Origin of the sequence: Kitasatospora sp. NPDC001603, from assembly GCF_040298365.1 — a bacterium.
Lineage (GTDB): Bacteria > Actinomycetota > Actinomycetes > Streptomycetales > Streptomycetaceae > Kitasatospora.
This window is the reverse complement of record NZ_JBEPAA010000068.1, coordinates 1-43,840: the sequence shown is the minus strand read 5'-3', so window position 1 is coordinate 43,840 and position 43,840 is coordinate 1. Positions and strand designations below refer to the sequence as shown.

General features: G+C 75.1%; 25 protein-coding genes and 1 pseudogene. 10 read left to right on the top strand and 16 right to left on the bottom strand.

Annotation, left to right across the window (positions count from 1 at the left end):
- Positions 1–157 precede the first annotated feature (157 nt).
- The gene (locus ABT263_RS30570; protein ID WP_352295268.1) at positions 158–631 is read left to right on the top strand and encodes a VOC family protein; all 474 of its coding nucleotides are present in this window, start codon (positions 158–160) and stop codon (positions 629–631) included.
- 62 nt (positions 632–693) lie between these two features.
- Here the strand turns inward: ABT263_RS30570 and ABT263_RS30565 are convergent, their stop codons facing one another.
- The 7 genes from ABT263_RS30565 to ABT263_RS30535 form a co-directional block, all read right to left on the bottom strand.
- Positions 694–1,950, bottom strand: coding sequence for an FUSC family protein (locus ABT263_RS30565; RefSeq protein ID WP_329491342.1), 1,257 nt, complete (start codon positions 1,948–1,950; stop codon positions 694–696).
- 98 nt (positions 1,951–2,048) lie between these two features.
- Positions 2,049–2,792, bottom strand: coding sequence for a polyprenol monophosphomannose synthase (locus tag ABT263_RS30560; RefSeq protein ID WP_352295266.1), 744 nt, complete (start codon positions 2,790–2,792; stop codon positions 2,049–2,051).
- A gap of 253 nt (positions 2,793–3,045) precedes the next feature.
- Positions 3,046–3,315 carry a GlsB/YeaQ/YmgE family stress response membrane protein gene (locus ABT263_RS30555; RefSeq protein ID WP_329491344.1) on the bottom strand — a complete coding sequence of 90 codons (270 nt, stop codon included), beginning with the start codon at positions 3,313–3,315 and terminating at the stop codon, positions 3,046–3,048.
- A 98-nt stretch (positions 3,316–3,413) separates the two neighbouring features.
- Positions 3,414–4,592: an ABC transporter ATP-binding protein gene (locus ABT263_RS30550; RefSeq protein WP_352295264.1), complete on the bottom strand. Its 1,179-nt coding sequence runs from the start codon at positions 4,590–4,592 to the stop codon at positions 3,414–3,416.
- 50 nt (positions 4,593–4,642) lie between these two features.
- Positions 4,643–5,476, bottom strand: coding sequence for a carbohydrate ABC transporter permease (locus ABT263_RS30545; RefSeq protein WP_352295262.1), 834 nt, complete (start codon positions 5,474–5,476; stop codon positions 4,643–4,645).
- Positions 5,473–6,396 carry a carbohydrate ABC transporter permease gene (locus ABT263_RS30540; RefSeq protein ID WP_352295260.1) on the bottom strand — a complete coding sequence of 308 codons (924 nt, stop codon included), beginning with the start codon at positions 6,394–6,396 and terminating at the stop codon, positions 5,473–5,475. The genes ABT263_RS30545 and ABT263_RS30540 overlap by 4 nt, the downstream gene beginning before the upstream one ends.
- A complete protein-coding gene (locus ABT263_RS30535; protein WP_352295258.1) occupies positions 6,393–7,661 on the bottom strand; it encodes an ABC transporter substrate-binding protein in 1,269 nt (422 codons plus the stop codon). The genes ABT263_RS30540 and ABT263_RS30535 overlap by 4 nt, the downstream gene beginning before the upstream one ends.
- Positions 7,662–7,898: 237 nt before the next feature.
- Between ABT263_RS30535 and ABT263_RS30530 the strand changes: the two genes are divergently transcribed.
- The gene (locus ABT263_RS30530; RefSeq protein WP_502885886.1) at positions 7,899–11,036 is read left to right on the top strand and encodes a class I adenylate-forming enzyme family protein; all 3,138 of its coding nucleotides are present in this window, start codon (positions 7,899–7,901) and stop codon (positions 11,034–11,036) included.
- Between the two features lie 276 nt (positions 11,037–11,312).
- On the top strand, positions 11,313–12,005 hold the full coding sequence (locus ABT263_RS30525) for a DUF3152 domain-containing protein (RefSeq protein WP_352295256.1): 693 nt from the start codon (positions 11,313–11,315) through the stop codon (positions 12,003–12,005).
- Between the two features lie 67 nt (positions 12,006–12,072).
- On the opposite strand, the gene ABT263_RS30520 is transcribed toward ABT263_RS30525, so the two are convergent.
- The 3 genes from ABT263_RS30520 to ABT263_RS30510 all read right to left on the bottom strand — a co-directional run bounded on the left by ABT263_RS30520 (position 12,073) and on the right by ABT263_RS30510 (position 24,354).
- Positions 12,073–15,291, bottom strand: a complete 3,219-nt coding sequence (locus tag ABT263_RS30520; RefSeq protein WP_352295254.1) for a non-ribosomal peptide synthetase — start codon at positions 15,289–15,291, stop codon at positions 12,073–12,075.
- Positions 15,288–20,960 (bottom strand): non-ribosomal peptide synthetase/MFS transporter, encoded by a 5,673-nt coding sequence (locus ABT263_RS30515; RefSeq protein ID WP_352295252.1) that lies wholly within the window; start codon positions 20,958–20,960, stop codon positions 15,288–15,290. The genes ABT263_RS30520 and ABT263_RS30515 overlap by 4 nt, the downstream gene beginning before the upstream one ends.
- Before the next feature lie 100 nt (positions 20,961–21,060).
- The gene (locus tag ABT263_RS30510; RefSeq protein ID WP_352295250.1) at positions 21,061–24,354 is read right to left on the bottom strand and encodes a non-ribosomal peptide synthetase; all 3,294 of its coding nucleotides are present in this window, start codon (positions 24,352–24,354) and stop codon (positions 21,061–21,063) included.
- Between the two features lie 588 nt (positions 24,355–24,942).
- On the opposite strand from ABT263_RS30510, the gene ABT263_RS30505 reads away from it, so the two are divergent.
- From ABT263_RS30505 to ABT263_RS30485, 5 genes and pseudogenes are all read left to right on the top strand, one after another.
- Complete coding sequence (locus tag ABT263_RS30505) at positions 24,943–28,065, top strand: phosphocholine-specific phospholipase C (RefSeq protein ID WP_352295248.1); 3,123 nt, start codon at positions 24,943–24,945, stop codon at positions 28,063–28,065.
- A gap of 268 nt (positions 28,066–28,333) precedes the next feature.
- Positions 28,334–28,600: pseudogene (locus tag ABT263_RS30500) on the top strand (DUF899 family protein); the annotation flags it as partial.
- Positions 28,601–28,822: 222 nt separating this feature from the next.
- Positions 28,823–29,218 carry a hypothetical protein gene (locus ABT263_RS30495; RefSeq protein WP_352295246.1) on the top strand — a complete coding sequence of 132 codons (396 nt, stop codon included), beginning with the start codon at positions 28,823–28,825 and terminating at the stop codon, positions 29,216–29,218.
- A gap of 75 nt (positions 29,219–29,293) precedes the next feature.
- Positions 29,294–31,423, top strand: coding sequence for an MMPL family transporter (locus tag ABT263_RS30490; protein ID WP_352295244.1), 2,130 nt, complete (start codon positions 29,294–29,296; stop codon positions 31,421–31,423).
- A 64-nt stretch (positions 31,424–31,487) separates the two neighbouring features.
- A complete protein-coding gene (locus tag ABT263_RS30485; protein ID WP_352295242.1) occupies positions 31,488–32,036 on the top strand; it encodes a MarR family winged helix-turn-helix transcriptional regulator in 549 nt (182 codons plus the stop codon).
- A 48-nt stretch (positions 32,037–32,084) separates the two neighbouring features.
- On the opposite strand, the gene ABT263_RS30480 is transcribed toward ABT263_RS30485, so the two are convergent.
- On the bottom strand, positions 32,085–32,846 hold the full coding sequence (locus ABT263_RS30480) for a TetR/AcrR family transcriptional regulator (RefSeq protein WP_352295240.1): 762 nt from the start codon (positions 32,844–32,846) through the stop codon (positions 32,085–32,087).
- A 125-nt stretch (positions 32,847–32,971) separates the two neighbouring features.
- Between ABT263_RS30480 and ABT263_RS30475 the strand changes: the two genes are divergently transcribed.
- Positions 32,972–34,159 (top strand): FAD-dependent monooxygenase, encoded by a 1,188-nt coding sequence (locus ABT263_RS30475; protein ID WP_352295238.1) that lies wholly within the window; start codon positions 32,972–32,974, stop codon positions 34,157–34,159.
- On the opposite strand, the gene ABT263_RS30470 is transcribed toward ABT263_RS30475, so the two are convergent.
- The 3 genes from ABT263_RS30470 to ABT263_RS30460 all read right to left on the bottom strand — a co-directional run bounded on the left by ABT263_RS30470 (position 34,132) and on the right by ABT263_RS30460 (position 37,345).
- Positions 34,132–34,899 carry a response regulator transcription factor gene (locus tag ABT263_RS30470; RefSeq protein WP_352295236.1) on the bottom strand — a complete coding sequence of 256 codons (768 nt, stop codon included), beginning with the start codon at positions 34,897–34,899 and terminating at the stop codon, positions 34,132–34,134. The two genes, ABT263_RS30475 and ABT263_RS30470, sit on opposite strands and share 28 nt — an antisense overlap.
- A 587-nt stretch (positions 34,900–35,486) precedes the next feature.
- Complete coding sequence (locus ABT263_RS30465; RefSeq protein WP_352295234.1) at positions 35,487–36,740, bottom strand: MFS transporter; 1,254 nt, start codon at positions 36,738–36,740, stop codon at positions 35,487–35,489.
- Positions 36,737–37,345, bottom strand: a complete 609-nt coding sequence (locus tag ABT263_RS30460) for an SDR family oxidoreductase (RefSeq protein ID WP_352295232.1) — start codon at positions 37,343–37,345, stop codon at positions 36,737–36,739. Before ABT263_RS30460 ends, ABT263_RS30465 begins: the two co-directional genes overlap by 4 nt.
- A gap of 179 nt (positions 37,346–37,524) precedes the next feature.
- On the opposite strand from ABT263_RS30460, the gene ABT263_RS30455 reads away from it, so the two are divergent.
- Entirely contained in the window at positions 37,525–40,890 is a 3,366-nt protein-coding gene (locus tag ABT263_RS30455; RefSeq protein ID WP_352295230.1) for an AfsR/SARP family transcriptional regulator, read from the top strand.
- Positions 40,891–40,960: 70 nt separating this feature from the next.
- Here ABT263_RS30455 and ABT263_RS30450 read toward each other — a convergent pair whose 3' ends face one another.
- Both ABT263_RS30450 and ABT263_RS30445 read right to left on the bottom strand, forming a co-directional pair.
- Entirely contained in the window at positions 40,961–42,181 is a 1,221-nt protein-coding gene (locus ABT263_RS30450; RefSeq protein WP_352295228.1) for an LLM class flavin-dependent oxidoreductase, read from the bottom strand.
- A complete protein-coding gene (locus ABT263_RS30445) occupies positions 42,178–43,536 on the bottom strand; it encodes an NtaA/DmoA family FMN-dependent monooxygenase (protein ID WP_352295226.1) in 1,359 nt (452 codons plus the stop codon). The genes ABT263_RS30450 and ABT263_RS30445 overlap by 4 nt, the downstream gene beginning before the upstream one ends.
- Positions 43,537–43,840 lie beyond the last annotated feature (304 nt).

The following is a 43,840-nucleotide window of genomic DNA, read 5'->3' as shown; positions in this document are numbered from 1 at the left end:
GGGGCTCTCGGGGTGCGCCAACCCCCTGGGGGCGCGGGGGGTGCCGCCCACCCCCCCGCCCCCCCCCCCGGGCCGGGGCGGGGGGCGGCGGCGCCGAACCGGTGACCTCCGGCCGTGGCTCGGCCGCCCGCCGGGGCCCGGCGGCTAGCGTCGGGCCATGCAGAAGATCACCACCTTCCTCTGGTTCGACGACCAGGCCGAAGAGGCCGCCCGCTTCTACACCTCGGTCTTCGCCAACTCCCGGATCACCGGCGTGACCCACTACGGCGAGACCGGCCCCGGCGAGCCGGGCCGGGTCATGACCGTCACCTTCGAACTCGACGGTCAGCAGTTCGTCGCCCTCAACGGCGGTCCGGTGTTCCACTTCACCGAGGCAATCTCGCTCCAGGTCGACTGCGCCGACCAGCAGGAGGTCGACGACCTCTGGGCCAAGCTCACCGCCGACGGCGGCGCGGCCAGCGAGTGCGGCTGGCTCAAGGACCGCTACGGGCTCTCCTGGCAGATCGTCCCCCGCGTGCTGACCGAGCTGATCGCGGACCCGGACCCGGCCAAGGCCGCCCGGGTGGTGGCGGCGATGCTGCGGATGCAGAAGATCGAGATCCAGCCGCTCCTCGACGCCGCCCGGGGCTGAGACCGCCTCCGCCGCGTCGGTCGGCGCCCCGGCCGACGCCGGGGCCCTCAGGCCCGCTGCCCTCAGGCCCGCTGTTTGACCGCCCGCCGCCTCCGCAGCCGGCCCGGGTTCAGCCGCTCGCCCCGGGCCAGCCTCCGCAGCCGGGCGAACCGGGAGAACCGCTCCCGGTTCGCCACCGAGGCCCGGTCCAGTTCCTCCATCAGTCGCCGGCTGCGGTGCTCCAGATCGAGCTCGTCGAGGATCCGGTCCACCTCGGCCAGCAGCGAACCGTGCAGCTGCCAGGCCTCCGGGTGCTCCTGCACCCGGAGCAGCAGCAGATGGGCGACGTTCTCCCGGCTGGCCCAGGCGGCGGCCAGCTCGGAGGTCAGCCGCCGCTCGGCCTCCTCGGCGTTGCGGCTCACCTGGGTGGTGACCAGTACCGCGAAGCTCACCAGCGCCCCGCCGAGGTGGCTCAGCAGCTCCTCCAGCGCGACCGCGACGTCGGCCGGGAACAGCCGCTCGCCCGGGGCCCGCCGCTTGGCGAGGTCGGTGAGCGACCGGGCCAGCACCCGGATCACCACCACACAGATCTCCAGCGTGTCCAGACCGGTCCGCAGCACCAGCCGGGAGAGCAGCCCCTCGCTGATCCGGGGGTTGAGCCGCAGGCTGTCCTCGGCCTGTCGCAGGGCGCCGTCGACGTCCGCGATGGCCTGGTCGAGCCGGCGGGCCTCGTACAGCCGTTCGGCCGCGCGCTCCACGGGGGTGGGCTCGCCGAGCTCCTCGGCGATGCCGAGCAGCAGGTGCCGGGCCCGCCGGGCGAGGTCCTCGATCGACTCGCCCGCCGTGTCGATCCAGACCGGCGGGGCGAACAGCAGATTGAACAGCAGTCCGACGGTGGCGCCGATCAGCGTCTCCAGCACCCGGTCCCAGGCTTGTGAGGTCACCTGGCTCACGCCCAGGATGAGCATCGCGCTGATCGCGACCTCCTGGACGAACTCGTCCACCCGGACGAACCGCCCGATGATCAGCGAGGCCAGGATGATCATGCCCAGGCTCCACCAGGAGAGCCCGACCACCGAGCTGAAACCGATCGCGATCAGCACCCCGACGACCACCGAGTTGACCCGGCGGATGCTGGTGGTCAGCGTCGAGTAGACGGTGACCTGGACGACCAGCAGCGCCGTCAGGGGGGCGGTCAGCGGCGCCGGCTCGCTGCTCAGCCGAGTCGCCACCACGTACGAGAGCGTGGCGGCCACCGTGGCCCGGACCGTCTGGACGACGAAGGGTTGTCGGGCACTGCGGCGCAGCGTGGTGGCGAAGGTCTCCGGGAGTAGGGCCATGCCGCCCTTCTTTCCCCGTCCTGGCAGCTCACACTGCTGATCCACCGCACCGGCACTCGAAAGAGCCGCTCGTCCGGCCGAGGGCGCCGGCCCCGGCGCTAGGGCCGGCGGCGCTGTTCGCGCAGCAGCTTCCAGGGTGCGAGCGCCGATTCGACCTGTACGCCGAGGCTCATCTTGGAGGTGCCCTGGACGCGTTCCTCGAACCGGATCGGCACCTCGCGGATCCGCATGCCCCGCTGGACGGCGCGGTAGTTCAGCTCCACCTGGAACGAGTACCCGTTGCTGTGCACGGACGGCAGGTCGATCGCCCGCAGGGCCTGCGCGCGCCAGGCCTTGAACCCGGCGGTGGCGTCCTTGACCCCGAGACCGAGGATGGTGTTGACGTAGAGGTTCGCCCAGGCCGACAGCGCCTTGCGGTGCCACGGCCACTCCTCGGCGGTCGAGCCGCCGGGCACGTAGCGCGAGCCGAGCACCACGGCGGTGCTCTCGTCGGCCAGCAGTGTCTCCACCATGACCGGGAGCACCGAGGCGGGGTGCGACAGGTCGGCGTCCATCTGCACCACCACGTCGGCGCCCTCCTCCAGGGCCCGGGTCATGCCCGCGACGTAGGCCCGGCCGAGGCCGTCCTTGTCGGTGCGGTGCAGTACGGAGACCGTGCCGGGCGCCCGGGCCGCGAGCCCGTCCGCGACCTCGCCGGTGCCGTCCGGGGAGTTGTCGTCGACCACCAGCAGGCGCAGACCGGGCAGCTTCAGGTCAGCGAGCAGCCCCGCGAGGACCGGCAGGTTCTCCCGCTCGTTGTACGTGGGTACGACGACAACGACCTTGGGGGAGGCCTCGACCATGTTCTGTCCCTCGCGCGATCCCCGGCCGGTGCCGCGCCGCCGGCGCCCGCAGCCGACCGGACAGGTGTCCACTTCGGTCGGGCGAGTCTAGCCGCGGTCGTACGTGCCCGGTCGCACCGCCCACCGGTGCTCCGGGCCGCGGCCGTCCGGCCGCCGGCCGGCACCCCGGTCCGGGACGTGTCGTCCTCGGCCGGGGTGCCTGGTGTGCCCTCCGGCTGCGGTGCCGGGTGCCTGCCGGCGGGCTTCCGGGTGCCTACCGGCTGGGGTGCGATCTGCTCCAGGCGGGGGCGACCAGGGCGATCAGGCCGACGGCGAAGGCGAGCTGGAGGATGTGGCGGATCCAGTCGATGCCCGAGGTGTGCCGCACGCCGACCCAGCCGGCCACCGCGTTGCCCAGCCAGGCGCCCGCGGCGCCGAGCAGCATCGTCAGCCACCAGGGGATCGCCTGCGGGCCACGCAGGATCAGCTTGGCCAGAACACCCAGCACGAAACCGATGAGCAGAATCCACAGGAGCTGGAACATCGCATTCCACCTTTCGATGCGCGTTTCCCCATGATCGCCCGGATCACCCGCTTCGGCACGTCGGCGCGGGCCGCCCGGCGGCGGGCCCGGCCGGGCGCTCAGCGGTCGGCGTGGCTGAGGGCGGCCCCGGAGACCGGGTCGAAGACGTGCAGCCGGTCGGTGTCGATCCACAGCTCCAGCGGGCTGCCCTCGGCGGCCCGGGTGTCGGTGCCGATCCGGGCCACCACCTCGCGCCCGCGCGCGGTGGCGCCGGTGTCCCGCCGCTGCGCGGCCAGCTCCTCCAGCGCACGCGGGACGGCCGCCTCGCCCGCGACCGTGAAGTGCGCGAAGACGTCGGAGCCGACCGACTCCAGCACCTCGACGGCGACGGTGGCCGTCCGACCGCCGTGCGGGTGCTCCAGGAGGGCCGCGTCCTCGAAGTGCTCGGGCCGCAGCCCGACGACCACCTCGCGCGGCGCGTCCGCCGCGGTCAGCCGCTGCCGGAGCCGGTCGCTCACCGGCAGGTCGGCCAGCGCGGTGCGCAGCACGCCCTGCTCCAGGGTGGCGTCCAGGAAGTTCATCCCCGGTGAGCCGATGAACCCGGCGACGAACAGGTTGACCGGCTCGTCGTAGAGCTGCTGCGGCGCGCCGACCTGCTGGACGACGCCGCCGCGCAGCACCACCACGCGGTCGCCGAGCGTCATCGCCTCGACCTGGTCGTGCGTCACGTAGACGGTGGTGGTGCCCAGCCGGCGCTGGAGGCGGGAGATCTGGGTGCGCATCTGCACCCGGAGCTTGGCGTCCAGGTTGGAGAGCGGCTCGTCCATCAGGAAGGCCTTGGGGTCGCGGACGATCGCCCGGCCCATCGCGACCCGCTGGCGCTGGCCGCCGGAGAGGTTGGCGGGCCGGCGGTCCAGGTGCTCGGTCAGGTCGAGGATTCGGGCGGCCTCCTCGACCTTGGCGGCGATCACCGCCTTGTCGGTCTTCGCCAGCCGCAGGGCGAAGCCCATGTTCTCGCGGACGCTCATGTGCGGGTAGAGCGCGTAGCTCTGGAACACCATGGCGATGTCCCGGTCCTTGGGCGCGCGGTCGTTGACCACCTGGCCGTCGATCCGCAGGGTGCCCTCGGTGATGTCCTCCAGGCCCGCGATCATGTTGAGGGTGGTGGACTTCCCGCAGCCCGAGGGGCCGACCAGGATCACGAACTCGCCGTCCGCGACGGTCAGGTCGATGCCGTGGACGGCGACCGCGCCGTCCGGGTAGCGCTTGGTGATGCCGTCGAGGACGATCTCGGCCATGCCCTGCCTGCCTTCCTGGGACGTCTTCCTGCGGGGTGCTTCTTCGGGGGTCAGCCCTTGACGGCGCCGGCGGTGAGGCCGGCCACGATGCGGCGCTGGAACAGCAGCACGAAGACCACGATCGGGATCGTGATCACCACGGCCGCCGCGGCGATCGAGCCGGTCGGCTGCTGGAACTGCGAGCTGCCGGTGAAGAACGCGATCGCCGCCGGGACGGTCCGCGCGGCGTTGGTGGAGGTCAGCGAGATGGCGAAGAGGAAGTCGTTCCAGCAGAAGATGAAGACCAGGATCCCGGTGGTGAACACGCCCGGCGCCGCCAGCGGCGCGATCACCAGCCGGAACGCCTGCGCGGGCGTCGCGCCGTCCACCTTCGCCGCCTTCTCCAGGTCCCACGGGATCTCCCGGAAGAACGCCGACAGGGTGTAGATCGCCAGCGGCAGCGAGAACGTCATGTACGGGATGATCAGGCCCGGCCAGGTGTCGAAGAGGCCCAGGACCCGCTCGATGTTGAACAGCGGCGAGACCAGCGAGATCGGCGGGAACATCGCGATCAGCAGCGACATCCCGATCAGCAGCCGCTTGCCCGGGAAGGACAGGCGGGCCACCGCGTAGGCGGCCATGGTGCCGAGGACAACCGCGATGGTGGTGGCGATGACGGCGATGCCGATCGAGTTGACCAGCGCGCGGGTGAAGTCCGAGGTCTGGAAGATGCCGCGGTAGTTCTCCAGCGTCCACTTGCGCGGGACGAAGTCGCCGTCGTTCAGCGTGCTCGGGTCCTTGAAGGAGAGCGCGGCGATCCACCAGACCGGGAACAGCGCGTAGAGCACCACCAGCAGGTTGACGACGCCCCAGCCGGCCGCCGCGCGCGTGCGTCGGGAGGTCATCGGCCCTCCGTCCCGCCACCGGGCGCCGAGGCGCCGAACACCTTGATGAAGACCAGCGCGATCGCCGCCACGCAGAGGAAGATCAGCACCGAGATCGCCGAGCCGATGCCCAGGTTGAGCGCGGTGAAGAGGTTGTCGTAGCCGAGGATCGACACCGAGCCGGTGTCGTTGGAGCCGCCGGTCAGGACGTAGATGTTGTCGAAGACCCGGAACGCGTCGAGGGTGCGGAAGAGCAGGGCGACCAGGATGGCCGGCTTCATCAGCGGCAGGATCACCAGCCGCAGCCGCTGGCCGAAGGTCGCGCCGTCCACCATCGCGGCCCGGACGGTCTCCCCGGGGACGAGCGCCAGACCGGCCAGCAGCAGGAGCGCCATGAAGGGCGTGGTCTTCCACACCTCGGCCAGGATGATCAGCCCGATCGCCTGCCAGTGGTCGGTGAGCGGGGCGCTGCCCTCGGGCAGCAGCGCGGCCAGGTAGCCGGTGTCCGGTGTCCAGGCGTACTGCCAGGAGTAGGCGGCGACCACGGTGACGATCCCGTACGGCACCAGGACGGCGGTGCGCACCGTGCCCCGGCCGAACACCGCCCGGTGCATCACCAGCGCCAGCGCGAGCCCCAGCACCAGCTCGATGGCCACCGAGACGGCGGTGATCAGCACCGTCACCCAGAGCGCCTGCCACCAGAACGGGGAGGAGAGCACGGCGGCGTAGTTGCCGAACCAGACGAACTCCGCCTGCTGGGGGAAGCGCAGGTCGTAGCGCTGGAGGGAGAGGTAGATGGCGTAGCCGACCGGGTAGGCCGTCACGGCGGTCATCACCAGCACGGCCGGGGCGCAGAGCAGCCAGCCGAGCCGGCGCTCCTGGCGCGAGCCCTCGGACAGGCCCTTCGGGGCTGTCGCGGGCAGGGTGGGCGGCCTGGTCACGGGATCAGCCCCTTCGAGCCGAGCGCGTCCCTGAGCTGGCCGTTCAGCGCGGAGACGGTGCTCTCCGGCTGCACGGCGGACGGCGGGGAGAGCGCGTGCGAGATCGCGATCGAGACGTTCTGGTAGGCGGGCGTCTGCGGCCGGACGGAGGCGGAGTCCAGCGCCGCCAGCACGTCGGCGGCGAACGGGTAGCTGTCGGTCAGCTCGGCGGCGGTGTAGAGGCTGCGCAGCGACGGCGGCAGGCCGCCCTTGAGCGCGTTGGTCAGCTGGTTGTCGCGGTCGCGCAGGCAGAGGGTGGCCTCCTGGGCCAGCTCGGGGTGCCGGCTGTAGGCGCCGACCGCGAGGTCGATCCCGCCGATGGTCACGCTCGCCGGGCGGTCCGGGAGGACGGCCGGGTAGGGCGCCCAGCGGAAGTGCGGGAACAGCTCGGGCTGGTCGGCCTTCATCGCGGGGTAGACGAACGGGTAGTTGAGCTCGAAGGCGGCGGAACCGGACTCCATCGCCAGCCGGTTCTGGTCCTCCATCTGGTTGGAGAGCGAGGGGTCGGCGGCGGGGGAGTGGGCGAGGTCCCGGATCACGCCGGCGGCGGTGACGGCCGGCGGCCCGAGCGAGGGGGCGGTCGCGTCGGGGGTGAGCACCGAACCGCCGGCGCTGGTCACCAGGGTGTTGAACCAGACCGTGAGGCCCTCGTACTGGGCGCCCTGGACCTCGACGAAGTGCGGTTTGCCGGCCTTGGCCAGCGCGTCGGCCATGCCGAGCATCTCGGCCCAGGTGCGCGGCGGGGTGGGGACCAGGTCGTCGCGGTACCAGAGCAGTTGGGTGTTGGAGTTGTACGGGACGGCGTACAGCCGGTCCTTCCAGGTCGCGGTCTTCAGCGCGGCGGCCAGGGTGTCCGCGCCGGCCTGCTCCTTGAGCGCGCCGGTCCACTCGCGGATCCAGCCGGCCTCGGCGAACTCGGGCGCCCAGGTGACGTCGAGGCCCATGATGTCCACCCCGGCGTCGTGCGCGGCGAGCCGGCGCACCAGCTGCTGGCGCTGGCCGTCGGCGGTGCGCGGCAGCTTGTTGTAGCGGATCGAGTAGCGCCCGCCGGAGTTGCGGCCGCAGGAGTCGGCGGCCTGCTGGAGGGCGCCGGAGTCGTCGGGGAAGTTGTACCAGTCGAGGGTGACCGGTCCGCCGCCCCCGTCGGCGCCGCTGCCGCAGGCGGCGAGGGCCAGGGTCAGCAAGTGGACCAGGACGAGTGCGGCCCGGTGACGTGGTCTCGGCACGGCTCTCCCTCCGGTGGCGGCCTGCGGGTGGTCACGCTAGGGCGCGCGGCGGGGGCGGGCCGGGAGCTGACGGCGCGACACACCCGATACCCGCCGGGTGGGCTAGAGCTGGTCCGACCGCCGCCGCCGCGTGCGGCGGGAACGGCCGGACCGGGCCCGGCGCCGTTCCGCTTCGATCGGCGCCGGCCGGCCGGTGGCTCTGGCGGGCCGGCCCGCACAGCCGCTACGGTCTGGACCATTCACCCGTTCGGCCGATCGGCCGCAGTCCCCGTCCAGGCCCTTCCGGGAGTCGTCATCAACACCCGATCCACCGTCAGCACCCCGCTCACCCTGCCCGATCTGCTGGACGACCGGGCGGCCCGGCACCCCGGACGGACCGCCCTGCTCGTCCCCGGAGGCGCGCCGCTGGACTACCGCCGGTGGCGCGAGCGCGCCGTCCGCGCCGCCCACGGACTCGCCCGCGCCGGGGTCCGGCCCGGGGACCGGGTGCTGCTGCTGTTCCCCAACCGCGGCTGGGACGCGTACGCGGTGGCCTTCCTCGCGGTCCACTACGCGGGCGCGGCCGGGGTGGTGGTCCGCGAGGACCTCGGCCCGGAGGACACCGTGCGGCTCGCGACGGCGAGCGCGGTGCGCCTGGCGGTGGCCGGCCCGGCGGAGGACCCCCGGGCGGCCGCGGCCGGCGTGCCCTGCCTGCCGCTCGCCGCGCTGGAGGCGGTGACCGGCGCCCCCGAGGAACCGCCGCACCGGGCCCGCCCCGAGGACCTGGCCCAGGTGATCGGCACCTCCGGCACCACCGGGGCGCCCAAGGGCGTGCACGCCGCGCACGCCAGCCTCACCGCGGGGCAGCGGCTGGATCCCAGACCCCGGCCGTACGCCCACTCGGCGCACGCCGTCCACGCCTTCCCGATCGGCACCAACGCGGCCCAGGTCGTCCTGGTCAACGCCCTGGTCGCGGCGCCCGCGACGATCTGCCTGCCGCGCTTCGACGCCGAGGAGTTCGGCCGGACCGTCGAGGAACACCGGGTCGGCACCGTCTTCCTGGTGCCCTCGATGGCCGTGGAACTGCTGAACTCCGGCGTGGCCCACCGCCGGGACCTCGGCAGCGTGCTGCTGGTCAGCTCCTCGGCCGCCGCGCTGCCCGCGCCGGTCGCGACGGCGCTCACCGCCGCGCTCCCCACCGCCACCGTCGTCAACACCTACACCTCCGCCGAGTCCTCGCCGGCCCAGGTATCGGCCGTCGTGGACGCCCGCCGGCCGGGCTCGGTCGGCCGCCCGGCCAACCCGGCCGACCTGCGGCTGCTCGGCGCGGACGGGCACCCGGTGGCGCCCGGCGCCGTCGGCGAGGTCTGGCTGCGCCAGCCCGGCCCGCCGCGCGGCTACGTGGCCGGACCGGGCGAGTCGGCCGCCGTCTTCCGGGACGGCTGGGTGCGGATGGGCGACCTCGGCCGGCTCGACGCGGACGGCTACCTCTACCTGGTGGACCGGGAGAGCGACCTCATCAAGTCCGGTGCGCTGAAGGTCTCCACGCTGCGCATCGAGGACGTGCTGCACGCCCACCCGCGGGTCGCGGACGCGGCCGCGCTGGGCGTCCCGCACCCGGTGATGGGCGCCGTACCGGTCGCCGCCGTGGTGCCCGCCGCGGACGGCCTCGACCTCGACGAGCTGCGGCTGTTCCTGAGCGCCCGGCTCGGTCGCGCCGAACTGCCCGTCCGGATCCTGGTCACCGACCGCCTGCCGCGCAACCCCAGCGGCAAGGTGGTGAAGCACGAACTGCGGGCCCGGTTCACCGAATCGGCCGACCCCGCCCCCGGCACCCCGCCCGCCACCGACCGCGAGGTCGCCCTGGCCGGGCTCTGGCAGCGGGTGCTGGGCCGCCCGGTGCGGGCCGTCGAGGACGAGTTCTTCGCCCTCGGCGGGGACTCCTTCCGGGCCGTCCAGCTGGCCGCCGCGATCTCCGCCGAGTTCGGCGTCACGGCGAGCACCGCCCTGGTCTTCGAACGGCCCTCGCTGCGCGCCCAGGCGGCCTGGCTCAAGGAGGCGCCGACGACGGTCCGGGAGCCGGGCCCACCGGCCGAGGAGGAGGTCTCGGACTTCCTCCGGGAACTGCGCGCCCAGCCGCACGACGTCCCGCTCACCTCCCAGCAGGAGAACTTCCTGCGCTGGACGGCCGAGGCCGAGGGCCGCAACGTCGGATCGGTGGCCGTGATGTTCCGGGTCACCGAGCCGCTGCGCACCGACCTGCTGGCCGAGGCGCTGCACGAGGTGGCGCGCCGTCACCCGGCGCTGCGGACCCGGTTCGTCCCGGTACCGGGCGCCGGGCAGCCGGGGATCCGGCGCGCGGTGGTCGACGCGGACCCGGGCGTGGAGGTCGTCCTGGTCGAGGCCCCGGGCGAGAGCGACGACGAGGTCTCCGCCCGGCTGGTCGCCGTCCGGGACCGGCTGACCGACATCGCCGAGGGGCCGATGACCCGCCTCGCCGTGGTCACCCGGGGCCCGGACGACCACGCCGTGCTGCTCGCGGTGCACCACATGGCCGCCGACGGCTGGTCGATCGGGGTGCTGCTGCGCGAGCTGGGCGTGCTCTACTCGGCGCTGCGGCGCGGCCGGTCGGCGCCCGCCCCCCGGCCGGGACCCGAGTACCGGGAGCTCGTCGCCCGGTCCAACGCCCACTGGCCGGCCTCCCGCGCCCACTTCGCCCGCACCCTGGCGGGCGCGCCGCCGGCGGTGGAGCCGTTCCCGGGGCGGCGGTCCACCGAGGTCGTGCTGAGCGCGGCCCACCGGCTGGCCGTCGCGCCGGAGCGGGCCGCGGCCCTGCGGGCCCGCGCGGCCGAGGCGGGCGCGACGCCCTTCCAGGCGCTCGCGGCGGTCTGGCTGGGCCTGCTGGCGGAGCGCAGCGGCCAGGGCGACCTGGTGCTGATGACCCCAGTGCCGGGCCGGACCGAACCGGCGGCCGAGCGGGCCGTCGGCTGCTTCGTCCAGTCGCTGCTGCTGCGGATCGACGCGACGGGCGCACCCGGGCTCGCCGAACTGCTGGCCCGGGTCCGGACCGCCTCGACGGCCGCCCTGGACCACCAGCTCTACCCCTTCGCGGAGTTCAGCCCCCGGGTGCCGTTCGCCGCCTGGCTCCGCTACGAGAGCTGGAGCGCGCCGGCCCAGCTGCCCGGGCTGGCCTGCACCGCCTGGGAGGTGCCGCGCAGCGCGACCGTGCCGTACCCGATGCCGGGCGGGGACCGGCACGTGCCGGAGCTGGCGGCGGTCGAGCAGCCGGACGGCGGGCTGGTCTGCTGGCTGCGCTACAACGAGCACGCCTTCGCTCCGGAGACCGTCGCGGAGCTGGCGCAGGCCCTGGAGGCCCGCTTGCCGGAGGCCGCGTGAGGAGGAGGCGGAAGGGGTGCGTGCACGGGGTCGGGAGCGGTCGGAAGCGGCCGTTTTGAACCGGTCGTCCGTCGGCGTCCGTTCTTTCCTGCACAATCGTGCATACGTTCGTCCCTTCGTACAGGAGTCTCGCCCCACCATGTCGCCGCAGACCTCGGACCGTCTCCGACCCGCCGCCACCGTCCTTCCGACGCCCCGGGTGCCACGGCCGGCGCTCCGGTGCGGCCGCCCCACGGCGGGGAGCGGCCGATGAGGGGCCTCGGGGGGCTCCGGCGCGTGTCCGCTGGAGCGAAGCTCTGGGCGGCCGGGCTCGCCGTGGTGCTGATCGGCGCCCTGACCGCCGGCCTGCTGTGGTGGAAGCCCTGGGCCCCGCCCGCCGCCAAGGCGCTGGACCCGATGGCGTTCACCACGGCCGCCGGGGGCTCCCCGCTCTTCGGCAGCGGCGAGCACGTCTACCGCTACAAGGTCCGGGCCGAGAAGGGGCTCAAGGAGAGCCCCGAGCAGTTCGCCGCCGCGGTCGACGCCGTCCTCGGTGACGTCCGGCGCGGCTGGGCCGCCGACGGCACGCGCTCCTTCCAGCGGATGCCCGCCGACCCGGTGGACTTCACCGTCTACCTGGCGAGCCCGAAGACCACGGACCGGATATGCGGCCAGTACGGGCTGGACACCGGCGGGTCGGTGAACTGCGGGGTGGGCCACCAGGTGGTCATCAACGCCAAGCGCTGGAACGAGCTGACCGAGTTCTACACCGGCCAGCCGGAGCAGTACCACGCGCTCGCGGTCAACCACGAGGTCGGCCACATCCTCGGCCTCGGCCACGTCGACTGCCCCGGCCCGGGTCAGCCGGCGCCGGTGATGATGCAGCAGATCAAGGGCCTGCACGGGTGCGTCCCGAACGGCTGGCCCTACTCCGAGACCGGCACCCTGCTCACCGGTCCCCTCCTCCCGCCCGCCACCCCGGCCCCGTAGCCACCCGTGACGCCGGTCGCCCCGCCGGATCTCCGGCGGGGCGACCGGCGTCACGCGCTCCGGGCGGTCAGTCGGTGAGCCGGGCGGCGGCCTCCTCCTCGCTGAGGGCCTCGATCTCGGCGATCAGCAGGTCCTCGATCCGGGCGGCGAGGGCGGCGGCGGTGGAGAGTTCGAAGGCGTCGCGGATCGGGACGTCCAGGCCGACGGCGGCGCGGATCCGGGCGACCACGCGGGTGACCAGGAGGGAGTCGCCGCCGAGGGCGAAGAAGTCGTCGAGGACGCCGACCCGGGGGAGGCCCAGGACCTCCCCCCAAAGGGTGGTGACGAGCTGTTCGGCGTCGGTGCGCGGGGCCAGGTACTCGGCGGTGGCGGTCGGGTCGGGGGCGGGCAGGGCAGCGGTGTCGAGCTTGCCGTTGAGGGTCAGCGGCAGCCGGTCGAGGAGGACGACGGTGTCCGGGACGAGGTAGGCGGGCAGCGACCGGGCCAGGTGCTCGCGCAGGGCGGCCGGTGCGGGTTCGGCGCCGGGGGCCGGGACGGCGTAGCCGACCAGGCGGCGGCCGGCGAGGACGACGGCGGCCGCTCCGGCCACCTCCGGGTGGCCGGTGAGGGCGGCCTCGATCTCGGCCGGTTCGATCCGGTACCCGCGCAGCTTGATCTGCTCGTCGGTGCGGCCCAGGTACTCCAGCTGCCCGTCGGCGCGCCAGCGGGCCCGGTCGCCGGTGCGGTACATCCGCGCGCCGGGGCTCGTGCCGGTGAAGGGGTCGGGGCGGAAGGCGGCGTCGGTGAGGTCGGGGCGGCCGAGGTAGCCGCGGGCCAGGCCGGCGCCGCCGATGTGCAGCTCGCCCGCGGAGCCGCGCGGGAGCAGGGCGCCGTTCCCGTCGAGGACGTAGAGCCGGACGCCGGGGAGCGGGCGGCCGAGGGGCGGGCGCCGGGTGGTGTCCGGGGCGGTGAGGTCGGCCGCGGCGACGATCACGGTGGCCTCGGTCGGGCCGTAGGTGTTGACCAGCCGGACGGCGTCGCCGTGCCGCTCCCGCCAGCGGGCGACGGAGTCCGCGCGGGCCTCGGAGCCGCCGAGCACCACCAGCCGCAGGGCGGCCGGCCAGGGCGTCCGCCCGTCGAGGGAGACCAGTTCCTCCCAGTACGCGGTGGGCAGGTCGAGCACCGTGACGGACCGGCCGTGCGAGCCGCGGAGCAGCTCGGGCAGGGTGCGCCCGCCGCCCGGGAGCAGGACCACGCAGGCGCCGGCGGCGAGGGCGGGCCAGAGCTCCTCGGCGTGGGTGTCGAAGCCGATCGAGGCGAACTGGACGATCCGGTCACCGGGCATCAGCCGGTAGCCGTCCGGGCCGGCCATCCAGTCGACCCGGGCGGCGAGGGCCGGGTGGTCGACGGCCACCGCCTTGGGGGTACCGGTGGAGCCGGAGGTGTAGAGGACGTACGCCAGTCCGGCCCGGTCCGCACCCGGGGAGGGCGCGGCGGCCGGGACGATCCGCGGGCCCGCGCCGCTCTCGGCGCCCTCGCCCTCGCCGTGGCCCTCGCTGTGCTCGTCGGTGAGCAGCAGGACGGCGCCCGACTCGCGGAGCATCAGCCGCCGCCGCTCCTCGGGGTGGGCCGGGTCGATCGGCAGGTAGCCGGCCCCGGCCTTCCAGACCGCCAGCAGCGCGACCACCAGGTCGAAGGAGGGCGCCAGCCGGACCGCCACCAGCTGACCGGCGACGGGTCCGAGCCGGGCGGCAAGGTCGTCGGCCCGCCGGTCGAGTTCGGCGTAGGAGAGGGTGTGCCCGTCGCACTCCAGGGCCGGGGCGTCCGGCGCGGCGGCGACGCGTTCCGCGAAGCGGGGGAGCCACGGGCGCGCCGGCCCGGCGTGGCCCGGCGCCGGTCCGGTGCCGAGCGCGAGGAGTTCGGCCTCCTCCTCCGGCCCGAGCAGCCAGTCGCCGTGCAGCGGCAGCGCCGGGTCCTCGACGACGGCGGCGAGCAGGGCCCGGCAGCGGGCGCCGAGCGCGGCGACCGTCCTGTCGTCGAGGACCTCCCGGTCGAAGGCGAAGGAGAGCGTCAGACCGCCGTCCGGCGTCCGCCAGCTGTCGAGCAGCAGATCGGTCTTGGCGCGTTCGAAGCCGGAGTCCATCGAGGCGGTGCGCACCCCGGCCGGCAGGTCGGCGCCGCCGTCGCCGCCGGCCAGGTCGTACTGGCTCTGGTGGACGAACACCGCCTGGTAGAGCGGCGCGGCGCCGGCCTCGGCGGGCAGGCCCAGGTGGGTGGCGAGCCGCTCCACCGGTACCTCCTGGTGGCTCAGCGCGCCCAGGGTGGCCGTCCGCACCCGGTGCAGCACCGTCCGGAAGTCCGGCTCGCCGGTGAGGTCGGCGCGGATGATCCCGGTCCGGGCGAAGTAGCCGACCAGTGCCTCCTGGGCGGCCTCGGTCCGACCTGCCAGGGGGGTGCCCACCAGGAAGTCCCGGGTGCCGGTCCAGCGGGCCAGCACGCACTGGTAGGCGGCCAGCAGCACCATGAACGGGGTGCAGCGCTCGCGCCGGGCCAGTGCGTCCAGGGCCGCGGTGAGTCCGGGGCCGAGCTCGACCGGGGCGAAGCCGGCCGGATGGCGCGGGTGGTCCGGCCGCGGGTGGTCCAGCGGCAGTCGCAGTCGGCCGGTGCCGGCCAGCTTCTCGGCCCAGTAGCGGAACGCGGTCTCGGCGCCGCCGGCCGCCGCGCGCTCCCGCTCGGCGCGGGCGACGTCGCCGTACCGGAGGGCGAGCGGTGCCAGGCCGGCCGGCGCCTCGCCGGTCTCCTCCCGGTAGAGGGCGAGCAGTTCGCGCCAGAGGATCCGGAACGACCAGCCGTCCGAGACGATGTGGTGCACCACCACGGCCAGCGCGTGCTCGGCCGGCCCGGCGGAGACCAGGACGGCCCGCAGCGGCGGCCGCGCGGCCAGGTCGAAGGGCGCGTTGACGGCCGGCCGGCAGGCCTCGGTGAAGTCGCGCTCGCTCGCGCCGGGGGCCAGCTCGACCAGGGCGAGCGGGACCGGCGCGGGCGGCTCGACCAGCTGGACGGGCGCCTCGCCGTCCAGCGCGAACCGGGTGCGCAGGGTCTCGTGGCGGGCCGTCAGCCGGTTCAGCGCGGCGCGCAGCGCGCCCTGGTCGAGCGGACCGCTCCAGCGCCGGCAGAGGTACATGGTGAAGCCCGTGTCGGCGGGGTTCAGTTGCTGGAGGAACCAGAGGCGCCGCTGCTCCTCGGTGAGCGGGTGGGCGGCCTCGGTCGGTCGGGCGGCGCCGGTCGTCTGGTCGGTGCTGGTCATCGGACGGCGGCCTCGGTTCCGGTACGGCGCGCGGGCGGGGTGTCGGCGGGCGCGGTGGTGAGGATGGCGGTGGGGGCGGGGGTGTGGGTCGGGGTGGGCCGGGCGGTCGTGGCGGCGCGGTCCGTCAGGGCGGCGAGGCCCACCAGGTCGTCGGGCTCGGCGTCCGGGACGTCGCGGTCGAAGTGGCGCAGCGCGGGAACGGCCAGGCAGGCCACCACCAGCAGCACCATGGCCAGGCCGAACAGCAGGTAGAGCAGGCCGATGCCGCGTCCCTCGCCGGTGCCGATCAGCCGTCCGACGGTGCCGGCGAGCGCGCCGTCCTCGTCGACCCACGGCTGGACCAGGCGCGGCCCGAGCGGCGCCACCACGGCGAAGCCGACCGGCAGGGTGGACCAGGCGACCATGGTGTTCACCGCGATCACCCGGCCGTGGAACCGCAGCGGGACCTTGGTCTGCACGATCGTCGCGTAGACGCCGTTGACCAGGGCCAGTGCGTAGGCCATGCCGAAGGCGCCGAGCGCCACCGGCAGCACCGAGGGCCGCAGACCGGTCACCAGGCAGGCGCCGGCCAGCCCGAGGGTGGCGAACAGGACGCCGCGCAGCCGCAACCGTCGGGGCCCGCCCCAGACCAGCAGGGTCAGACCGCCCAGCACGGCGCCCAGGCCGGCGGCGACGGCGACCCACCCGGCCGCCGCGAGCGGGGCGAAGGAGAGCACCAGCGGGGTGGTGAGCAGGAACAGCGGGGAGAGGAAGATGTTGAGGACGGCGAAGAACAGCAGCATCGCGCGGAAGTGCCGGCTGCCCAGCGCGCGCCGGAACCCGGCCCGGATCTCGGCGGCGACGCTCTCCCGCCGCCGGGCCGCCATCACGTCCGGGAAGCGCACGGCCAGCGTGACGGCCGTGGCCACCACGTAACTCGCCACGTCGAGGGCGAGGATGCCGCCGAGGCCGAGCGCGGCGAGCAGTCCGACGGCGAACAGCGGCACCAGGAACTGGGCCAGCCCGAAGGCCATCTGGACGATGCCGTTGGCCCGGCCGAGGAACCGCTTCGGCACGAGCTGCGGGACGGCCGAGTTCCAGGCCAGCCGCTGGAAGGTGAGCGCCGTCGAGAGCACCGCGATCAGGACGTACGCGTGCCAGACCCGCAGGCCGTCGGCGAGGAACAGCAGCAGCATCACCGCCTGGGTCAGGCCGGCCGCGACGTCGCCGTACAGCATGATCCGGCGCCGGTCGCCGCGGTCCACGACGGCGCCGGCGATCGGCGCCGCCAGGATGCCGGGCACCAGCCCGCAGGCCGCCAGCAGGCCGAACTGGGCGAGGGAACCGGTGGTCAGGTAGATCCAGACCGGCAGGGCGAACTCGGTGAGCGCCGAGCCGATCATGGAGATCTGCTGCCCGGCGGCGACGCCGAGGAACCGCCGCATGGTCGGCCGTGCCGCCGCCGGGCTCCTCGCGCCGGCCGGGGTGCGCGGGCCGGGCGCGGCGGGGCGGGCGTCGGCGCTCTGCTCGGCGCCGTCCCGGGAGAGGCCGGCCAGCCACCAGGTGGCGCCGCCGGCCCGTTCGTGCCGCCGCTCCCGCCCCGCCGCGACCGAGCGGTGCACGGTGGTCAGGATCTCGGCGAGTTCGGCGGCCCGGTACTTGAGGTAGAAGTGGCCGGCCTCGTCGAGCACCACCACACCGGTGGTGTCGCTGAGCCGGTGCCACTCCCGGTACCGCTCCTCGTAGAACTCGGTGGCCGGGTCCCGGTCGCCGCAGACCGCGATCACCGGTGCGGAGATCCGGCCGTCCTCGCTCTCGAAGAGCCGGGTGAAGTACTGCTCGGCCTCCTTCGTACCGGTCCGGCGGTTGCGCACCATCAGGCGCAGCTGCTCGGCGCCGACCTCGTCGGTGTCCAGACCGGCCGCCGCCAGGGCGTTGACCATGCCCTGGTCGCTGCGGAGCCGGTCGGCGATCCGCGCCCACCGCTCGCCGACGGCGGCGCCGCGCCCGCGCGGCCGGGCGAACGGGAAGATCCCGCCGAGGTGCACGGCCTCGATCTCCCGCCCGGCCGCCTCGACCAGGCGGGCGACCTCCACGGCGAGCCGGACCCCGACCCCGCAGTGGCCGTAGAGGACGATCCGCCCCTCGACGGTGTCGACGATCTCCTGGGCGCAGCGGGCGGCCACCTCGTCGATGTCCATCGCCTCCTCGCCCAGCTCGTGGCCGGGGACGGCCAGCGAGTGCAGCGCCCAGTCGGCGGGCAGCGCGTCGGCGAGCGGCTTGTAGATGAGCGCGCTGCCGCCGCCGTACGGGGTGCAGACGATGCTGGCGGTGGTCCGGCGGCCGGCCGGGGTGAGCCGGTGCAGCAGGCGGCGGGGGCCGCGGTCGGCGTCCGGGTCGCTGAGCAGGGCGGCGAGGCGCCGGACGGTGGGGTACTTGAAGAGGTCCATCACCCCGACCGGAGTGGCGAGTTCGGGGTAGGCCCGGCGCAGCCGGGCGACCACCTGGGTGGCGAGCAGCGAGTGCCCGCCGAGTTCGAAGAAGTCGTCCAGGGCGCCGACCCGGGGGACCCCCAGCAGTTCGGCCCAGAGCCCGGCGAGGAACCGCTCGGCCTCGTCCTGCGGTTCGACGAACTCGCCGGTGGCGGCGGGCTCCTCGGGCTCGGGCAGCGCGCGGCGGTCGACCTTGCCGTGGGCCAGCAGGGGGAGCCGGTCGAGGACGACGAAGCGGGCCGGCACCATGTAGTCGGGCAGCACCTCGGCGAGGGCCTCGCGCAGCTCGGCGGGCGCCGGCGCCGGGCCCCCGCCCGGGTGTTCGAGGTAGCCGACCAGCGCCTGCCGCAGTCCCTCGCCGCGCCCCAGCACCACGGCCTGGGTGATGCCGGGCAGGGCGGTGAGGGCGGCCTCGATCTCGCCCGGCTCCACCCGGTAGCCGCGCACCTTGATCTGGTCGTCGCCGCGTCCCAGGTAGTCGAGGGTGCCGTCGGGCCGCCAGCGCGCGAGGTCGCCGGTACGGTAGAGCCGGTCACCGGGCGCGCCGAACGGGTCCTCGACGAAGCGCTCGGCGGTCAGGTCGGGGCGGCCCAGGTAGCCGCGGGCGAGCCGGTCGCCGCCCAGGTACAGCTCGCCGGTGACGCCCGGCGGCACGGGCTGCAGCGCCTCGTCGAGCACGTGGCAGCGGGCCCCGGCGAGCGGGGTGCCGATGGGGGTGCTCCCCGGACCGGCCGCGCCGGCGGTGACCTCGTGGACGGTGACGCCCACGGTCGCCTCGGTGGGGCCGTAGTGGTTGAACACCGCGCAGCGGTCCAGGGCGGCCAGTTCGGCGGCCCACGGCCAGGCCGAGGCCTCGCCGCCGAGCACCAGCGCCCGGCGCGGCAGCAGCCGCTCCAGCGGGGCGTCGGAGCCGAGCGCGGCCAGGTGCGAGGGGGTCATCTTGAGGTAGTCGAGCTCCAGGGACTCGATCTGCTCGGCGAGTTCGGCGCCGGCGGTCCGGCGGGGGAGCAGATGGACCCGGCCGCCGCTGCTCAGCGCCAGGTAGAGCATCGTGATGCTGAAGTCGAAGGACAGCGACTGCAGCAGCCCGTAGCTCGCGCCGGGCTCGATCCGCAGCCGCTCGCGCACCCCGGCCAGGTAGTTGAGGATCTGCCGGTGCTGGACGGCGACGCCCTTGGGGGCGCCGGTCGAGCCCGAGGTGTAGATCACGTAGGCCAGGTGGTCCGGGCCGGCGGCCTCGTCCAGCGGCTCCGGATCGGGCGTGAGGGGCTCCGGGCCGGGCGGGTCCGCGTTGAGCAGCAGCTCGGCGCCGGTGTAACCGGGGAAGCGCCCCCGCAGCGCGGTGTCGGTGACCAGCACCCGGACCTCGGCGTCGGCCACCAGGTGGGCGAGCCGGGCGGGCGGCTGCTCCGGGTCCAGCGGCAGGTAGGCACCGCCGGACTTGAGCACGCCGACCAGGGCCGCCGCCAGTTCGGGGGACTGCTCCAGGCAGACCGCGACCCGGTCGTCGGGCCGCACACCGAGCGCCCGCAGCCGCCGGGCGAGGCCGGTGGCCCGCTGCTCCAGCTCGCGGTAGTCGAGCGTGCGGTCCCCGAGGACCACGGCCGGGCGCTCCGGGTGGTCCCGGGCGGTGGCGGCGAGCAGCGCCGTCAGGGTGTCCGGCGCACCGGCGGTGGCGGGCAGCGGCGGGCCGGCGGCCCAGGTCTCCAGGACGTCCCGCCGTTCGCCGGGGGTGAGCAGCGGCAGCCGGGAGACCGGGCGGGCCGGGTCGGCCACCGCGGCGGCGAGGAGCAGTTCGAACCGCTCGACCAGGCGCCGGACGGTCGCGGCGTCGAAGAGGTCGGTGCGGTAGGTGAGCAGCCCGTACAGGCCGCCGTCGGACTTCTCCCGCAGGTAGAGCGCCAGGTCGGTGCGGGTGGTGGTGGCCTCGTGGCCGAAGCCCTCCCGGGCCGGTGCGCCACCGGGGCGGGTGTTGGTGCCGGTGCTCGTGTGGGTGCTGCTCGCGGTGCGGTCGCCGTAGTTCTGGAAGGCGAAGCTCACCTGGAAGACGGCCGACCGGCTGACGTCGCGCTCGATGTCCAGGTCGGCCACCATCTGCTCGAAGGGCACCTCCTGGTGGGTGTACGCGTCGAGGGTGGTCTCGCGGACCCGGCCGAGCAGCTCGGTGAAGGTCGGGTCGCCCTCCAGCCGGGCCCGGATCGGCAGGATGTTGACGAACAGCCCGACGACGTCCTCCAGTTCGCGGTGGAGGCGGCCCGCGACGGCCGAGCCGACGGCGAAGTCCCGCAAGCCGGTGTGCCGGCCCAGCAGGGTCTGCAGCGCGGCCATCAGCACCATGTACGCGGACGCGTTGGCGGAGCGGGCCAGGGCGTTGACGCCGCTGCCGAGTTCCGCACCCCAGTGGAACTCCAGGGCGGCGCCGTCGAAGGTCAGCACCGGGGGCCGCGGTCGGTCGGTGGGCAGGTCGAGGACGGGGACGTCGCGCAGCTCGGTCCGCCAGTAGGCGCGGGAGGCGGCCAGCGCGCCGCCGGTCAGCCGCTCGCGCTGCCAGTGCGCGTAGTCGCCGAACCGGACGGCGGGGGCCGCCAGGCCGTCCGGGGTGCCGTCGGCGTGCCGGGCGTAGAGCGTGTCCAGCTCGCGGTGGAGGATGTCCAGCGACCAGCCGTCGCTGACGATGTGGTGCATCACCAGCGCGAGCACGTGCTCGTCGGGTGCGATGCGGACCAGCAGGGCGCGCAGCAGCGGTCCGGCGGCCAGGTCGAAGGGCTCGGCCGCCAGGGCGCCGAGTTCGGCGGTGGCGCGCCCGGCCGGGTCCGGGTCGGCGGTGGCGTCGACGAACCGGGCCGCGCACGGGGCGGGTTCGGCGACGCGGACCTCGGCGGTGCCCTCGGGGGTACCGGGGAAGGTCATCCGCAGCGCCTCGTGCCGCGCGACCAGGTCGGTCAGGGCGGCGTCCAGCGCGTCGCGGTCGAGCGGCCCGCGCAGCCGGCGGGCCGGGGCCAGCGTGTAGGCCGTGGAGCCGGGGGCGAACTGGTCCATGAACCAGAGCCGTTCCTGGCCGCTGGAGAGCGGCGGGGCGGTGCCGGGCGGTCTGGCCGGCACGGTTCTGGCGGGGGCCGAGGCGGTCCGCAGCCGCTGGGCGAGCAGGGCGCGCTTGGTCGCGGACAGCCCGGCCGTGGGGTCCTGGATGTCGGTCATCGGTGATCCATTTCGGCGCACGTCGGAGGTGGCGGTGCCCTCGGGGCGGGAGCGGCCGCGGGGTGAGCGGGCGGCGCGGTGCAGCGCGCCGCCCGGGAGGTCAGCGCAGGTCGCGGACGGCCGCGGCGATGCCGAGCGGCGTCGGGGTGGCGAAGAAGACGTCGAAGTCGAGCTCGACGCCGAGCAGGTCGCGGGTCCTGGCGGTGATCTGGATGATCGTCAGGGAGTGCCCGCCGAGCTCGAACAGGTCGTCCTCGGGGCCCAGGTCGGGCAGTCCCAGCACCTCGGCCCAGATCCCGAGCACGGCGTCGAGCACCTCGTCGTGCTCCTGCTGCCCGGCTGCTCCGGTCGCCCCGGTCGAGCCCTGGCTCGCGGCGTCGGTCGGGCGCGGGGGGACGGGCAGCGCACGGCGGTCCAGTTTGCCGTTCGGCGTCAGGGGCAGCCGGTCGAGCACCGCGAAGCGCTGCGGTACGGCGGCGGCCGGCAGCGTCCGCTGGAGGAGGGCCCGCAGCTCGGCGGCGTCCGGCACGGCTGCCCCGGGCGCCGGGACGAGGTAACCGGCGACGAACGGCTCCGCGCCGCCGGCCGCCTCGTCCCGCCGGACGGCGGCGGCCGCCTCGGCGACCGCGGGGTGGGCCAGCAGCGCCGACTCGATCTCGCCGAGCTCGATCCGGTGGCCGCGGATCTTGACCTGGTCGTCGAGCCTGCCGAGGAACTCCAGTTCGCCGTCGGCGGTCCAGGCCACGAGGTCGCCGGTGCGGTAGAGCCGCTCGCCGGGCGCGCCGAACGGGTCCTCGACGAAGCGTTCGGCGGTCAGCCCGGGCCGGTCCAGGTAGCCCTCGGCGACCCCGTCACCGCCGAGGTACAGCTCGCCCGGCACACCGATCGGGAGCGGCCGGCGCCGCCCGTCCAGCACGTACGCGCGGGTGTTGGCGATCGGTCGGCCGATCCGGACGGCCTCCGGTGCGGCCGGGACCTCGGCGCAGGTGGACCAGACGGTGGTCTCGGTCGGCCCGTAGACGTTGAGGAGCCGGTCGGTGCCCGCCCTCAGCTCGCGGGCCAGCGGCAGCGGCAGCGCCTCCCCGCCGACCAGGGCGGTCAGGCCGGGCGGCAGCGTTCCGGCGCCCAGCAGGACCCGCCAGCCCGAGGGGGTGGCCTGGGCGTGGGTGACGCCCTCGCGCTCCACCAGCGACCGCAGGCCCGGGCCGTCGACGGCGAGGCCGTCCGGCGCGAGCACCAGCCGCCCGCCGGTGACCAGCGGCAGCAGCAGTTCGAGCGCGGAGATGTCGAAGGAGAGTGAGGTGAGGCCGAGCCAGACGTCCCGGGGGCCCGAGCCGAGCCGGTCGGCGAAGGCGGAGAGCAGGTTGACCAGCGCGCGGTGGCCGGTCTCGACGCCCTTGGGGCGGCCGGTCGAGCCGGAGGTGTAGAGCACGTAGGCGAGCCGGCCGGGCGCGGTCCGGGTGGCGGCCGGGTCGTCCTCCGGCGCGTCGTCCGCCGTGTCGCCCGCCGCGTGGGTGAGCCGCAGCAGCGTCGGGGCCGCGGCGGCCACCTCGGGGGCCGGCTCGCGGTCGGCCAGCAGCAGCGTGGCGCCGGAGTCCGCCAGGACGAGGGCGAGCCGTTCGGCCGGGTAGGCGGGGTCGAGCGGCAGGTAGGCGGCGCCGACGGTGTGCACGGCGAGCAGCGCGGCCGGCAGGTCGGCGGTGCGGCCGAGGTGCAGAGCGACCAGGTCGTCCCGGCCGACGCCGGCCGTGGTCAGCGCGTTCGCCAGCCGGTCGGTGCGCCGCAGCAGCTCCCGGTACGTCAGGCGCTCGGCGCCGGCCACCACCGCGAGGGCCTCGGGCGTGGCGCCGGCGCGCTCGCGGACCAGGTCGAGCACGGTCCGGTCGGCGGGGTAGGCGTGCTCGGTGGCGTTCCAGGTGCTCGTGACGAGCCGCTGCTCGGTCTCGTCGAGCAGCAACAGGTCCGCCAGGGCCGCTCCCGGGTCGGCCGTGGCGGCGGCGAGCAGGGCGGCGAGGTGTCCGGCGATGCGCCGGGCGGCGGCGGGGGAGAGGACGGCCGGGTCGTACTGGAGGGAGAAGCCGACGGCCCCGGCGTCCTCGACCGCCTGGAGGTGCAGCGTGTTGCGGGAGGCGTGCGGGAACACCGTCCAGTCGACCCGGGTGGTGCTGCCCGGGAACACCGGGTCGGCGGTGGTGCGGCGGCGGTAGCCGAACGAGACGGGTGCCAGACCGGTCCGCGGCGTGAGCCCGGGCACGGCCGCGCCGAACGGGACGGCGCGGTGGGCCGAGACCAGGCGGACCTCGGCCCGGACGGCCTGGGCGTACTCCGCGAACGTCACCTCCTCCCCGGCGCCGGCCGGGGCGTGCACCGGCAGCTCGTTGACGAAGAGGCCGATGTCGTCGCGCCGCTCCGGGCGGCGGGTGGCGAAGGGGACCGCGACCGGGACGGCCTCGCCGCCGTAGCGCCGCAGCAGGCCGTGCAGGCCGGCGAGCAGGAACTCGAAGACGGTGACCCCGCAGTCGCGCGCGGCGTCGACCAGGGCGGTCCGGCCGGCGCCGTCGAGCCGCCAGGTGACGGCCTCGCCCCGGCCGGCGTCGGTGGTGGCCCGGGGGCCGTGGGGCAGCACCGGGTCGGTGGCGGCGGCCCACCGGGGGCCGTGGAAGGAGGCCGCCCTGCGGACGGCCTCGGGCTCGGGTTCGATCCCGAGGGCGTCACGCCGGTCGTCGGGGGCGGCGGGGTCGAGGGACGTGGGGGCGGAGGTCGCGGGGTCGGCGGCGGGGGAGTCGGTGGCGGCCGGTCCGCCGGCTCGCGCGGCGGCGTAGGCGGTGGCGAGGTCGGCGGCCAGGACGTCCTTGGAGTGCCCGTCGAACACCGCGTGGTGGGCCACCACCAGCAGGTCGGCCGCCCCACCGGCCCGCCGGAGCAGGGTGAACCGGGCGAGCGGTCCGGCGGCGAGGTCGAACGGGAGGGCCAGTTCCACGGCCAGTCGCTTGGCCAGGCCTTCGCCGCTGTCGGCCGTCGCGTCGACGACGGTGAGCGCGGGCGGCCGCCCCGCCGGGACCTCGCGGACCAGGCCGTCCTCCTCGACCAGCGCCGCCGCGAGCGCGGGGTGGCGGGTGACGGTGGCGGCGACGGCCCGGGCCAGGGCGTCGGCGTCGATCCGGTCGAAACGGAACCGCAGGGCGAGGTGGAAGGCCTCGGGGACGGCGGTCCGCCTGGTCGTCAGCCAGATCCCGTGCTGGGCGGGGGAGGCGGGGCGCCCGGCCCGGGCCGGAGTGTTCGCCGCTCTCGCGGGCTCCTCCTCCGGCGCGGCGGACGGGCCCGGTACGACGGATGAGACTGGTGCGGCGGACGAGCCTGGAGTGGTGGCGGAGTCGACGGGGGAGACGGACATGGCGGGCTCGATTCGGGAGTCGGAGGCGGGGCTGCGGTGACCCGTCCGACCGGGTTCCGCCGCGACGGTGCGGCCCGGTGGAGGGCGCGGCCGTCGGATGCGGTCCGGGCCGCCCCGCGGACCGGTCGACAGGCCGCTGGAGCAAGGCCGACCCGACTCCCAGGTTCCCCCCTGATGCGTCAAGCGGTCCGATCTTCTCCCCCGTGGAAAGATCATTGGCCTGGACCTGTCGTGAGATTTCCACAGACCACATGCCTCGTCAAGGGTTGTTCACGACCCGGGCGGGGCAGTCCGACGGTTCGTCAACTACCCGCCGCCACAAGCCGTCACGGTGGCGGTCTTGAGGGCCGTCCCGACGGCGGGGTCGGACCGGGGCCGGGACGGGGGCGGCGGCGGCCCGGGGCGGCTGCGCGGGTGGCGGCGGGAGGGACGGCGGGTGCAGTCAAGTTGTCTGTACAGCTCGGGGTTCTCTGCCCGTCATCGAAACGCCATCGAACCGGTCCACTTCCGTTGATCTCGGACGCCTATACATAACGGGTCTGGGCCGAAACGGAGGCCCAGCACCCGTGACCAAGGAGCCGTCCCCCGATGATTCCGATGCCCGAACTGTCGCGCCGCACCCTGCTCGGCGGCGCGGCGGCGGCCGCCGTGCTGTCCGCCCTCCCGCTCAGCGTGCGTGAGGCGCTCGCCGCGCCGGCCCGCCCCGGCAAGCTGGCGGACATCCAGCACGTCGTGGTGTTCATGCAGGAGAACCGCGCGTTCGACCACTACTTCGGTACGCTCCCCGGCGTGCGCGGCTTCGGCGACCGGACGGCGGTGCGCGGGGTCAACGGGCGCTCGGTGTTCCACCAGCCCGACCCGGGGCGCAAGGAGGGCCACCTGCTGCCGTTCCCGATGAACGCGGCCCACACCAACGCCTACCAGCAGGGCGCCCCGGCGTTCGGCTTCGTCGACTCGATGAACGCCTGGAACGACGGCCGCGCCGACGGTTCGGTCACCCGCCGCTCCGGCGGCTGGCTCGGTCAGGGCTACTACGAGCCCGCCGACATGCCCTTCTACAACGCGCTCGCCTCGGTCTTCACGACCTGTGACGCCTACTACGCGTCGGTGCAGTGCAACACCAACACCAACCGCGAGCACCTGATGACCGGGACCAGCGGCGGCACCGTGCGGGACACCCCGGTGACCGACAACACCGAGATCCCCGGCGGCTACGAGTGGACCACCTACGCCGAGCGGCTGCAGAAGGCCGGGATCAGCTGGAAGACCTACCAGGCGCTGGACAACTTCGACGACAACGCGCTCGCCTGGTTCACCCCCTTCGTCAAGGCCAAGCCGGGTGAGCCGCTCTACGAGCGCGGCCTGCGCGCGGTCGGTGACCCGGCGAAGAAGGACGACCCCTTCGCGATGGGCGACGCCCTCGTCGAGGCGTTCACCGCCGACGTCCAGGCCGACCGGCTGCCGCAGGTCTCCTGGCTGGTCGCGCCCGCCGCGCTCTCCGAGCACGCCAACTACGCCCCGCCGAACGGCGAGCACCTGACGGCCCGGCTGCTCGCCGCGCTCGCCGCGAAGCCGGAGGTGTGGGAGAAGACCGTCTTCATCCTCAACTACGACGAGCACGGCGGCTTCTTCGACCACCAGCTGCCGCCCGTCCCGCCGCTGGCCGCCGGGCGCGGCAAGTCGACCGTCCCGGTCGACGGCGAGGTCGTGGTCCGGGTCTCCAAGGGCGGCTCGACCTACCACCGGGTGGTCGGCCAGGACGGCACGTACCGGGTGAAGGCCGCCGACGGCTCGCTCACCTGGTCCGACACCCTGCCCGCGGGCGAGACCCTGGTCTCCGGCCCGTACCCGATGGGCCTGGGCGTGCGCGTCCCGATGATCGTCGTCTCGCCGTGGACGCGCGGCGGCGTGGTCGACTCCACGGTCTACGACCACACCTCGGTGCTGCGCCTGCTGGAGCAGCGCTTCGGCATCGAGGAGCCCAACATCAGCCCGTGGCGCAGAGCCGTGACCGGCGACCTCACCAACGTCTTCGACTTCTCCGGGCGCAACCCGGTCTGGCCGCAGCTGCCCGACACCAGCGGCAACCGGCAGAAGGTCGTCGACACCGGCAAGCTGCCCGCGCCCACGGTGCCCGATCCGCAGGCCTTCCCGCAGCAGCAGCGCGGCACCCGCACCGCCCGGATCAGCCCCTACGACCTGCTGGTCAAGCCGAAGCTCAAGGGCGACGAGCTGACCGTCGACTTCATCAACCAGGGCCGCCAGGCCGCCGTCTTCGCCGTCTACCCGGCGCCCGGCACCGCGCCGCGCCACTACACCGTGGGCGCCAAGACCCGCCTCTCCGACGTCTGGACGGTCGGCCCCGAGGGCTACGACCTGCGGGTGCACGGCCCGAACGGCGCGCTCTGGCACCTGCGCGGGGACGCCGCCTCGGCGTACGAGATCTCGCTCTCCGAGGAGCAGAACGGCAAGGTGCTGGAGGTCGACGTGATCAACCGCACCCGCACCGCCCAGACCTTCCTGGTCGGCGACCTCGCCTACGGCGACGGGCTGCGCGAGGTGCGGGTCGCGGCGGGCGACGACCGGACCGTCAACGTCAAGGTCGGCCCGGAGGGCTGGTACGACGTCGCGGTGGGCGTCCGCGGCGAGCTCGGCTTCCGCCGCCGGATCGCCGGGCGCTTCCCGTGGGACGGCGGCCACCTGGTGACCGACCCGGCGATGGGCCTCGCCGACCCGCTGGCCCTGGACGTCACGCTCAAGGCCGCCTCCACCACGATCGACGAGGCGATCCTGCTGCCCGGCCGTCCGGCCCGGGTCGCCGCCCGGTTCACCGCGACCGCCGCGCTGACCGCGATCGAGGTCCAGCCGGTCGTGCCGGCCGGCTGGGCGGTCACCGCCGTCACCCCGCCGCCCGCCTCGCTCGCCGCCGGTGCCACCGCGACCGCCGAGTGGGACGTCACCCCGCCCGCCGTGCTGCCGGACGGCGCCACCCACCGGATCCTGGTCACCGCCCGCGCGGCGGCGGGCAGCCGTTTCGCGATCGCCGACGGCGAGATCGCGGCGCGCACCGCCCCCGTGATGGCCGGTCACCTGCTCGGCGAGGACTTCGAGTCGCTGGCCGGCTCCCTCCAGCCGCTGGCCGGCGTGCTCGGCTGGACGCCGCAGGCGCCGCAGGGCTGGTCGGTGGTGAACGCGCCGGCCATGCCGCAGGGCACCACCCGCCTCCAGGGCTGGACGTTCCACACCAAGCGCGCCTGGTCCACCCCGGCCGGGCAGGACCGCGGCAACTTCAGCCGCGGCCTGGGCATCCTCGCGGTCGCCGACCCGGACGACTGGGACGACACCGGTTCGCCGTCCCGCAAGGGGGTCTTCGACTCCACCCTGGTCTCGCCCGCCGTCCAGCTGCCGGCCGGCGCGAACACCCTCCACCTCGCCTTCGACTCGCACTACCGGCAGGAGGCCCCGCAGAAGGCGACCGTCACCGCCGTCTTCGACAACGGCACCGAGATCCGGCTGGTCCACTACAGCAGCGACCCGACCGGTAACGACAACGCCGGCAAGGACGTCCAGAACGCCTTCGTCACCAAGCAGTTCGCCGTTCCGGCGGGAGCCCGCTCGGTGACCCTGAAGTTCCGGATGTACGACGCGGGCAACAACTGGTTCTGGGCCGTCGACCACGTCCGCCTCGACACCAAGCCGATCACGGGCTGACCCGGTAGATCCTGCTCGCGGCCCGCGTACCCCGAGGGGGTGCGCGGGCCGTTCGGTCGGGCCGGGGGCTTGTCGTCGGGCATCGGGTCGGTGCGGCGGGTCTGCTCGCCGGGGGGTGCGGCGGGGTCGGTGCGGCGGGTCTGCTCGCCGGGTCGGGGCGGCGGATTTCGGCCGGGCGCGCGCGTCCGGCCGGGTGTTGTCGGACCTCTCTGCTGTCGTAGGAGGGCGAACGCCGCCGCCCGGTCACCACGACACCACGGAGGACACCATGACGACCACGTCGGACGATTCGACCCCCTCGCTGCCCGGGCGCCCGCCCGTGGTCGACCTGGCGACCTGGCAGGCCGCCCGGGACGAGCTGCTGGTCCGGGAGAAGGCCCACACCCGCGAGGCCGACGCCATCGCCGCGGCCCGGCGACGGCTGCCGATGGTGGAGCTCGACGGGACGGTCGAGGTCGTCGGCCCCGACGGCCCCGTCCCGTTCCTGGACCTGTTCCAGGGCCGCGACGAGCTCGTGGCCTACCAGCACATGTGGACCCGCCCGGGAGCGACCCCGGAGGAAACCCTCGGCCGGCACGGCCACCACTGAGGGCGGTGGGACTTCCGGCCCGGAGGCGCCGCGAACCGCCCAGCCTTCCTCCCGGACCGCGGGCCGTCCACGAACCTCGCTCACGACCTCGCTCACGACCTCGCTCACCCACCTCGCTCACCGACCTCGCCCACCGACCTCGCCCACCGACTCAGGGAGATCCGCGCCATGAACTCTCGTCTGCTCCGGCTGACCGGCGCCGCCACCGCCGTCTACGGCCTCGCCGTGACCCGCCGGCCCGCCCTGCTGGCCGCCCCCTCCGGACTGACCGCCGCCGACGGCTCGCTGCCGCGCTCCACCGCGGCCTGTCTGCGCCCGCTCGCCTTCCGGGACGCCGCCTGCGGCCTGGCGATGGCCTTCGCACCCGACGACTCCGCGCTGCGCGCGGCCACCCTGGTGCGCATCGCCTCCGACCTGGGCGATGCCGCCCTGCTGGCCACCGCGCTGCCGGAGCGCCGGCACCGGGTGATGGCGGTGGCCGTCTCCGTCGGCTGGGGTGCGCTCTCGGTGGCCGGGCTGCTCGGGGGGAGTCGGAAGCAGCCGTCGGGCCGCCATACCTCTTGATGGTCAAGTCTCTCAATCATCGAGAGATATGATGCGGAGGTCCGTCACCAGCCCCCGCCCGAAGGGCGCTCCGCGATGCGCACCGGTCCAGCCGCTCCCCGTCCCGCCTCCCGGCGTCGAACCAGACTGCTGGTTCCGCTCGTCCTCCTGATCGTCTGGCTCGGCCTGGGCGGCGCCTTCGGCTCCTACGCCGGGAAGCTCTCCGAGGTGGCCACCAACGACCGGGCCGCCTTCCTGCCCCGCAGCGCCGAGTCCACCGAGGTGGCCCGGCTCGGGGAGGACTTCCGAACGGCGGCCACGCTCCCGGTGATCGTGGTCTGGGAGAGTCGCACCGGAGCGGTCGGCGAGGCCCAGCGCGCCGCCGCCGGCCGGGCGCTGCAGGAGGCCTCGGCCGTCCCCGGTGCCACCGGCCGGGTGTCGCCCGCCGTGCCGTCCGAGGACGGCACGGCGCTCCAGGGCGTCGTCCAGCTCCGCTCCGACCTCGGGCGGCAGACCGGGGACAGCGTCCGCGCCGTCCGCGAACTCGCCGACCAGGTCCCGGACACCACCGTCGGCCTGGCCGGTCCGGCAGCGGTCGCTGCCGACCTCGGCGGTGCCTTCGCCGGCATCGACGGACTGCTGCTCGGCGTGGCCCTCGGCGTGGTGCTGCTGATCCTGCTCGCCGTCTACCGCAGCCTGCTGCTGCCGCTGCTGGTGATCCTCGGCGCGGTGTTCGCCCTCGGGATCTCCTGCGCGCTGGTCTACCTGCTCGCCGACCACGGCCTGGTCCGGGTGGACGGCCAGGTGCAGGGTCTGCTGTCGATCCTGGTGATCGGCGCGGCCACCGACTACGGACTGCTGCTCTCCGCCCGCTTCCGCGAGGAACTGCACCTCCACGGTGACCGGTTCGCGGCGATGCGCACCGCCTGGCGGCAGTCCGTCGAGCCGATCGCGGCCTCCGGGACGACGGTCGCCCTCGGCCTGCTCGTCCTGCTGCTCTCCGACCTCACCAACAACCGGGCGCTCGGCCCGGTCGGCGCGATCGGCATCGGCTGCGCGGTGCTCTCCGCGCTGACCTTCCTGCCGGCCGCGCTCGTCCTGCTCGGCCGCGCCGCCTACTGGCCGGCCCGGCCGGCCGCCGACGGGCGCGCCCCGGTGAACGCCGTCTGGCAGCGGGTGGCCGCCCTGGTCGGGAGCCGGCCGCGGGTCACCTGGGCCGCCGGCCTGGCCGTGCTCGCCGCGCTGGCCGCCTTCGCGCCGACCCTGGACTCGGGCGGCGTCCCGCAGAGCGAACTCTTCATCAAGGCCCAGCCCTCGGCGGCCGGGCAGGCGCTGCTCTCGAAGCACTTCCCCGGCGGCGCCGGCAATCCGGCCGTGGTGATCGCCGCCGCCGGGCGGGCCGAGGCGGTCGCCGCCGCGGCAGCCGTCCCCGGGGTGGCCGGCGTCCGCCCGTACACCGGCGGTGCGCCCGGCGGTGCCCCGGCGGAGGTGGACGGGCGGGTCCGGCTGGACGTCACGCTCGCCGACCCGGCCGACAGCGACGCGGCCGTCGCCACCGTCCGGAGCCTGCGGCAGGCCGTGCACGCGGTGCCGGGCGGGGACGCGCTGGTGGGCGGCTACACCGCGCAGCAGTACGACACCCGGATCACGGCGGAGCGCGACCGGGCGCTGATCATGCCGGTCGTGCTGCTCTGCATCCTCGCCGTGCTCGTGGTCCTGCTGCGCTCGCTGCTCGCTCCGCTGCTGCTCGCCGGTACCGTCGCGCTCTCCTACCTGGCCACGCTCGGCGTCAGCGCGGTGGTCTTCGACCACGTCTTCGGCTTCTCCGCCATCGACCCCTCCGTGCCGCTGTACGGGTACGTGTTCCTGGTCGCGCTGGGGGTGGACTACAACATCTTCCTGATGACCAGGGTCCGTGAGGAGACGATGCGGGTCGGCACCCGGGAGGGGGTGCTGCGCGGGCTGACGGCCACCGGCGGAGTGATCACCTCGGCCGGGGTGGTGCTGGCCGCGACCTTCGCCGCGCTGGGTGTGATCCCGCTGGCCTTCATGGCCCAGATCGCGTTCATCGTCGCCTTCGGCGTGCTGCTGGACACCCTACTGGTGCGCTCGCTGCTGGTGCCCGCGCTGGTCCGGGACCTGGGCGAGCGGGTCTGGTGGCCGGCCCGGCCGGGTCGCACGGCGGTCGGTACGGCGGCGCCCGAGCCGGTCGGCGAGCCCGTCTGACGGTGGCCGGCCGGTTAGGCTGAACGGGTAACAGCGGGTGGAACACCGTAGGCGACCGGAGCGGATGACCTTGTCGGAGCAGGACCCGAGCACGCCCCCGCCCGCCCCGGCACCGTCCGACAGCCCGGCGCCTGCGGACCCGTCCGCGACCGTACCCTCCGACACCCCGGCGCTCGGGCGGCTCCTCCAGGCCCTCGCCTCCGAGATGAACCTGCTCGGGCACGGCTTCGCCGCCGCCAGCGGTCTGCACGCCACCGACGTCCAGGCGCTGCTCGCCGTGATGCGGGCCGAGCCCGGCCGGGGCGGAACCACCCCCGGCCGGCTCGGCGAGGAGCTGGCCCTCAGCTCGGGGGCGGTCACCGCCGTCCTGGACCGGCTGGAGCGGGCCGGACACATCCGCCGGACCAGGGACGCCGCCGACCGCCGGCAGGTCCTGGTGCACTACCTGCCCGGTGCCGGGCGGATGGCCGCCGAGTGGTTCGCGCCGGTGGCCCGGCGCACCGAGGCGGTGCGCGGCGAGTTCACCCCGGCGGAGCTGGCGGCGGTGGCCCGTTTCCTCGGCCGGATGACCACCGAGCTGGAGGACCTGCGCCATTCGCGCCGACCCGCGTGACCCGCGCTACCGCTGACGTGGGCTGACGACGGGACGCCCGTCAGCCCGTCAGCCCGTCAGCCCGTTCCGCCGGGAGATCAGGGCCGCCAGGCCGTCCAGGATGCGCTCCAGGCCGAACTCCAGCGCCCGGTCACGCCCGTCCCGCACGGCCATCGCCGCCGCGAGTGCCGGGAAGCGGTCGGCGTGCTCCCGGACCAGCCCGCCGACGACGGCCAGCAGTCGGGACTCCGGCTCCCCGCCCGGTCCGGCCGCGCGCGCCTGTGCGGTGATGCTGCGGACGTGGCCGGCCAGCAGGACGGCGGTGTCCATCCGCTCCGGCCCGGTCAGTCCGGTGCCGTCGAGAGCGGCCACCACCCGCTCCAGCCAGCCGAGTTCCTTCGGGCCGAGCACCCGGGGGCCGACGGTGGCGTCGATCAGCCAGGGGTGCGCGCCGAAGGTGGTGGCCAACTGGCCTGCCCAGGACTGGAGTTCGGCGCGCCAGGCGGGCGAGGCGCCCATCGGGTCCCGGTTCGCCGCCGGGGCCCCCGGTCCGGTCCCGGCCGGTTCGTCGATCGCCGTCTCGACCATCAGGGCCACCAGTTCGGCCTTGCCCGGCACATAGCGGTAGAGCGCCATCTTGGTGTAGTCGAGCAGGCCGGCCACCCGCTGCATGGAGACGGCGCCCAGTCCCTCCGCGTCCGCGATCCCGATCCCGGTCCGGGCGATCCGGTCCAGGCTGAGCGCCGGTTTGGGCCCGCGGGTCGGCTTCGGGGGCGGCCCCCAGAGCAGCCGGGCCGTCGCCTCGGCCCCCTCGCCGGATGTGCTGCTCAAGCTCCCGCTCCCGTCCCGTTCCGGGTCGGCCCTTGCCGAACCGACCTAACTGTGTCTACCGTACACAGCAGCAATCAGTGTCCAGTGGACACAGTTTCTCGGTTCTCCCGGACGGAGTGGTTCACATGGGTACCAAAGTCCTCATCTCGGGCGCGAGCATCGCCGGCCCGGCACTGGCGTACTGGCTGGGGCAGTACGGCTTCGAGCCCACCGTCGTCGAGCTGGCTCCCGCCCTGCGCGGCGGCGGCCAGGCCGTCGACTTCCGCGGCGCCGCGCACCTGACGGTGCTGCAACGGATGGGTCTGCTCGACGAGTTGCGCCGGATCGACACCGGTGGCAGCCCGATGGACTTCGTCGACCGGCACGGTCGGCGCCGGCTCCACCTGCCGGCGGACTTCGCCGGCGGCGAGGTCGAGGTGCCGCGCGGCGAACTGGCCCGGTTGCTCCACCGGCACAGCCTGCCGTCCACCGAGTACGTCTTCGGCGACACGGTGACCGCGCTGGAGGAGACGCCCGACGGCGTCCGGGTGGAGTTCCGCCACGGGTCGCCGCGCGAGTTCGGCCTGGTGGTCGGCGCGGACGGTCTGCACTCCACCGTCCGCCGGCTGGCCTTCGGCCCCGAGCAGCGCTTCGTCCGCCACCTCGGCTACTACGCCGCCACCTGGCAACTGCCCAACTACCTCGGTCTGCCGCCCGGTTCGGTCGGCCTCAACGTGCCCGGGCGGCTCGCCGCGGTCGGCGCGGACCACCGGGACCGGACCCGGGCCGGCGCCTTCTTCCTGTTCGCCTCACCCGAGCTGCCCTACGACCGGCACGACCAGGAGCAGCAGAAGGCGCTGCTTGCGGACGCCTTCGCGGGTCTCGGCTGGGAGGTGCCACGACTGCTGGAGAGTCTGCGCGAGGCCCCGGAGCTGTACTTCGACTCGATCAGCCGGGCGGACGTCCCCGCCTGGTCCGCCGGCCGGATCGCCCTGGTCGGGGACGCCGCCTGCGGCGCGACCATCGGCGGCATGGGCACCGGTACCGCGATGGTCGCCGCGTACGTCCTGGCCGGCGAACTCGCCCGCGCCCGGGGCGACCACCGCACCGCCTTCACCCGGTACGAGGACGCCGTGCGCGGCTACGCCGAGGGCTGCCAGCGGGGCGGCGACCGGACCGGGCCCTTCCTGGCGCCGGGCACGGCGGCCGGACTCCGGCTGCGCGACGGACTGTTGGGCCGGCGCTGGGTCCTGAACCGGATGCTGGAGCTGGGCCGGAAGGTCAGCGGCACGATCGCCCTGCCCGACTACCAGACCGAGTTCGCCACCCGCTGATCCTCGGCGGCCCCACCGTGCGGGGCGGCCGGGGCGCCGGACGGGTCGCCGGGCGCCGGTCCCCTCGACCGTGCGGCGTGTCCCATCCGGTAGCCGATCCCGCGGACGGTGATGATCCACCGGCTGGAGCCGAGCTTCGCGCGCAGGGTGCTCACATGGGTGTCGATGGTGCGGCTGGCCTGCCCCCAGTCACTGCCCCACACCTTCGCCATCAACTCCTTGCGCGACACCACGGTCTCGGAGTTGGCGGCGAGGATGTAGAGCAGCTCGAACTCCTTCGACGTCACCTCGATCAGCCGGTCGCGCAGGCGCACTTCGCGGGTCCGCGGATCGATGTGCAGCGGGAGCAGCGAGATGGCCTCGGGCGCCGCCGGCCCGGAGCGGCGGGAGGACCGGCGGAGCACCGCGTCGATGCGGGCCCCCATCTCCCGGAAGCCCCAGGTCTGGGCGACGCAGTCGTCGGCTCCCGCCTTCAGGGCGAGCACCCGCTCCAACTCGTCGTCGCGACGGGTGAAGGCGATCAGCGGGACGTCGCTCTCGGTCCGCAGGCTCCGGCACACCTCGATGCCGTCGACGTCCGGCAGTTCCAGCGAGAGCAGCACCAGATCGGCCTCGCGGTACGTGCGGAGGGCCTGTGCGCCGGTGCCCACGCTGCGGGCGACGAAGCCCTGCCGGCGCAGGTCGCGCACCATCGATTCGGCGGAGCTGATCTCCCGTTCCACCACGAGTACGGTCCTCATCTTCCCTGCTCCTCCTCCGGACGCCACGCCCCTCCGTGCCCACCCTCGTCCGCTCCCCGGGTCGCGGCCCGGGGCGTCGTTCGCACAACAAAAGTACCGCTTGGCACGACGACCAGGCGGAACCCGGCCGACCGGCCGGATATCCGCTCCGACCTGCGGAGACACGCTGTGGAAATGCTCCCGGCACAGATCCGGCGAGGCTGCCCGCCCGGCCGGCGGCCGGCGACCGCAGGCGTGCCCGAAGCCGTTCGGCCGCTGGTCAGCGGGCTGTGGACGGGCGGGCGGCGGCTCCGGCCCGGGCGGGCACGGACGGCAGCCCCGGCGCTCGTGTCAACAGCTCATGAAATCTGCCGCGACACCCGGAACTTGGGCCGCACGGCGCGGCACGGCGGGGGAGCGGGAGGCAGGCGGGTACGGCGGGTACGCGGAGAGGCGGAGAAGCGAGCCAAGAGGCCGGGGGAACGCCGGAAGCCACCGAAGGCCCGGGGGTCAGGTTGCCTTCGGTGGCCGTTCCGGGGAGGGCGGGATCACTGGACCCCGCCCGGTCGCGCTCCTGGAGCTCGAAAAGCTCGAGGAGGCCTGCGAGCCTAGGAGCTCTGGGGCGTGGGCCGCTTGGCGGGGAAGCCGTGGCTGCGGGCCACCAGGACCACCACGAGCACCGGCAGCAGGAGCAGCAGCACCGTCCAGGGGAAGGAGTCACTGCCGCTCACGTCGAGCAGGACACCGCCGATGATGCCGCCGGCGGCCATCGCGACGTTCCACAGCGTCACGAGCATGGTCTGGGCCGCGTCGGCCTGGTCACCGCCCGCGTCGGCCACCGCCGTCTGCAGCAGGGTCGGAATGCCGCCCCAGCCCAGACCCCACAGGGCGGCCGCGATGTACACCAGGGCCGTGGTGTCGGCGAGCACCGCGAGCAGCAGCGCGGCCACCGCGACGAGCAGGGTGCTGGCGACGGTGAGCGCGCGCAGCTTGGCGTGGATCTGCGAGCCCACGATCCAGATGCTCGCGAGCGAGGCGCCGCCGAAGACCAGCAGCACCAGGTCGGTGCTGCCGCCCAGGCCGTGGTCGTCGAGGAAGGTGGCGATGTAGGCGTACAGCACGGTGTGCGCGAGGACGAAGACCAGTGTCACGAAGAGCACGGGGGTCACCCCGGGCACCTTCAGTGCGCGCAGCATCTTCGGCCGCCCGCCGGCCTGCTGGCCGGGGTAGTCGGGCACGGTGGCGGAGATCCACACCAGCAGCAGGACGGTGAGACCGGTCATCACGAAGAACGGCACGCGCCAGTCGGTCTGGGTGCCGAGGAAGGTCCCGGCCGGGACGCCGAGCGAGAGCGCGACCGGGATGCCGGCCATCGCGATGGCGATCGCCTTGCCCTGGAGTGCCACGGGGGCCATCCGCCTTGCGTAGCCGGCGAGCAGCGCCCAGGCCAGACCGGCGGCGACACCCGCGACGAACCGCGCGACCATCGTCAGCCCGTAGATCGACGACACCGCCGTGACGGTGTTGGCCACGGCGAAGCCCGCCATGGCCGTCAGGAGCAGCCGCTTGCGCCGCCAGCCGGCGGTGGCCGAGGCGAGCGGGATCGCGGTCAGGGCGGTGCCGATCGCGTAGATCGTGACGGTCTGGCCGGTCGCGGACTCGCTCACCGCGAGGTCCGAGCTCATCGAGGGGAGCAGGCCGGCGGGGAGGGTCTCGGTGAGGCTGGTGATGAAGACGGCGGTGGCGAGGGCGATCAGGGCGAGCAGCGGAAGCTTCTGCGGTTCCTCGGCCCCCGCCGCCGCGGGGGGCGAGGAACGGGTCTCCGCGCCGGGAGCGTCGGTGATGTCGGGTGAGGTGCTCATGGGGCGTGCTCCGGATGATCCAGGGGACGGGGCGGACGGGTGGTGCGAAGAGGAGGTTGCGGGGCGGGCCAGGAGTGGCCCAGCCCGCCGTCGACGGGGAGCCGGGCGCCGGTGGTGAAGGTCGCGTCGGTGGCCAGGAAGAGCGCGGCGCGGGCGACCTCCTCGGCGGAGCCGAGCCGGCCGAGCGGTGGCAGCGCCGGACCGCCCGCGGGCGCCGCCTCGATGCAGCCCGGGGCCACCGCGTTGACCCGGATGCCGCGCGCGACCAGTTCGGCGGCGAGCGCCCGCACGGCGTCGGAGGGCGGTGCCGGGGCGGTGAGCACCACCGCGCCGCCGTCCCGGAGGTACGGCAGCAGCGGGCGGACCCCCGCCACGGCATCGGCGAACAGGAGGTCGGTGTCGTCGAGGCCGGTACCGCCGTCCTCGGCGCGCTCGACGACGGTGGCGGTGGAGCCCAGCTCGGCCCTGGCCCGGGCGCGTTCCTCGGCGGTGCGGGCGGCCAGCAGGACCAGCGCCCCGCCCTCCACCAGGCGTTTGGCGATGGCCAGGCCGATGTCGGTGTCCTGGCCGAGGACGACGGCCCGGCGGCCCGCGTACCTGGTCATGTCGGTCACTCCTTCCCGCCGCTCGGCGACTCGGTGGTTCCGACCCTGCCCGAGGGCCCTTCCGGGCCGCTGCGGATCCGCTGTGGACCCGCTGAGGGTGCGCTGACGGTTGGCTGACGGCCCGTCGAAGATCCCCCCGGGCCGGTCCGGCGCCACCGGCGCGCGGTACGGTGACCGACATGCGGTTTGGGGTACTGGGACCACTCGTGGTGTGGGGCGACGACGGCGAGGAGATCACCGTCCCCGAGGTCAAGGTCCGGGGGCTCCTCGCCGACCTGCTGGCGCACGGCGGCGGTCCGGTCTCCGCCGACCGCCTCATCCAGGACCTGTGGGGCGACGAACCGCCCGGAAAACCCGAGGGCGCGCTCCAGGGCAAGGTCTCCCAGCTGCGCCGGGTGCTCGGCCGGGAGCGGGTGCTGCGCCAGGGCGCGGGCTACCGCCTCCGGCTGGACCGCGGCGCCGGCGAGCTGGACGCCGACCGCTTCGGCGCCCTGGTGGCCGACGCAGGCGGCGTCCGCGACCCGCGCGCCCGGGCGGAACTCCTGACCGAGGCCCTCGACCTGTGGCGGGGGCCGGCGTACGCGGACTTCGCCGACGAGGAGTTCGTCCGGTCGGCGGCGTGCCGCCTCGCCGAGCAGCGGCTCACCGTCCTGGAGGACCAGGCCGAGGCGCGGCTCCTCGCCGGTGACCACGCGCTGCTCGCCGGCGAGCTCGCCGCCCTCGTCTCCGGGCACCCGCTGCGCGAGCGGCTGCGCGCCGTCCAGATGCGCGCCCTCTACCTCGCGGGCCGTCAGAGCGAGGCGCTCGCCAGCTACGAGGACCTCCGCACCCGCCTCGCCGAGGAGCTGGGCGTCGACCCGGCCCCCGCGCTGACCACCCTCCACCGGGCCGTCCTACGCCAGGACCCCGGCCTGGAACCCGGCCCGGGCGGCGTCCTCCACGACGGGCCGGTTGCCACGCGGACCGGTACGGCCCCGGTCGCCCCCGCTCCCGCCCCGCCCGTGGCCCCCGCCCCCGCCCCCGCCCCGCCCGCCGGTGAACACGCCAACCTGCCGGTCCCGCTGACCCGCCTGATCGGACGGGACGCGGCCGTCGCCCAGGTGTCCCGGCTCCTGGACGACACCCGCCTGGTGACCCTGGCCGGCGCCGGCGGCGTCGGCAAGACCCGGCTGGCCGTCGCGGCCGCCGCCGCCGTGGCCGCGCGGGAGCCGGCCGGGAACCGCCCCGACGGGATCTGGCTGGTGGAGTTCGCGGGGGTCCGCGGCGGCACCGCCGCCGACCTGGCCCAGGCCGTCGCCACCACGCTCGGCGTCCGGGACGACGCCCCCGCGTCGCCGGGCACGGGCGGCGGGGCGGGGCCCGCCTCGCCCGTCCACCGGCTCGCCACGGCGCTGCGGGACCGCCGCACCCTGCTGGTCCTGGACAACTGCGAGCACGTCGTCGACGCGGCGGCGGAACTCGCCGAGCTGCTCCTGCGCACCGCACCGGACCTGCGGGTGCTGGCCACCAGCCAGGAGCCGCTGGGCCTGACGGGCGAGGCGGTGTTCCTGGTCGAGCCGCTGCCGACCGACGACGCCGTGCGGCTGTTCAGCGAGCGCGCCGCCGCCCACGACCCCGGCTTCCCCCGCGACCCGGATGGCGGCGACCTCGCCGACCGCGAGGCCGTCGCCGAGATCTGCCGCCGGCTGGACGGCATCCCGCTCGCCCTGGAACTCGCCGCCACCCGCGTACGCACCCTGGGGGTCCGGGAGCTGGCGACCCGGCTGGGCGACCGGTTCCGGCTCCTGAGCTCCCGCCGCCGCGGCGCCCCGGCCCGCCAGCAGACCCTGCGCGCGGTGATCGACTGGAGCTGGGAGCTGCTCAGCGCACCCGAACGGATCGTGCTGCGCCGCCTGGCGGTGCACAGCGACGGCTGCGACCTGGACGCCGCGGAGGCCACCTGCGCGGGCGACGGCGTGACCCGCTACGAGGTCCTCGACCTGGTGACACGGCTGGTCGACCGCTCCCTGGTGGTCGTCGTCGACCAGCCCACCGGGCGGCGCTACCGCCTCCTGGAGTCCGTCGCCGCGTACGCCACCGAACGCCTGGACGAGATGGCGGACCTCGCCGCCGTGCGAGGGCGTCACCTGCGCCACTACCTCGCGCTCGCCGAGCGCGCCGAGCCCCGGCTGCGCGGCGCGGACCAGCGGCCCTGGCTCGCCCGGTTGGACGCCGAGGCGGGCAATCTGCGCGCGGCCCTCGACGAGGCGCTGCGCCGGACCCCGGAAGGGGACGGCGACGAGGCGGTCCGGCTGGCCACCGCCCTGGCCTGGTGGTGGCTGCTGCGCGGCCGGCTCACCGAGGGCCGCCGCAGCCTGGCCGCCGCGCTCGCCGCCGCTCCCCGGCCCAGCTCCGAACTCGCGCTCCTGCACGGCGCGTTCGCACTCCTCACCGGCGACCGCGCGGAGGCGCACGCGCTCGCCTGCACGGTCGCGTCGGCCGGTGCGGTGCCCGACCCGGTGCGCCGCGCCCGGGCCCTGTGGCTCTGCGCGTACGGCCTGTTCAGCGCGGGCGAGGCCGCCGAGGGCGAGGAGCTGAACGCGCGCGCCCTCGCGGTCTTCGCCGAGGAGGGCGATCAGTGGGGCACGGCCGCCGCACTCGGTCTGCGGGCCACCCTCGCCCTGGTCCGCGGCGACCTCGCCGGTCTCGGCCGCGACGGTCTGCGCAGTGCCGCGCTCTTCCGCGAACTGGGCGACGGCTGGGGCGAGTTGCAGACGGTCTCACCGCTCGCCGCGCTCGCCGAGATCAAGGGGGAGTACCCGGAGGCGGCCCGCCGCCAGCGTGAAGGACTGCACATCGCGCGGGAGTTGGGGCTGGAGGCCGAGGTGTCGGCCCGGCTGTCCGGGCTGGGCCGGCTCGCCCTGCTGGCCCACGACTGGGAACGGGGCCGGGAGCTGCACGAACAGGCCCGCCGGATCGCCGCCGAACAGGGCTACAAGTACGGGGAGATCCACTCCGAGATGGGCCTCGCGCTCGGCGCCCGCCGTTCGGGGGACCTGGCCGCCGCCGAGGCCCATCTGGCGCACATCCGCGACGGCTACGCGGAGGTGTCCTCGGAGGCGGGCGACCACCTGCTCCTCGCGGAGCTCGGCTTCGTCGCCGAACTCCGGGGCGACGCCGACCTGGCGGCCGACCGGCACCTGAGCGGTTGGGCGGTCGCCCGCTCCCTCGACGAGCCGCGCGCGCTGGCCCTCTCCCTGGAGGGCCTGGCCGGCGCGGCCGCGGTCGCCGGCCGGGGAGCGGCCGGGCGGCGCGGCGCCGAGGGCGCGGCCCTGCTGCTCGGCGCCGCGGACGCGGCACGCCGGGGTGTGGGGGCCCCGTTGCCGCCCGCCGAGCGCGGCGACACGGACCGGATCGCGGCGGCCGCCGAGGAGGTCCTGGGGGCGGCCGCCTTCGCGGCGGCGTTCGCCCAGGGCGGCCGGCTCACCGCGGAGGAGGCGGTGCGCCGCGGCTGCGAGGCCCTCGGCCGACAGCCGGCGGGCGACCGGGCCGCGGCGCACCCCTGAGCAGGCACCCCTGAGCAAGCACCCCTGAGCAGGCCCGCCGCGGCGCACCGCTGAACGCACCGGGCCGAGGTCAGACCCGCGCGTACCGGTTCGCCGGCCGCTCCAACCCCAGGTGACCGCGCAGCGTCGTCGCCGTGTAGGCCGTGCGGAAGGCACCCCGGCGCTGCAACTCCGGTACCAGGGCCCGGGTGATCGCGTCGAGGTCGTGCGGCAGCGCCGCCGGGCGGAGCCGGAACCCGTCCAGTCCGGCCGAGCGCCAGTCGAGCAGCAGATCGGCCAGAGCGGCCGCGGTGCCGGTGAAGACCACGGCGTCCGAGGCGAGTTCGGCGCCCGCCAGCTCGTCCAGCCGGGCCTTGCGGTCGGCGGCGGCCGCCGGACTGTCGTCCAGCAGCACGATCAGGTCCGCGAACCGCCGCAGCGGCCTGGCCCGCAGGTCACGGCCGGTGGCGGCGACGGCCTCGTCGACCTGCGCGAGGATCCGTTCGACGCCGGGGCGGTCGTGCGGGGTGACGAAGACGACGTCCGAGGCGCGGGCCGCGAACTCGTACGGCGTCGAGGCGTGGGCCAGGCTCGCGACCAGCGGCTGGCCCTGCGGCGGGCGCGGGGTGATCGCCGGCCCCCGGACGCTGAAGTGCTCGCCCTCGAAGTCGATGTGGTGCAGCTTGTCGCGGTCGATGAAGCGGCCGGTCGGCACGGACCGGATCTCCGCGTCGTCCTCCCAGCTGTCCCACAGCCGTCGGGCCACCTCGACCACGTCGGCCGCCTCCGCGAAGAGCGGGCGGAGCCGCTTGGCGATCAGCTCGGGGTCGCGGATGTCGTCGTCGGTGAGCTGCGGGGTGGTGCGGCGGCCGAAGTGGGCGGCGTCCGAGGCGCGGGAGGCGATCTGCGGCCGCCAGCCCGCCCGGCCGCGGGCGGCGTGGTCCAGGGTCGCGATGGCGGTCGCGAGGTGGAACGGTTCGGTGTGGGTGACGTTCGTGGTCGGTACCAGGCCGATGCGGTCGGTCAGCGGCGCGAGCAGGGCGGCCAGCAGAACGGCGTCGACGCTGCCCCGGACCCGGTCGGTGCGGTCGTCGGGGCGGTGGAAGGGCTCGGACTGCAGACCGAGGCCGTCCTCCAGGGTGACGAAGTCGAGCAGCCCCCGCTCGGCCTCGGCCACGAGGCCCGCCCAGTAGCCGGGGGTGAACAGTTCCGACGGCCGGGCGTCCGGCGCCCGCCAGGCGGCCGGGTGCCAGCCCGCGCCGTCGAGCGCGACGGCCAGGTGCAGCGGGGAGTCGGACGGGGTGGCGGTCACGAGGTCTCCTTCGGGGAGCCGAGGCCGAGATGGTCGCGGAGCGTCGTTCCGGTGTACTCCTCGCGGAACACGCCCTTCTCCTGGAGGAGCGGAACCACCCGGTCCACGAAGTCGCCCAGGCCGTCGGGCGTCAGGTGCGGTACGAGGACGAAGCCGTCGGCCGCCTCGCTCTGCACGAAGCGGTCGATCGTGTCGGCGACGGTCTGCGGGCTGCCGACGAAGTTCTGGCCGCCGTGGACCTCGATCATCAGTTGACGGATGCTCAGCCCGCGCTCCTCGGCGATCTTGCGCCACCGCCGCGCCGTCTCCTCACGGCCCTTGCGGAACACCGAGTGCCCCTTCAGCAGGAGGGCGTCCGGCGCCGGCTCGATGTCGGGCAGCGGTCCGTCCGGGTCGTACGCCGAGAGGTCGCGGCCCCAGACGCCCTCCAGGTGGGCGATCGCGGTCTGCGGGCTCACCTGCGCGCGGGTGATCTCGTCCGCGTACGCGGTGGCCTCCTCGTCGGTGTCGGCCACCACGGCGGTCGCGGTGGGCAGGATCTTCAGGTCGTCCGGGCGCCGGCCGTACGCGGCGAGCCGCGACTTCACGTCCCGGTAGAACGCCCGGGCCTCGTCGGGCCGGTTGTACTTGCTGAAGATGACTTCGGCGTCGGAGGCGGCGAACTCCCGGCCCACGTCCGACTCCCCGGCCTGGATGATCACCGGATGGCCCTGCGGGCCGCGCGGGGTGGTGAACCGGCCCGCGATGTCGAAGTGCGTGCCGCGGTGGGCGAAGGTGCCGGCGCCGGGGCGCACGAACCGGCCGTCCGCCGCGTCGGCGGGTACGTCGCCGTCCGCCCAGCTGTCCCACAACTCGCGGGTGGTCTGCAGGAATTCGGCCGCCCTGGTGTAGCGGTCGGCCTCGGCGAGGAAGCCGCCGCGGCGGAAGTTCTCGCCGGTGAAGGCGTCGTAGCTGGTGACCACGTTCCAGGCCGCCCGGCCGCCGCTGAGCAGGTCCAGGGTCGCCAGCTTGCGGGCCACCTCGTAGGGCTCGTTGAAGGTGGTGTTGACGGTCGCGGCGAGCCCGAGCCGGTCGGTGACGGCGGCGAGCGCGGCGAGCACCGTCAGGTTGTCCGGGCGGCCCACCACGTCCAAGTCGTAGACCTGGCCCTTGTGTTCGCGCAGTCGCAGCCCTTCGGCCAGGAAGAAGAAGTCGAACTTGCCGCGTTCCGCGGTCCGTGCGAGCCGGATGAAGGAGTCGATCGCGATCTGGCTCTCGGAACGGGGGTCCGACCAGACGGTCACGTTGTGGATGGCCGGCAGTTGCACGGCGAGGTGCACCTGCTTCCTTCCGGCGTGTTCTGCGGCGGCAGGCACGGGGCTTGCTCCTTCGGGGAAGGGCCGGCCCCAGGGAGGCCGGCCGCGTGGCCACGCGTGTGCGGTCCGGTCCACGGGGCGGCTGTGATCACCAGGGTTCACCGAACGGATGTGGCGGACAAGGGGATTCGGGTCAGGGCTCTGTGGGGGAGTGTCAAGGAATGTCAACAACGGGAACGGCGTGCAAAGCGCTTGTGAGTGGTCTGTCGCTTAGAGGTCCTAACAAAGGCGTTGGACGTGGCGGTGAGTGATCAGGCAGGCGGCGAGGCCGAGGAAGGCCTCGTGCATGTCGTCGCGCCGTTCC

What these genes read in the sequence shown, in the direction of transcription:
- ABT263_RS30460 (WP_352295232.1), bottom strand. Translation starts at nt 37,345, where the DNA reads ATGACCAGGTACGCGGGCCGCCGGGCCGTCGTCCTCGGCCAGGACACC.
- ABT263_RS30470 (WP_352295236.1), bottom strand. Translation starts at nt 34,899, where the DNA reads ATGAGGACCGTACTCGTGGTGGAACGGGAGATCAGCTCCGCCGAATCG.
- ABT263_RS30545 (WP_352295262.1), bottom strand. Translation starts at nt 5,476, where the DNA reads ATGACCTCCCGACGCACGCGCGCGGCGGCCGGCTGGGGCGTCGTCAAC.
- ABT263_RS30455 (WP_352295230.1), top strand. Translation starts at nt 37,525, where the DNA reads ATGCGGTTTGGGGTACTGGGACCACTCGTGGTGTGGGGCGACGACGGC.
- ABT263_RS30520 (WP_352295254.1), bottom strand. Translation starts at nt 15,291, where the DNA reads ATGACCAGCACCGACCAGACGACCGGCGCCGCCCGACCGACCGAGGCC.
- ABT263_RS30505 (WP_352295248.1), top strand. Translation starts at nt 24,943, where the DNA reads ATGATTCCGATGCCCGAACTGTCGCGCCGCACCCTGCTCGGCGGCGCG.
- ABT263_RS30490 (WP_352295244.1), top strand. Translation starts at nt 29,294, where the DNA reads ATGCGCACCGGTCCAGCCGCTCCCCGTCCCGCCTCCCGGCGTCGAACC.
- ABT263_RS30555 (WP_329491344.1), bottom strand. Translation starts at nt 3,315, where the DNA reads ATGTTCCAGCTCCTGTGGATTCTGCTCATCGGTTTCGTGCTGGGTGTT.
- ABT263_RS30475 (WP_352295238.1), top strand. Translation starts at nt 32,972, where the DNA reads ATGGGTACCAAAGTCCTCATCTCGGGCGCGAGCATCGCCGGCCCGGCA.
- ABT263_RS30515 (WP_352295252.1), bottom strand. Translation starts at nt 20,960, where the DNA reads ATGACCGACATCCAGGACCCCACGGCCGGGCTGTCCGCGACCAAGCGC.
- ABT263_RS30560 (WP_352295266.1), bottom strand. Translation starts at nt 2,792, where the DNA reads ATGGTCGAGGCCTCCCCCAAGGTCGTTGTCGTCGTACCCACGTACAAC.
- ABT263_RS30510 (WP_352295250.1), bottom strand. Translation starts at nt 24,354, where the DNA reads ATGTCCGTCTCCCCCGTCGACTCCGCCACCACTCCAGGCTCGTCCGCC.
- ABT263_RS30570 (WP_352295268.1), top strand. Translation starts at nt 158, where the DNA reads ATGCAGAAGATCACCACCTTCCTCTGGTTCGACGACCAGGCCGAAGAG.
- ABT263_RS30565 (WP_329491342.1), bottom strand. Translation starts at nt 1,950, where the DNA reads ATGGCCCTACTCCCGGAGACCTTCGCCACCACGCTGCGCCGCAGTGCC.
- ABT263_RS30465 (WP_352295234.1), bottom strand. Translation starts at nt 36,740, where the DNA reads ATGAGCACCTCACCCGACATCACCGACGCTCCCGGCGCGGAGACCCGT.
- ABT263_RS30485 (WP_352295242.1), top strand. Translation starts at nt 31,488, where the DNA reads ATGACCTTGTCGGAGCAGGACCCGAGCACGCCCCCGCCCGCCCCGGCA.
- ABT263_RS30495 (WP_352295246.1), top strand. Translation starts at nt 28,823, where the DNA reads ATGAACTCTCGTCTGCTCCGGCTGACCGGCGCCGCCACCGCCGTCTAC.
- ABT263_RS30550 (WP_352295264.1), bottom strand. Translation starts at nt 4,592, where the DNA reads ATGGCCGAGATCGTCCTCGACGGCATCACCAAGCGCTACCCGGACGGC.